The organism is Sandaracinomonas limnophila (genome assembly GCF_004005965.1).
GTDB lineage: Bacteria > Bacteroidota > Bacteroidia > Cytophagales > Spirosomataceae > Sandaracinomonas > Sandaracinomonas limnophila.
On the sequence record NZ_SACY01000003.1, the window covers coordinates 115,343 to 173,013 of the forward strand.

Consider the following 57,671-nt stretch of genomic DNA (forward strand, 5'->3'; position numbering starts at 1 on the left):
CCCATAACAGATTATACCATAGGCATTGACACAATTCCCAAAATGATAGAAAAAATGAAGGAAATGCCTTTTCCTTTGTATAAAATCAAATTGGGAACAAGTGAGGACATTGAAATCATAAAAGCCTTACGAAAAGAAACAGATGCCATATTTCGAGTAGATGCCAACACAGCCTGGACTCCTATACAAACCCTAGAATTCGCCCCACAACTAAAGGCCCTTGGGGTTGAATTCATTGAACAGCCACTTAAAGCCGACAATTGGGATGGCATGAAACAACTAAAAGGAAAATGTGCTCTACCCATTATTGCAGATGAATCGTGCATTTTAGAGGAAGATGTAAGCAAATGTGCAAATATTTTTGATGGCATCAACATCAAATTAATGAAATGTGGTGGCATCACTCCAGCACTTCGAATGATTGAAAAAGCGAAAAATTTGAACCTAAAGGTAATGGTGGGTTGCATGACCGAATCAACCATTGGTTGTTCCGCCATTGCTCAATTACTTCCTTTACTCGATTATGTGGATATGGATGGCTGCTTATTGGTAGATGACCAAATTTCTAAAGGTATCACTATAGATTTTGGCAAAGTAATTTATTCTAAACTCCCAGGAACAGGCGCACAACTAATTTAAATGGCGAACTATAATTTATTTTTAGACGATCTGCCTCAAAAATACATCAAAATGGATGGGGTATCCTATAAATGGATAGGCGGATCTAACTATTTATGCATCGGTTCTCACCCACAATTTCAACAAAATCTAAAAATTGGCATTCATAAATTTCCACAAAACTGGGGAAGTTCGCGTTCAAACAATGTAAAATTTGAACTTTGGGACGAATTTGAAGGCCTTTTAGCTGAAAAATTTCAACATGAAAACGCGGCATTATGTACCTCAGGTCAACTGGCGGGACAAACATGCCTATCTGTTTTAAGTCAAATCATTCCCGAATTTGAGGTAAAAGTTGCCCCAAATACGCATCCTGCCCTTTGGCCACATCATTATTATCCCACTTATTTAACTAAAGAAGAATGGATTAATAGTTTAAGGGGGATAAAACATTCAATTATAGTGAGCGATGGCATTCAATCGCCATTGATGCAAGAATTGAATTTTGATTGGGCAAAAGATTTGGATGCTAGTAACATTTTAATCGTGGATGAATCGCATCGATTGGGATTAATTCCAATAAGCATAGATACTCCCGCAACATTAATTCAAACCGCCTCACTTTCGAAAACTTTTGGAATTCCTGCAGGAATAATTTTTAGTAATTCACATATTATACATGCGATAAAAAGTCATCCCTTTTGGATTGGCTCTTCCCCGGCAAATCCAAGCTATATTTATGCAGCCTTAAATAGTCAGGATGCTTATTTAGAACAAAAAAACAAATTAGATCAATTGGTCAAAAAATTCCAAAATCAAGTATTACCTGGTCCATTGATCGTGCAAAACCATCCTTCTTTTGCCTTTAAAACACCTGAAATATTTGATAAATTCAAAGAAAATGGATTTCTACTCAACCAATTCCCCTATCCACAACCAACAGATGAACCCATTACTAGAGGTTTGATACATCCGCTTTTGAATGAAATAGATGTGGAGGAAATCATAAAAATTATGAATTATGAAATATAAATTTTGGATATTTTGCGCATTATTAATTGGATTTCAGATGAATGCACAGAAGAATTACATTGAAAATTTATTAGTGCAAAAGGATTCGTTTTTTAAACCATTGTTTGAAAATCCGGAGAAATATAGACTTCAAATACTTTATACTAAGATTACTCGCGACCAGCAAAATAAGCCTCACTTTAAAACTTATCAGTATCGAGCCAATTCAAAAGAATATTTTTATCCGGCTTCCACCGTAAAATTGGCGGCTTGTATTTTGGCCTTGGAAAAAATAAATCGCCTTAAAGAAAAAGGAATTGACAAAAATACAAGCCTAATCCATTTAAAAAACAGAGATTCGCAAATTGCTCAATTGAAAGATTCTACCTCTCAAAATGGATTACCCTCGGTAGCCCAATACATCAAAAAGATATTATTAGTTTCTGACAATGATGCCTTCAATCGGCTTTTCGAATTCATTGGTCAAGAGGAATTTAACAAACAAATGAAGCAAAAAGGCTTCAAAGATGTACGTATTGTCCACCGACTTCAATTGCCATTACCCCCAATTGAAAACAGATATTCCAATCCATTTCAATTTATAGGAGCAGATGGAAAAGTCATTTACGAGGAAGCTGAAAAATTCAATGAACATCCAATTTATTCAATATCTCATATATTTTTAGGTAAAGGTGTAATGCAAGACGATGGAAAAATAGAATACAAACCACTTGAATTTACCTTCAAAAACAGCTTTCCTTTGAAAGCCCAACATGAATTGTTGAAAAGATTGATGTTCCCCGAATCAGTAAAACCCTCCAAAAGATTTGAATTAAATAAAGAAGATTATGAGTTTTTGTACGAGTATATGTCGATGTCGCCTTTAGAATCTGACTATCCGAATTACAAATCAGACAGTACCATTCACGACAATTATTGCAAATTTCTATATTATGGTGGTGACAAAAACACTCCTCAAAATCCCAACATAAAAATTTACAACAAGGTAGGAGATGCTTACGGTTTCCTTCTCGACAATGCCTACTTCATCGATAAAAAGAATAAGATTGAATTTCTGCTAACAGCAACAATCCTATGTAATGAAGACGAAATCTTCAACGATGATAAATATGATTATGAAAAGGTAGGGTTTCCTTTTTTTAAAAAAATAGCAATTTTGGGAAATTGAGAATAGGAGAATATAAGAATATAAGAATATAAGAATCGGGCAATTTCATACATCTTACATCTTAAATCTTAAATCTTACATCTGCCTCCTTCCCCAAACCAACACCCCAATCCCAAATAACACCGCTGGAATAGACAAAATTTGTCCCATATTTAAAACCATGTGGTCTTCAAAAGAAGATTGATTTTCTTTCAAAAACTCATATAAAAAACGAAGTGTGAATAAAATAATCATAAACCAGCCTGTCAGCAGACCTTCTTGTGTTTTTTCCTTTTTTCTACTCCAAATAAACATTAGGACCAAAAATAAAACAAGACAAGACAAAGCCTCATAGAGTTGAGAAGGGTGTCGAGGAACTACCCCACTTGAAAAAGTAGCAAATTCCATATCCCGATAAAAACGGAATCCCCATGGTAAATCAGTTGGTTTGCCAATGATTTCAGAATTCATCAAATTACCCATACGGATAAAAAATCCACCCAAAGCTATGGTTGGAACGACACGATCCGTAACATATAAATAAGATTGTCCCGGATTTTTCTTTGTATACAAATAAAAGGCAATAAATAAACCAATTGCTGCCCCATGGGATGCCAATCCAGAAAAAGGCGGGGTTATCATTTGAATTAAAAATCGCAAAGGATCTTCTAAGAAAAGAGGATATTCATAAAAAACGTAATGGCCTACACGAGCGCCAATTACGGTAGCCACCATGGCGTAAATCAGTAATTGATCTGCTTGTGCAGCTGGTCGACCCTCCTTTTTAAAGATATAACTTAACACTTGAAAGCCAGCTAAAAATGCCATGGCAAACAAAAATCCATACCAACGTATAGAAAATCCAAGTACTGAAAATATTTCTGGATTGGGATTCCAATCAATTGCTAGCAGCATAAATTTGTTTTTTTGCCAAAATTAAAAATAATCATTGTCAATTTCAGTCATTTCGTCGACAAGTTCAAGAAAATAAGTTTATTGATTAAAATTGCATATATATTTGGGTATTCAAAAACCGTTTAAAAAGAAATTTAAACAAAAAAGACCATGAAAAAGTTATTTATTCAATCTGCCACTTTGTTATTCTTAGGAATGGGAATCATTTCTTGTTCAAAGGAAGATATGGGAACCACCTCTGCAGAGGTTATTAACCAAAATGCTGTTCCAGTTGCGGTTGTTAAAACTGTTAATTCAACTTATGCGAATGCAAGTACTATTGAATATTCAGTATTAGCTGCAAATAGTTTGTACAATGCCGACATTAAAACAGCAACTAGCTCAACTTCAGTTGTTTTAAACAAAGAAGGAAAAATTAAAGAAAAAGGGGTCCAAATCACTCAAGCTGAATTACCGAAAACAATTACAGATTATTTATCTGTAAAGTATCCAAGCTACACTTTCGACAATGCAGCAAAAAAAGTTGATTCTTTGATTGCAGTTAAAGGTTATAGAGTTGATTTAACCTATAATGCAGAAAAATACACAAACTTTTTTGATGCCAATGGAGGTTTTTTAGCCGAAATCAAAGGCATGATGGGTAAGCCAGGCAATATGGGACCAGGTGGAATGGGAATGGGTCCAGGTAAAAATGGCGACAAACCTGCTCCTGCTGCAACGATCACCGAAGCAGAATTACCAGCAGCGGTTAAAACAGCTATTACTGGATACACCTTTAAATCTGGAGTGTTAATTGTTGATAAATCTGGTGCTAAATTATATCATGTACATGTAGAAAAAGATGGAACGGTTTATAATTTGACTTATGATGAATCTGGTAAATTAGTAGAGAAATCATCCGAAAATGCCAAAGGTGCTGACGTAACTAAGGCAACCCTAACAACCTTACCAGATAAAATTAAAACTTATTTAGATGCTAATGCAAAGGGATGGACATTGAAGGAAGCAATTTCAATTTCTAAAGATGGTGTAATCATTCACTACCATGTAGTAGTAACAGTAGGCGGAAATTCTCAAACTTATATGTTTGACAAAGATTTAAATTTAGTAACAACTCCTGGTAAAGGTCCGAAAGACAACCAACCATTACCAAACGTAGTAGTTACTGAGTTAACAAAAGATAAAATCCCTTCTGATGTTCAAACCTATTTGAATACAAATTATGCAGGTTGGACATTAGACAAAGCAATATCTATCACAAAAGACGGAACGGTATTAGAAACTGAAGTATTCTTTAGTTTATCGGGCAAAAAATATAAGTCGGAGTTCGACGGAACTAATAAATTCCTTAGTACGAAGGTTTTATAAAAAATATCTAAACATTAATTTCATTGAAAAGCCAGACAATTGTCTGGCTTTTTCTTTTTTAAAAAAGTTTACATTCAATGTACTAAATTTTAATTTGGACTAAAACCCGAAATCAATCCATCAAAATGCTCCCATTTTATACAAATTGAAATAGGTAAAACTAATTTAGGACAAGTGTTTTTTATTTAAAACTTATTACTCGTCCTAATTATTAAACTTATGTTCAAAATCAAATTATTCCGGAAATCCGGCATGAAATTGCTATTGCTTTTTGCGTGCCAAATACTAATGATATCCCAAACAATGGGGTATTCAGAAAAAACAAACAACTTTTTTTACTCAGAAAACAAGAGTAATTCTGCACCTACCATTGGTAAATACTCAATTCAAAGTGTTAACGGATGGACAGGCGATTACAATGGTAGTACAACAACCTTCGTTTATCGAGCCGAAAACACCAATGGCGGTACTGGTATCAGTCACATGGCATTGTTGTCGTTTTGTACCAACAGTTTAATGACTCAAAGTGTGGCTTCCGTTGGAAATTATACGTCCAACAATGGAACCTACAATGATTCATCCATCCAAGGGTCAACCTGGGATAATAATGACCCTCCTACAGCTTCTTGTCAAGCTGGAGCTCAAGAAATATTAAAAATCAATGGAGTAACTGGAGGAAATGACAAATACACCTTTTTCAAATTGGTTTTGAACGGGAACTATACCGCTGTAAACGGAAAAATAACATACAAAGTCGGAACACCTCCAGGAACTGGAGCCCCTGCATGTTATGTTTTAGAAACAAATGATATAAAATTACCTAAAAAAATTACTGGAACAATTTCAGGATCGGGTCCAATTTGTGTAAATGCAACAACAACCTTTTCAACAAATTTATCTGGAGGAACTTGGAGTTCGTCAAACACAAGCGTTGCTGAAGTAAATTCAAGCGGTGTTATTACAGGAAAAGGGATCGGAACTTCTACAATTACTTATACGGTTGGTGGTAATTGTGGTGAAAGTGTGTCAAAAGATATTTCAGTAATTGGTGCTCCAAGTATAAATGTTACTGATGCTGAAAGATGTGGTCCTGGATCAGTAACTCTGTCCGCTTCAACAGATGCAGGGGGAGTAATAGATTGGTTTAACGCAAGTTCAGGCGGAAATTCATTACATACTGGCACAACCTATTCTACAAGTACAACTGCAACATTTTATGTTCAATCAAGTTTAAATGGATGTACAAGTGAACGAAAGAGTGTGGTAGGAACAATTTATAAACATCCCAACTGTTGCTTCTACTACTCCTAACTCTAATTGCGGACCAGGTACGGTTGCTCTTGGGGCTACGGCAAGTACAGGCGCTACTATCTCTTGGTTTGAAAATAGCTCAGGCGGTAGTGCTTTGACAACAGGTACTTCATATACAACTCCGTCCATCTCTACTACTACCTCGTATTGGGTGTCGGCTAGTGATGAGCATTGTACAAGCGCAAGAACTGAAGTGATTGCTACCATTTATAACATCCCAACTGTTGCTTCTACTACTCCTAACTCTAATTGCGGACCAGGTACGGTTGCTCTTGGGGCTACGGCAAGTACAGGCGCTACTATCTCTTGGTTTGAAAATAGCTCAGGCGGTAGTGCTTTAGCTACTGGTACTTCTTATACCACTACCTCCATCTCATCTTCAACTACTTATTACGTTTCAGCTACTAAAGATGGTTGTACTAGTGGTAGAACTGCTGTATTGGCAACAATTTATGCAATTCCAAGCCTCTCAGGTACTGCTTCTGCTTGCGTCGGTGCAACTACCCAATTATCTGCAACTACCTCAGGAAGCAATTGGTCAAGTTCAAATACTAGTGTTGCTACTGTAAGCTCGACTGGTCTTGTAACTGGAGTTGCTGCTGGTACTGTAACTATTACATTTTCGAATACCAATAATTGTTCTGCTACCTATCAAGTAACCGTGACTTCTTGTGAACTTCCTCAAGGAGTTTATCCAACGGAAGTAAGTCCTTCTGGATTTGCAAATGGTGTGGGAACTCGTTTGGCCGGAATTGCTTTGACAAAAGGAACAAAAAATAATTCTGCATTAATTTCAAATGCAACTCCAGGTGTGTTCTTCTTTATTACGACAATTCCAGCGAACCAATTAAACAGTGGTGGAGGAACATTTTATATAAACCAGGTAAATGTCACCAATCCTTCACCAATTGCAAATAAGTCGACTGTATTTAGCTTAAATCAGTTACAAATTACGGCTTACAAGGAAGATGGACAAACCAAAATCTCTGGATCTGTTTCGACTATTAATACAGGAAATTCATATTCAAATTCATTTAAATTCACTTATGGGAATTTATTAGGTGCTAAAAAAGTAATCTTATTTGTGAAATACGATTCGAAATCCATTTTAAATTATCCGTATGATTTAAATAATAATTTCAGAATTGCAATTGTTAATAACAATAACAATCCATTGGTTTCAGCTGTAGACTTTAGGGCTTCAACAGACTACAGTGGCACACAACTGGTAACCTCTGGCATTTCCATTTTACCAAATGCTAATACTTCGATGGTTTCAAAAACTGTTGTAGAGCCAGAAGTGGTAACATTAAAAGCTGAAGATGTTGAAATAAATGCCTACCCTAATCCATTTATCAATAAGGTCAATTTCTCCCTTGTATCCTCTAAAACAGGTTCTGGAGTCTTAAGAATTTTTGATATGAATGGAAATTTAGTTGCCACTCTTTTTGATGGAACTTTAACGGCAAATGTGACAGAAAAAATTGAATTTGCACCCAATTTATCTAAGTCATTAGACCGCTTAATCTACCGTTTTGAAAAGGATGGACAATTAATCAAATCGGGTTACATCATTCAAGGAAATTAATTTGAATTTTAAATTTTCAAAAGGCTCCAAATTTTTTGGAGCCTTTTTTTGTACCTTTAAACATGCAAAACATTGAACCTTCCTTCCAATGGGAAAATAAATACAATGCCTCTCAGGATCATAAATCGCCATTTTATGGCAGAAAATATTCCGAGACAATTTATGAACACGATATTTATGGCTATTACATTCACCCACTTTGGGATGAAATTGAATCCGAAACTCTTTACCTGAAAATCCTTTTCACAGATTATCAATTAAAATTTTCCATTATAGAACTTTTTGGAGAATGGAATGATACACTCCACAATGACATCATGTTTTTCAAACGAAAAGTAATCGATTTATTAGTAGAACAAGGGATAAAACATTTTATACTTTTCGGAGAAAATATATTCAATTTTCATGGTACTTTTGAAGACGATTATTATGCAGAATGGTTCGAAGAAGTGGAAAATGGATGGATTGCTGCACTAAATTTTCCAGAATTCGTGGAAAAGGAATGGACTAAATATCATTTGGATTATTACATCAATTTCGGTGGAAATCTTTACTTAGAAAATTGGCGAACGCTACAACCTGAACAAATATTCAAAGGAATTGATTTACTTCTTAGCAGACGACTAAACCCATAACCCGACAACAGTTTCAAACTTTTATTTTAACTTGTAAAAAAAATAATTACTTATGAAAAAATTATTAACACTCCTTCTATTAAGTTTTAGCCTAATAACCTTTGCTAAAAAACCAGATTCAAGATATTTTGAACTACGAATTTATTATTGCCATCCGGGTCGTTTAGATGCCCTATTAAATCGTTTTAGAAATCACACAACCAAGATTTTCGAAAAACATGGTATGACAAACGTGGGTTATTGGATTCCAAACAAAAATGACCAAAATGCACTGTATTATATCATGGCCTACCCTAGTCAAGCCGCAAGAGATTCTTCTTGGAAACACTTCTCAGCAGATCCTGAATGGAAAGAAGTGGCGAAAAAATCAGAGGAGACTGGTAAAATTGTAGCTCGAGTAACTAGCATTTTCATGAATGCAACGGATTTTTCTCCAAAAATCAAGAAAAATATCAAGTCGCCAGATAGAACTTTCGAAATGAGAACTTACACAGCTACTCCTGATAAAATCGAAAATGTTTTAGCTCGTTTTAGAAATCATACAACTAAATTGTTCGAAAAACATGGAATGACCAACATTGCCTATTTCAGAACTATTGAAAAAGAAGGTCAATCCAAATTACTTTATTTATTGGCACATAAAAGCGAGGAAGCAGGAAAAGCATCTTTCGATGCCTTCAGAAATGACCCAGAATGGATAAAAGTTCGAGACGAATCAGAAAAAAATGGGAAAATTGTAGAAAAAGTTGAATCCATTTTAATGAGTCCGACCGATTTCTCCACAATCAAATAATCCTTTTTCGTATCTTTGTAAGATATGAACTGGACCAAAAAAGGCTTGATCTACTGCCCAAAAGGCGAGCAAGAATGGAATGCAAACCTTTATGCACATGTAGTATGTGCAGATAATTCTTATGAGGACCGCATTCGATTATACTATTCTTGTCGCGATTCCCTTGGCAGATGTCAAGCCTCTTTTATTGATTTAAATTCGAATGACCCTTCAAAAGTCATTTACGAACATCCTGAACCCATTTTAAGTTTAGGTAAAGCTGGTTTATTCGACGACTGCGGGATCATGCCAACTTGGTTTCTTCAAAATGGAGAAGAAAAGTGGTTGTATTATATCGGCTGGACGGTTCGAAATACCATCCCCTACCACAATGCCTTAGGCTTAGCCGTTTCAAAAGATGGCATTCAATTTGAGAAAAAATTTGAAGGACCAATCCTTTCTACCATTGCTACAGAACCCTATTTCAACGGTTCGGCTTGTTTTCTTTTTGACAAAGGAAAATATAAGTGTTGGTACTTGAATTGCACTGAATGGACTCCTGATTCTGTAGGTCGATTGGAGCCCATGTACAACATTAAATATGCCGAATCAACTGATGGAATCAATTGGCAAAGAAATAATGTGGTAGCAATTGATTTCAAGGATAATGTGGAAGGTGGAATTTCTCGACCAAGTGTTATCATCGAAGATGGTATCTACAAAATGTGGTTCTCAGCACGTGCGAAAACAGATTATCGAGATAATAAATCTAGATCCTATCGCATTTATTATGCTGAATCTTTAGATGGGATTTCATGGAAAAGAAAGGATGATGAGACGGGAATTGATATCAGCTCTAATGAACAAGATTGGGATTCTCAAATGATTGAATATCCTTTGGTAATCAATCACAAAGGAAATAAAATTTTATTTTACAACGGAAATCACTTTGGTAAAACAGGTGTTGGCTACGCAGTTTTAGATAAATAATGGATTTCAGTAGATTTGATCATGATGAATTTCCTGGCTCAAAGGTTTCAAACAAACCCAAAGTAAGTGTTTGTTTAATCACCTATAAGCATGAAAATTACATTGAAAAATGCCTCGATTCCATTTTAGAACAACAAACTTCATTTGATTTTGAAATTGTTGTTGGAGAAGACCATTCTCCTGATAATACTGCAAAAATTCTAGAAGCTTATGCCCAAAAACATCCTGAAAAAATCAGAGCATTTATTCGCCCCAAAAATATAAGTGCCAAATTTAATTTTTTACATACCTTCTTCGCATGTAAAGGAGATTACATTGTTCATATAGAAGGCGACGACTATTTTTGCGACCCCAATAAACTACAAACACAAGTTGAATTTTTGGAACAAAACCCAAGCTACTCTGCCTGTTTTCACAATGCAATAATGCAATATGAAGATGAAATAGCTGTAGAAAACCACAACATTAATCCTCCAAACCAAAAAGCGATTATTCATTCTGAAGATTTTTTACAAGAAAAAGAGACTTGGTTCATGGCCACAGCTAGTGTCATGATGCGGCGAAAATTTGTAGAAACTCTTCCCGAATGGTTTTTGAAATCCAAAAGCGGAGATATTCCACTATATGTTATCTTGGCCGAACAAGGACCCATTGGATATATTGACAAAGTAATGACAGTCTATCGTCGACATTTGGAAGGTATGTCATTTACAGATAGTAATCATCAACTAATTTTTCTCCAAAATAGGGTATTTATGTATTCCAAAATCGGAGAATATACCAAGGGGAAATACAAGCCATTGATAAATTCAATTCTTGGAGACTATTATTTAATGTACCTAGACACCCATGAATTGAAAAATAATTGGATCAAAAAATTCTGCTTTTTCCTAAAAGCATTCATTTTACTTCCTAAAGGTTCAAACAAAAAATTAAAAGAAGTATTTAAATCATCACTTCTCACTAATTTTTTGAAAAAAATTCTAAAAATTTATCTTATTTTTAGAAGATAATTATTGCCATAAACCTATTTAAATGAAAAAATCATTTTTCTCAGTAAAAATGAAGTCACTTTTGTTGGCCTCATTTTTGTTGACTTCAGCCCTTTTATTTTCATTTTTCAATCAAAAATCAACTTTAATCAATGAATTAAGGAAGGATTACTTTGAAAGTCATAAGCAAAGTCCAGAGGAACTAGAAATTTATCCGGGATTAGAAGCTACCCTTTTTGCCTCGGAGCCTATGTTGAAAAATCCAACTAATATAGAAGTTGATGCACAGGGTAGAATTTGGGTACTTGAGGCATACAATTATCGTCCGGCTATCAATGGAAATCCAACCAATCCGGAAGGTGATCGAATATTGATTTTAGAAGATACCGACAAAGATGGCAAAGCAGATAAAAAAACCGTTTTTTATCAATCAAAAGACCTAAATGCTCCTTTGGGAATTGCAGTTTTAGACAATATGGTCATTGTTTCACAAAGTCCATACATCTGGAAAATGTACGATGACAATAGAGATGGGAAGGCCGACAGAAAAGAAATACTATTTCAAGGAATTGGCGGAGAACAGCACGACCACGGGGCACATGCATTTGTATTTGGACCCGATGGCAAGCTTTATTTCAACATGGGAAATGAAGGCAAACAATTATTTGATGCGAAAGGAAAACCTGTATTAGACCAGGATGGGGACCCTATCAATCAAAAAAAATATCGCCAAGGTCTAGTATTTAGATGTAACGTAGACGGAAGTAAAGTGGAAGTTTTAGGACATAATTTCCGAAATAATTATGAGGTAGCTGTTGATTCCTATGGCGCTTTATGGCAGTCAGATAACGATGACGATGGAAATAAGGGGGTACGTATCAATTCAGTTTTCGAACATGGAAATTATGGCTATGTTGATGAAATGACCGGTGAAGGCTGGTACATTTCACGTACAAATATGGAAAAAGAAGTTCCTTTAAAACACTGGCACTTAAACGACCCGGGTGTGATGCCTAATTTATTACAAACTGGTTCGGGTTCTCCAACTGGTATGATTGTGTATGAGGGAAATTTACTTCCCGAAGTTTTCCAAAACCAAATGATTCATAGCGATGCTGGACCAAATGTTGTGCGCGCCTATCCCGTGAAAAAAGCTGGTGCAGGTTATTCCGCAAGCATACAAAATTTACTATGGTCCACAAAAGACCAGTGGTTTAGACCATCTGATGTTTGTGTAGCTCCGGATGGATCGGTATTTGTATCTGATTGGTATGACCCAGGTGTGGGAGGACACCAAGCGGGCGACCAAGTAAAGGGCAGAATCTATCGAATTGCCCCTAAAGGACACTCCTATAATGTAAAGGAATTTAAATCGAATACAGTTGCAGAATGTATTGAAGAATTGAAAAATCCAAATCTTGCTCGTAGATATTTAGCATTTGAGGCCTTACAAAAAAAAGGTACTGAGGCAAAATTAGCTTTGGAAAATATGCTTGCCACAGATTCAAATCCACGAATGAAAGCAAGAGCCTTTTGGGTATTAAATCAATTAGCTCCAAGTATTGAAAGGATTGAACAATTAGCAAAAAATGAGGTACCTGAATTGAGAATGTCGGCAATTCGTGCTGCTAAACAATTGTCATTTGGCAAATGGAAACATATTGCAAAAGCCCTGGTTACAGACTCAGATATTCAGGTAAAACGAGAATTAGCCATTGCACTTCGTCATAATGGTGAGCCTTTAGCCGACGAAATTTGGTCTCAATTAGCCTTGAGCTACGACGGCGCAGACCGTTGGTATGTAGAAGCCTTGGGAATTGGAGCAGATGGCAATTGGAACCAACGATTTGAAAAAGTTTTAAGCAAGAAAAATGAGCTTTCAGAAGCTGCTTTCAATGGTATCGTTTGGCGCTCAAGAGGAAGCAAATCTCTTCCCTACTTATTAGCAATTCTAGAAAACAATCAAGATACCGACAGCAAATTGGCTTATTTTAGAGCCTTAGATTTCAACGAGAGCAAAGAAAAGTCAAACGAATTAGTCAAATTAATTCAAGGTAGATTTGCCAAAGACTTAAAAGCCCAAATGCTTTGCTTGAAACATTTAGACCCTAATTATTTTACTGAAAATCCAAACAAACTTTCTGTCTTACAAGGTTTGATTCAGCAAACAAAAGACGTTGAATACCTTGATCTAGTTTTAAAATACAAACTAGAAACAGAAAAACCGAAAGTATTGGATTATATTCTAAAAGGAAACCAACAACCAAAAGCTGCTCAAGTAATGTATGAAATTGGAGCAGGAAATTTCCTTCAAAATACTTTTGATAAAGCATCTGAAAATGACAAAAAAACGATCATAGATGCAGTGAAAAGTGTTGGAAAACCACAATCTTTGGCCTTGTTATTTGGAGCTATTACCAATCCAAAATTAAGTTTTGAAATCCAACGAGAAGCTGCAAAGCGAATAGGCAATTCATATCCATTAGAAGAAACCGTGTTATCCTATTTGAAGGACAAAAAAATACCGGAAAAACACATTCCGTCAGTGGTCGAAAGTTTATCAAGAGCATGGAGAAAGGCTATAAGAATGGAGGCGAATTCCTACCTTGGACAAAGTCTACCTAAGACCAATCACCCAGCCATTGCAGACATGGTAAAAATGACTGGTAATGCTGCAAAAGGTATTGAAACGTTTGTAAACCTTTGTGCTATGTGTCACCAAGTAAACGAAAAAGGCACCGATTTTGGACCTAAACTTTCTGAAATTGGTTCTAAATTATCCAAAGAAGGAATGTACTTATCCATTTTGCATCCAAATGCGGGTATTGGATTTGGTTTTGAAGGCTTTGATATTCAAATGAAAAATGGAGATGCTTTCCAAGGATTAATCCTTTCTAAAAATGAAACAGATATTGTATTAAAATTACCAGGCGGTACCCAACAAAGGATCAAAACATCCGGAATAAAATCGATGAAAATGATGGAAGAGTCTATGATGCCTGCCGGATTAGCCGATGGAATCAAAACCCAAGAATTAGTTGATTTAGTTGAATATTTATCAAGTTTAAAAAAGAAATAAGATGAACAGAAGAGATTTTTCTAAAATATTATCTGGAGCTGGTTTACTTCCTCTATTGGGAAGTTTTGAAACGAAGGCAAACGTTTTGGCTGAAAAAACTTTTTCCCTCAATTACGCTCCTCATTTCGGAATGTTTAAAAATTCAGCTGGAGAAAACCTGATCGACCAATTGAAATTCATGCATGAAATGGGATTCCGCGCTTTAGAAGATAATGAAATGATGGAACGACCAATTGAAATGCAAACCAAAATTGGAGAAACCCTAGCTAAATTAGATATGAAAATGGGGGTTTTCGTTGTTAAATTTGATGGCTTTTTCGACAAATCGCACATGACAACCGGAAAAAAAGAATGGACTAATAAATTCTTGGCTGCATGCCATCAAGCGGTAGAAACTTCAAAAAGGGTAAATGCTAAATGGATGACCGTTGTGCCTGGTAATTTTACCCGCGAATTACCAATGGGTATTCAAACGGGAAACGTCATTGAAAATCTCAAAAGAGCTGCTGAAATCTTTGAACCCCATCAAGTTAGCATGGTTTTAGAACCTCTTAGCGACAACCCAGACCTGTTTCTACGTCATTCTGATCAATCCTTTGAAATCTGCAAAGCAGTAGGAAGCACTGCATGCAAAACCTTGTTCGACATTTACCACATGCAAAGAAATGAAGGAAATTTAATAAAAATGATGGAGCAATGCTGGGATGAAATAGCCTATATTCAAATTGGTGATAATCCTGGACGTAAAGAACCAGGCACCGGAGAAGTAAATTATGGCAAAATTTTCGATTGGCTACGCAAGAAAAATTACCAGGGAGTACTCGGGATGGAACATGGCAACTCGATAGCAGGCAAAGAAGGAGAGCAAGCCTTGATACAAGCCTATAGAAAAGCAGATACTGCCTATTGATTTTTTAAAAATAATTTAGATATTTGCTTAACTATTTAAATAATATGGAAGCAATCATAAAAGGTTTGAATGATGGGACACGAAGAGAAATTCTTCAATTTTTAGTGGAAGGCCCAAAAAATGCGGGAGAAATTGCAAAGCAATTTTCAATTTCTAAACCAAGTATTTCGCATCATTTAGAGATTTTAAAACAATCTAATTTAATAGATGCTGAAAAAAAAGGGCAATTTGTATTTTACACTCTCAAAAAAGATGGATTTTATGCCTTGCATGAATGGTTGATGGAGTTTGCAAAACATTTTGAATTTTCAAAACCAAAAATTAGATTATAAATTGTGCTGAAATTATACATATGACTTATATACCTACTTCCCTATCCATTTTAAAAACAGAATTAAGTGGTAATTTAATAGGAATTGCTATTCAAAAATTACCTAAAAGAAGCATTTTCCAATCAATTGGCGACTACTTTTCGAGTAAATCAGGCAATGAGCGCATTAGTTTTTTGTTGGTATCTGATCAACATATTTTAAGCATCCATACTCGAGGAAATGAAATTTTGGAAAAATTAGAAATCCCCAAAACTCATATTTCAAAAATTCAAACCTGGAATAAGTCGAGCCACGAACCGCAACAATTAGACATTCAAATTGTTACAGAAACACCTGGAAAAAAGGAAGGACAAACAATTCATAAAACATTTGATTTCGAACTTTTCCCAGCGTTTTTAGGGACTAACACTTCGAAAATTGAGGTTCTATCAGAAATAGTTGAGGTAAAAAATCAATTCAATCAATTGATTGAATATTTTACAAATTGGGGGAAATAATTACTCTTCCCCTACTTTTTTATCAACACGTAAAGCAAACAATTCCTTTGATTTAAAGGCCACAATACTAACTAAGGTTAAGGTTGTGATTGCCCCGACTACAACAGATGGGATGGTACCCAATAGTTTTGCAGCCAATCCCGATTCAAAGGCTCCAAGTTCATTGGATGAACTTACAAAAATGCCATTAACTGACGATACACGACCACGCATTTCGTCTGGTGTATAAAATCGTAAAACGGTTTGTCGGATAACCACAGAAACCGAATCAAAAGCTCCTGTTAGGAAAAGTGCAACAACTGTCAATACAAAATTGGTAGAGAGCGCAAAAACCAAAGTTGCTATTCCGAATCCAAAAATAGCCAACAATAAATTTCTCCAAGCTTTTTTCAAAGGTGGGTAATAAATCATAAATGCCATAGTTGAAACAGCTCCCAAAGATGGCGCCGCACGTAAAATACCCAATCCCTCAGCACCTACTTTTAAAATATCTTCAGCAAAAATGGGTAAAATAGCCACTACCCCACCGAACAAAACGGAAAACAAATCCAAAGAAATCGCATACAGAATAATTTTTGTTTTAAATACAAATTGGATTCCTTCCTTTAAGCTTTGCCAAATCGTTTCATGGCTTTGTTTTTTGGGAGGAATAGGTTTTTTTGCAATAAAGGTAATACAAGCCATGACTACAAAAAGCAAGGCAATAACTACCCAAAGGGACCCTGAAAGTCCAATCCAAGCGTATAAAAATCCTGCCATACCAGGACCCATGATGGCCCCAACCTGCCAAAAAGAACTATTCCAAGTGGCTGCATTGGCAAACACTTCCTTGGGAACTAAAAAAGGGTTTAAAGAAGAAGCTGCAGGTGAAAAGAATCCTTTTGACAAACCGATCAAGAATATCACAAAATAAATTGCATAAATGTGAAACTGGGTATCTGTACTCACCAATTCATTGGCAGAATAAAGTAATATAAATGAGCCTAAAATAATAAAACTCAAACTGATTTGCAGGATTCGTTTCTTATCTCGGGTATCGGCAAAATGTCCTCCAAACAAGGCCAAACAAATATAGGGCACCACTTCTGCCAATCCGATTAGTCCAAGTGCTAATGGATTATGCGTAATCTTATAAATTTCATAAGATAAAATCACCTCCTGCATTAATAATGCCATTGTGAAAACAGAATTACCCACAATAAAGGCCCTAAATTCTGGAAACTTTAAGGCAGCATAAGGATCTTTGTTTTCAAAAAATGTCATAAATAAGGTAAATAATTGGTGACCAATAGGCAATCTCGGCCAAACCACGCATTTTTAAATTAGGATAAAAATAATGAATTATCAATTGAACTCCTAAAGTTATTGTGAGAGGCAGGACTTGCCAAAAACTAAAATTTGAATAAATAATCAAAGAAATTAGTAAGCCAACTATCAAAAATTCAAGTGAAATGATTAGTCTATTTTGAACCTTATTTTCTGGTTGAGCAAAATATAAAAACAATTTAAGATGATGAAAAACTAATAAAAATAGTAGAACCAAAAGAATAAGAAGTAAATTATTAAATCCCATTTGAAAAGGAATAAAAATTCCAAGTGCATAAAAGAGAGCCGTAAAAAATTCTTTTTTTAGATACTTGTTAAACCATTTAAATATTGTAGCCAACCAATAAAAAGCTATTCCAATGGACAGAATTATTCCCTGACAAATAACCTCCTGAGGCAGAAGAAAAAGTACGAATGCCAAACTAATCCCAATTCCCACCACCAACATCCAAAAGGTCCATTGAGATTTTTGCTGATTCAAATGTCGCTGATCTGTAATAGGGAAAATACTCACATCAATTTTTCGATCTAGCAAATAAATAAGCCATAAACCTAAAAAAAGAGCTATTGACAACTCTTTTTCTGGTAATTGCCCTTTTAAAATTTTATGAAAATAAATTTGAAATAATACAGCACCAATGCCCACATCTACCGACCAATGATGTAAGATTTTATACCAACGCATCTTTAAAAGATTTCACCTGTACCCTATCGCCTATTTTTACATGCCCACCAGATTGTGGTACAATTTGGATTCCAAAATTCACCTTATGATTCACCGTCCTGTACTTACTTAACTTACCTAAGAAAGTTTTGTCTAAAACGGCAGTTTGTGGATCCAAATTGATCAAATTACAACGAGCACAACATTTTTTATTTTGTAATACCAAATTACTGATTTCAATGACATCCCAGGAATCTTCTTCAAAACCCAAGTCATTTTCCACAATAATATTGGGTCTAAATCGTAACCAATCAAATGTCCCAAAATCTTTTTCAACTTCTTTAAAAGATGCTGAAGTACACAATAAAATGGGCAAAGAATCTGCAAATGAGGTAAAATTTGAATATTCTGTAATATGTTTTTGAGAAATTGTTCGGTTGTAATTGTAATTCATTTTCACCAAAAACATTTTTTCACTCAAAACCTCTGAAAACCAAAAACTTGCCTTTGCATTTAATAGAACTTGGTTCACTTCGTCATCCCAAATTTGTACCGTTTCTAAATGATTATTGAAATCCTCAAATTCAATTTCTAAAGTTTGTTCAGAAATTTTATCTTTTACAACCACCGTAGGTCCCTTCAGAAAAACTTCAAAACGGGTTAATTCAGGTCGAGTTCGTTGGGTAATAAATTTTCCATTTGTATCTACCAGCATCATTTCTCTGTCCCCCTTCAATCCCAATTGCCAAATTTCAGCTTCTTGTAAAGCAACTGGAGCTAGAGATTTGATTGGATAAATATACAAATGAGAGATTTTCACTTCTTATAGGCTTTTATAGGGTAATAAAAGTTAAATTTACCACAATTTGCTTAAGTTTGTATTTACTATGTCTTTTAAGCCTTAATTATGAAACAATTTAACGTTCGCCTATTTGTTTTTCTATTTATATATATCATCGGTTTCCAATTTTCAAATGCGCAAAATTTAAGCCTTGAAGATGCTATACAAATCGGTTTACAAAATCAGTATTCCATAAAAATATCGAAAAAGAAAGAGGACCAAGCTAAAAATGATAATACATTAGGTAATGCGGGATTTTTACCAACCATCACAGGTACAAGTAATTTAAATTATACCATTTCAGGTATTGACCAATCCTTTTTTGGAGGCCTACGTGCCCCTTTAGTGCAAACAGGCGTGGAATCGAACAACAGTGCTGCGGGAGTTACGATGGCCTGGACCTTGTACGATGGTAAAGGAATGTTTGTTTTAAGAAATCGCCTAAGAGAATTAGAAAAATTAGGTACTAAGCAAACAGAAGGAACTATTGAAGGTTTAATTGCTCAAATTAGCACAGGATATTACGAAATAATTCGCCAAAATTTACGCCTAAATAACTTCAAAAAAGGGTTAGAAATTTCAGAAGACCGCTTGAAATTAGCCAAAGATCGATTCGAAGTTGGACAAGGGTCAAAGGTCGATTTTTATTCCGCTCAAGTAGATTTTAATGAGGATAAAGCAGCATTATTAGCTCAAGAGCAAACCTTGAAAAATACCAATATTGGCTTTAACAATTTATTGGTAAGAGATTTACATACTGGAATCTCTATTTTACCCAATATAGATTTAATGCCGAAATTAAATTTAGAAGAATTAAAAACACAGGCATTAAGTCAAAACCCTCAAATTATATCTTCTTTAATCAATAAAACAATTGTACAAAACGATATTGATTTATTGAAAACCCAACAACACCCACAAATTGATTTAGTAACTGGATACAATACTTCACAAGTTAAAAATGGTGCAGGTTTTGGAGTAGAAAAAGGTATTAGCAATGTGTTTAATTATGGCTTAAGAGCTACAATAAACATCTTTGATGGTTCAAATCAGAAACGCAAAATCCAAAATGCTAAAATCAATGCTGAAATAGCAGAGATGCAGTATCAGGACTTAAGAAACAATTTGGTTTCTACACTAGAAAGAACCTATCAAACCTATCAAAATGCTTTGAATTTAATTCAATTAGAAAACGAAAATTACCTGATTGCCAAACAAAATATCGACATCGCTTTTGACCGTTACAAAGTTGGTTTTGCTACCTCTTATGAACTTAGAGAAGTGCAAAGAAATGCTGTTGCAGCTGAAACCCGATTAATTGAGGCTAAGTTCAATGCAAAATCAGCTGAAATTGAATTGATTCGCTTGAGTGGAACTTTGGTTAATTAGTTTGTTCTAATTGTTTTTGGTAAAGTTCAAAATAAGCTCCCTTTTGACTCATTAATTTGGTGTGAGTGCCTTTTTCCACAATTGAACCTTGATCTAAAACTAAAACTTGTTTAGCTAATTTTGCAGATGAAACTCTGTGACTAATTATTACGGAAGTTTTTCCATCCAAAACTTTTTTCAAATTACTAAGAATTTGATGCTCAGTATGTGTGTCAACAGCTGAAAGACAATCATCTAAAACCAACATTTCTGGATTTTTTGCGAGCGCTCTAGCAATTGAAACACGTTGTTTTTGTCCTCCAGAAAGAGTAACTCCCCTTTCTCCCAAAATAGTCTCATACTGTTGTGGGAAATCGATAATATTTTCATGCACATCCGCTAATTCTGCAGCATTTTCAATTTGCTCTTGACCTAAAGCTTCATTTCCAAATTTGATATTATCAGCAATACTTGTAGAAAACAGAAAGACATCTTGTGGAACAAAACCTAAATTGTTACGCAAATACTGCATATCCCAATCTTTCAAATTGATTCCATCCAAATAGATTATTCCAGAACTTGGATCATAAAATCTACCCATCAACAAGGCCAATGTAGATTTACCAGAACCAGTAGTACCCAAAATGGCTACAGAATCTCCTGCTTTAATTTCAAAATTCAAATTATGTAAAACCTCAATATCTGTCCCAGGATAGGTAAATGACACATTTTCAAATTTCCAATTTCCTACAATTACCTGTTTTAAACCTTTTCCATCTACCAATTCAGATTGGTAATTCAAAAACTCGTTTATTCTTTGCTGAGATGCTGCTGCGCGTTGAATTTGTGAAGAAGTCCAGCCCAAGGCAGTCACAGGCCAAGTCAGCATGAACACATACATGATGAACTCTGCAATATTTCCAATGGAAATTTGTCCGGCCATTACTTCCTTGGAACCGATAAACACAACCAATAAAGTTGAAAATCCAACTAAAAGGGAGATCAAAGGCGTAAAAAGTGAATCGATTTTTACTAAATCAATTGATTTTTTACGATAATGTGCAGAAGCCGAATCAAAATCTTTTATGGAATTGTCTTCACGAACAAATGACTTCAAAACTCGAATTCCAGAGAATGCTTCTTGGGCAAAAGTGGAAATTGATGAAAGTCCTTTTTGGATTTCCTCCGACTTTTTGATGATTAAAGAATTAACATAATAAATACTAATTGAAAGAAATGGCAAGGGTAGTAAAACATACCACATCAAAGTTTGATTTACGTGGTACATATAGTAAATAACTAAAATAAAGACAGAAATCAGATTCATCCCGTACATAATACTTGGACCCACATACATGCGTACCTTGCTTACGTCCTCTGAAATACGTGCCATTAAATCGCCCGTATTTTGTTTACGATAAAATGAAAGAGGCAAAGTTTGGTAATGTTCGTAAATTTCATTTTTAAGGTCATATTCGATGTGTCGCGACATCACAATTATTGTTTGTCGAACCAAAAAAAGGAAAAACCCCTTCATAAAGGCCATGCAAATAATCAACAAACCATAAAAAAGTAATGCAGAAGCGAAAACCTCATAAAAGGCTGTTTGTAAAGAAAAACCCTTAAATAGGAAATAAACGCCGATGGTTTCTGTGACCAAATTTAAAGCATATCGCACCAATTGAGCAGGAACTACTCCAAAAAAATTGGAGCAAAAAGTAAAAAAGATTCCTAAAAAAAGGAGCCATTTATACTTCCAAAAATATTTATTTAAATGCGCTAAAGAACCCATAATTTGATTTCATGCAAAGATAGGATGTTTCTCACAGAAAATGTTTAACTTTGTGATTCAAATTAAACGCTCTTTCTTTTCGGATGATTAACAGAAGAATACTTAGAATAAAAGCATTTCAGGCTTTATATTCTTACTACACGCAAGAACGCGCCAGACATCAAATGGCATTTGATGCATTAGATGATGCATTTTTACCAGATTTATCCTTAATGATTGCCAAGGAAGATCAAATGCCAAAGTTAGAAGGCCTAAAAAAATTAGCCTCTCTTCAACTATCCGAATTTTTCAATGAGGTTTCCAATTCCGAAGAAATTCCAAAAGAATCGTATTTAGCAGCGAGCACTGCCTTTCAAAATTACCAAAACGATATCCCTAAACTTCAAACAAGGATTTTGTCAGAAATGATGGATGAGGTTCATCAAATATATCGCAGGTATTTAAAACAGATTTATTTTATTCAAGAATTGGCTCAAATTGCCATTTGGGATGAAAACAGAAGGTTGTTGGAAAGTCCAGTTAAAACAGCAGGTTTTGCCAAAAATAAAATTTTAGCCATCCTTCCAAAATGGGTTGAATTGCAAAATGAATTCAAAAAATACCAAATTGGCTGGGATGAAGAAGAAGAGAATTTAATCAAAAAACTATTTATCGATGGCATATTACCAGATGAAGCGTTTCTAGACTATTTACCTAATGCAGGAAAAGATTTTCACAAGGATTCTGAATTTCTGATTTACCTCATTAAAAATTTTCTGTTAAAACATCCTATGATGACAGAATATTTCGAGGAAAAAGACTTAAATTGGCATTTGAATAAAGATGTTATAAAAAGTTTGACATCGAAAACTTTTAAAGCTGAGGCATTAGAAGATTTAAAAATTCAAGATATTGCTTTGCAATGGGATGAAGATGAGGTTTATTTCAAAACCTTATTTTTAGAAACATTAAAAGGAGAAGTTGAATTTGAAAAATGGATTTCAGGACAAACTCAAAATTGGGAATCTGAGCGTTTAGCGACCACCGATTTTATCATTTTGAAAATGGCTTTGGCAGAAATGATTCATTTTTCAAGTATTCCAGTAAAAGTAAGTATCAACGAGTATATTGAATTAGCAAAAAACTATTCAACTCCAAAATCCGGATTGTTCATCAACGGTGTTCTTGATGTGCTTTCGGCCAAATTGTTGAATGAAAAAATAATTAAAAAATCAGGTCGAGGATTAATCGACATAGCCAGTAAATAATTATGAACAAGTCATCTAAAGTTTTTTTAGCATTTCTTACAGGGGCAGCAACTGGAGCAATTTTAGGTATTTTATATGCACCTGACAAAGGAGAAAATACGCGTGGGAAATTATACTTTTCTTTAAACAAATACAGAGATCAATTAAAAAACTTGATCAATGATTTGGTAGAAGGAAAAGAAATTCCTGAAACGCTTGCAAAATCTGAGGGCAAGAAAGTAATTTCTGAAACAAAAGAAAAAGCCGAAAAATTGTTAGAGGATGTTGAGAAATTAATGACTCAAATCAAGGCAAAATAACCAATGAAGGCAAGGCTTTTTTTACTTCTTTTCACCTTTGGAATTATTTCTTGTGAAAACAAGCAAAAAGAAACGCCTAGTTCAACGGAATCTTCTATTCCCATTGAATTACAACCGACTCTTGAAAAAAAACCTCAAATGGTTTTCGATCAACCTTCGGTCTATTTAGGAAAAGTAAAAGAAGGGGATAGTTTGTTTCATACCTTTCACTTTAAAAATAGAGGAAATTTACCTTTGAAAATTATTTCTGTAAATACATCATGTGGCTGCACAAGTACTAAGTGGTCAAAAGATGTTATTCAACCCGGAAAGAAAGGATACATCCGAATCAAATTCAATAGCCTTGGCAGAATCGGAAAAAATTCAAAAACCATAACAGCTTACTGCAACACCCTACCCATGGATAATCAGGTAAGTTTTAAATTAGATGTTTTACCCAATAATTAAATGCAAATGATCTTATTACAAGCAAGTCCACAAGTAACACAATTAATCCTTTTTGGCGGAATTTTTGTAGTTTTCTATTTCTTTATGATTCGTCCACAACAAAAAAAGGCGAAAGAAACGAAGAAATTTATCGAAGAATTGAAATCTGGCGACAAAGTTGTAACCATTGGAGGAGTACACGGAACTATTGTTACTGTTAGAGAAAAAACTATCTTGGTAGAAGTTGATTCTTCTAAAGGGGTTCGTTTAGTATTTGAAAAATCTGCTATCTCCAAAGATGCATCTGGTAGATTAACTGAAGAATAAGATGAATAACAACAGCCTGAAACCGATGATTGGTATCACAGGCGGAATTGGATCCGGCAAATCACTCATTTGTCGGATTTTTTCTTGTTTGGGAATTCCTGTTTTCAACTCCGACCAAGTCGCAAAGAATTTAATTGAACAGGATAAGCAAATTAAAAAGCAAATCATTGATTTATTTGGACCAGATTCTTATGATCAATCAGGCAATTACCAAAGTGCATTCATCAGATCAAAAATTCTTCAAAACGACAATTTTAGACTTGAACTAAACCAAATCGTGCATCCTGCAGTTAGAAAAAAAGCAATGGAATTCCAAGCAAACCTTCCGAAGTCAATCCCTTTTGCATTATACGAGTCTGCTTTACTAACAAAGGCATCTAAACCCGAATTTATTCAAAAAATAATTTCAATAACTTGCAGTAATGAGACTAGAATAAGTCGATTAATAAAAAGAAACCTTAAACCTGAAGAGGCTATGAAACTAATTGAATTACAAGATAAAAATTATCAAAACTCACAAGAGACTGACTTTGTAATTGCTAATGACGCTCATAACAAAGTTGTACCACAGGTTTTAAGCCTATACAAAAAACTTCTACCCGCTCTCCTCTATCTACTAATTACAACCTTCTACCTTCTGCCGAGCCAAAGCATTGCCCAAACCAAATTCATGACTTTCAATATTCGTTTGGACACAAAAGATGATGGAATTAATCAATGGCCTTACAGAAAAGAACATTGTGCAGAGCTGGTAAAATACCATCAAGTTGATATTTTAGGCATGCAAGAGGCATTTGTACATCAAATAAAAGATATGGAACAACAATTGCCCGACTATAAATGGTTTGGAAGAGGAAGAGATGATGGAAAAGAGGCTGGCGAATTTTCTCCATTGATGTACAATTCAAAAAAAATAAAGTTAATTGATCAAGCAACTTTTTGGCTTTCTGATTCTTGTGAGAAAGTAGGGTTTGGCTGGGATGCAGCTTGCAGAAGGGTTGTAACCTGGGGTAAATTCCAAGAATTAAAAACAAAAAAAGTATTTTTTGTTTTTAATACCCATTTTGATCACTTAGGAAAAGTAGCACGAAGAGAAAGTTCAAAATTAGTTTTGAAAAAAATTCAAGAAATTGGCAAAAATTTCCCAACAATATTAATGGGTGATTTCAATGCGACACCCGATGAAGAACCTATTCAATTGTTGGTTGATTCAAACAATCCTAATCGGGTAATTGATGCAGAGAAAATTAGCCAAAATGGACACTATGGCCCATATAGCTCATTTAATGGATTCAAGGCAGAGCAAAAAGATCGACATATTGATTATATTTTTGTAAAGAATGGCCCAAAAGTACTTCAACATAGTACCCATTCAGAAACTTGGAATAATCTGTATCCTTCAGACCATTTTCCTGTAAGTTCACTCATTGTACTACCTTAAACATTTTGGAAAGTTAGGCATTACATTTAACTTGCAGTATGGAAAATTTTATTGTTTCTGCTAGAAAGTACAGACCTACTCTATTTGATTCGGTCGTAGGTCAAAGTCACATTACCACCACTTTAAAAAATGCTATTAAATCGCAACATTTGGCACAGGCATTTTTATTTTGTGGTCCAAGAGGGGTAGGTAAAACAACCTGTGCACGTATTTTAGCAAAAACAATCAATTGCAAAAATCTAGGAGAAGATGGTGAGGCATGTGGACAATGTGATTCTTGTAAGTCATTTCAAGAAAATACCTCATTGGCAATCCATGAATTAGATGCTGCATCTAATAACTCTGTAGATGATATCAGAAACTTGATTGATCAGGTTCGGTATCCACCTCAAGATGGTAAATTTAAAATTTACATTATAGATGAGGTTCACATGCTTTCAACTGCCGCATTTAATGCGTTTTTGAAAACATTGGAAGAGCCTCCCTCCTATGCTATTTTTATTTTAGCGACAACTGAAAAACACAAAATCCTTCCAACAATTCTATCTCGTTGTCAAATTTTTGACTTCAACAGAATTCAATGGAAAGATATGTCGGCACATTTGCTAAACATAGCTGAAAAGGAAGGAATTGCTGCGGAGAAGGAAGCCTTAGATTTAATTGCTATCAAAGCTGATGGTGGATTAAGAGATGCACTTTCAATGTTTGATTTAAATGTTACCTATTCAACAGACAATACACTTAGATATAAGAACGTATTAGAGAATCTGCATGTCTTAGATTCAGAATATTATTTTAAATTAACAGACGCATTGGCGGCACAACAACACAGTGAGGCCATGTTATTGTTGAATGAAATAATTCAAAAAGGATTTGATGGCCACCAGTTTTTAAGTGGACTAATGGAACATTTTCGTAATCTTCTTTTTGCCAAAGATCCACGCACCTTGGCATTGATGGATATTAGTGAAGAAAATAGGCTACGTTTTAAAAGTCAATCTGATCTTTTAACAGTTTCTTATTTATTATCAGCAATGAACCTATGTTCCAATGCTGAAAATAATTACAAGACATCTAAAAATCCAAGACTATTATTAGAGCTTACTTTACTAAAAATAAACTATTTGCCTTCGGTGTTTAAACCAGAAAGCACCCATTCGTCGGAGGTCGAAGCGGGAAAAAAGTAATGTCAACCTCGAAGGTTGACAAGTTAGCAAGTGAGCAAGTAAAGGAACTAACTGAAGCCAAGTCCGAAGGACTTGAACCTGTAATAGCCCATAGCGAAGCTACGGGAACGAACGAAACACCTGCAACGAACCCCAAAGGGGTTCAAGTTCAAGTAACCCGTAGTGAAACTACAGGACCTCGACCAAGTCTTTCTGGCTTAGGAATTCGTTCTAGTAAAATCCTCACAAAATCTACAATAAGTCCAAAAGAAACAGAGGCAAACTCAAACGATTTAAATCAATCAGAATCTTTCAATGAAGAACAATTGATTGCTGTTTGGAACCAAATTGCGAACCAATTTAAAGATGGAAATTTAATTAACAAGTACGTTATGATGAATCGAGAGATTCATTTAATTGATGGACAAATTCATTTAAAAGTTGAAAATGAGGTACAGGTTCAACAATTTAATGAGTCGATTCGATTAGAGTTACTAACAACATTGCGTGAGAAATTAAGAAATTCACAAATTGACATCATTTTAGATGTTTTACCTGAGCAACCTTTAGACAAAAAAGTTTTATATACCCAGGAGGATAAATATAATTTTCTGGCGGAAAAATATCCTATTTTAGTTGAAATGAAAAAGCAATTTGGACTGGATTACGAGTACTAGACTACCATCTAGTTTGACCATCTCCTACCAAAACCCATTTTTCCGTTACCAGTTTTTCTAAGGCAAAAGGTCCTCGGGCATGTAATTTCTGAGTTGATATTCCAATTTCCGCCCCCAATTCAAAAACACCACCATCTGTAAATCTAGTAGAAGCATTCCAATAAACTGCGGCGGCATCAACCACTTGTAAGAATAAATTAGCTTCAGATTCGTCTTCTGAAATAATGGCTTCCGAATGTCGAGAAGAAAAATTACTGATATGATTTAATGCCTCTGAAAGATCATTAACCACTTTTACAGAACAAGCAAAATCCAAAAACTCTCTTCCAAAATCTTCTTCTGTTGCTTTTGCTACTAATGGATAGTCCAAATTTTTGAGTAAAGCAAAACTTAGGTCATCTGCAAAAATCTTTACATTATATTTCGATAAACCATCAATTACACCCTCTAAAAAATCTTTAGCAATATTTTTATGTAATACAATTGTATCTAAAGAATTACAAACTGAAGGTCTTGAAACCTTAGCATTGATAACCACTGGAATGGCTTTAGATAAATCTGCAGTTTCTGCTACATAAGTATGACAAACCCCGGCACCTGTTTCAATCGTTGGTACCAAAGATTCTCTTCTAACGCGTTGAATTAAGGCATCACTACCTCGAGGAATAATTACATCTACATATTTGGTGGCCGACAAAAACTCCGAAACATATTCTCTAGCAGTTGGTAACAAAGTAACTATGTCTTTAGAAATGCCGTTATTTACTAAAGCCTCCTGAATAATTTCCACTAAAACGGAATTGGAATGCCAAGCATCTGAACCACCTCTTAACACTGCCGCATTTCCTGAACGAATACAAAGTGCAGAAACATCAACGGTAACATTGGGTCTAGATTCATAAATAATGCCTACAACACCCAAAGGAACAGCAATCTTTTTTAACAAAAGTCCATTTTTTAAAGTCTTTTCCATCAAAACTGCACCCGATGGATCAGCCAAATTGGTAATATCTCGAACGCTTTCTGCTAATGCCTTAATTCTTCCCTCATTTAATAAAAGTCGATCGCGCATGGGATTGTGGGCATCCATTTGATCCAAATCCTTCTGATTCGCTAGAATAATTTTCGTAGTATTAGCTTCTAATAAATTGGCTAAATCCAACAAAACCTGATTTTTCATTTCAGGACTTGCCATGGAAATTTCTTTACTATTTTCTCTACTTGCTTTTAATAAATGTTCAATTGTATTCACTTTTATATTTTTTAATTCAATTCACTCCTCTCTCGTCTCTAATCTCTAGTCTCTTCTAAAAATCCCTACCAAAAGATAAGTATGTCATTGCTGGTAATACACTTAAATCTTCAAAACCGTAGGCATAATCTACCTTTACATAATAACCTAATATTTTTGTACGAGCTCCAACACCCAATCCAATTAAAAATGGGTTTCTAAAATCTGTTACTGAAGCTTTGAAAGGATTCGTTTTTCCACCATATTCGTTTGTGTTGAATCCATTATTTCTAGAAAAAGGAGAATTTCCTGTCCATGCAGCACCTATATCTGTAAATCCAACCAATTGTAAATTATTAATAAATTGGCTTCTCTCTTGTCCGTTCCCAATGAGTTGCTTAACGGGTAAATGCAATTCTAAATTGACTAAAAAATGAGAATTTCCTGAAAGTTTATTAATTCCAAATCCACGCAAAGGGCCTGCAAAATCACTCATAAAAACATCTCTGTTTGCTAAACCTTCTGTTCCCAAAGGATTTGCAGTTGTTCTGCCAACATGCGTTTGAAACAACCAATTGTCCATTCCTCCCATGATTGTTTGGGGAGTTGTTGAAAAACCTCCAACAGCTTGAATATGAGAAAGTGAAATTCGAGAATTGAAAAATAGGAAATCTTTTATTTTGATATATTTCCTAAAATCAAGTAAAAATTTTGCATAACCACCGGTGGTTCTTGTAGCTTTTTGAAATTCAACTGATGCCCATGCTCTTTGGCCTTCCTCCAAATTTTCGTCAATCTGATTGACATTTTCTAATTGGTATTCTGTTTTCAATCCAGCATAACCCATTACATTATCGGGAGTTCGAAAATTGATTTGATCTATGGCTCTATTTTCGGCATAGGTACTCGAAACAACTAATTTATTTCTTAAATCAAATGGATATAAAGCTTTTAACTCAACTCGATTGAATCGTATCTTTTGGGAAGATGTGTAATCATTTTCTTGATTAAGCACTTTACGATCATATCTAATACTCCAATCCATTCGATTTTCAAGGTAATTGTATTCGCCCCACCAATTGGTATTTTTTAAATTGGACGACAAATAAATCCCTCCTCTAATCAAATGATTTTCCATCAAATCATTCATGTTTGCTTGCAAAGAATAGCCTAGCCCACGAATAGGATCCGACACAAAAGTACCTTTTAGCGGATTTAGAACTAATGAATTTTCATAAATCTGAGCTCCTTGTTTGCCTCCTGTTGAATTTTTAGCCTTTTGACTCATATTTCGTTCCAATCGGGCCTTTTTCTCTAAATTTCTTTTTAAAATCAATGAATTAGTAGTTGAATCCAAATCTGAATTTTCTGAACCAATAATTACTTCTGGCATATCTGAAATATCTGAAATAAAATTAACCTCATTTCCCTTTAACAATTCCTCATTAGGCACCCAGACAATTTGTTGTTCCAACAAATCTGTTTTCCGAACCAAAGATTCGGATACCCCCCACTGAAAAGCATCCCAATTTCCAACATTCAACATTTTTTCCTTTAATTGTTGGTTATTCAAATTAGCTACTAATAAGGATTTTCCTAATCTATTGTTTACAAAAAAATGAATTGTGCTATCAGATTTCCAATAAAAATCTTTCACATCAGCCTTTAACTTGTAAACCAAGTTTGACTTCCCTTCTTCAACATCATAAAAATACAAACCGAATTGACTTTCGTTTTTTGTGGAAATTGAAGTCGTATCGATAATTGTAGAACCAACAAATAAAATATTTTTACCTTCTTTTTCCCAATGGCCAATTGTCTTGTTCGAAGCCTCAGAAGCAATAGCATTAAATCGGTTTCTTCGTAAATCAAAAATCCCTAATTCTACCTGACCATTCCGCAAAACCTTCATCAATAATTTAGGTTGGCTAGCTGAGGCTTCTATAGAAAGCACATTCAGATCCTTTAATTCTCGCTTATTCGTCAACTTTAAATTGCCTTTGCTGCTTACAAGTGGGGCATAGGTATTTAAAAAGGTTTTTCCTTCGGCAGCATTTAAAACATATAGCGTATTGCCAGCTCCCCAAGCAAATTTAGGTCCAACGAGGCTTTCCAAACTCATCGGATCATTCAAATTTTGACTAAAAAATAGTTGCTTTTTGTTTGAACCATTGGTAACTAGGTAACAATCAAATTTGGATTGGTTTTGAATAGAAAATACTGCATATTTTCCATCAGGACTCAATTGTAATTCGGAAATATTCTTTGAGTTTGCTAAATCAACATGTGCAATGGTTTTAAATCTCTCAGGATTTACCACATTTTGGGTCACAAAACTATTTTGGTTGTAATAATATTTAAACCAATCTTGAAGAAATTTACCAAAAGGCTTTTTAAGGGTACTTGCAACAGAAGACTGCTCATTTTTAATAATTCGAGTTAAATTCAAAATGTTAGAAACTGAGGATGCCCCATACATTTTAACAATATAATTCCAAATAGATTGCCCTAACATATCAGCTTCTTTTCCCTTTGCAACTGTCAATTTTCTGATTTTGTTGTTTTGAATAGCAGAAAACATAAACTGATTCATTTCAGAAGTTTCCCCGAGGGCTGCATAAGAACAAATACCCTTAATAAACCAATCTGAAACGTTCAAAAACAAGGAATTTTGCAATACATCCTTTACAGAACCACTGTATAACATATCATTTACATAAACAGAGGCAAGTGAAGTTAGTAATTCATTTTTAAACTGTTTCAGATCATTTTTGAAGGCAATTTCAATCTTAAATCGTTCTAAATTATTAATCTTAATTTCCAAGGAATTCGAGAAACTTATACCAGAATTACTTTGAAACAAATCATCTTGAGAAGGATAAACAAAAACTTTGACCTTTTGATAAGGCGTATATCCCAATAATTGAGTCATTCTTGAAAAATCCTTTTCCAAAATCTGTAAAGTATTTTTAGCTAAATTTTCATTCTTGCCAAAATAATAAATTTCAAAGTTTTCGTTATTGATGTATTTCCAAGATTGCTTTTCGTATTGAATACGTGTTTTTTCAATTTTCCTTTGGGTTGGAAAAAACTCTTGAGCCTTCAATGTTGTAAAAAAACACAAAAGAGAAAAAACACAAAGAAAATTTTTAAAATACTTGGTAGGCATTTGACACATATTACATACCAAATTTAATGATTTAAACGGAAAATAAATGAGAAAATCGATGAATTGATACTTCTGGATTGATTTCTTTTTGATGAAGAATATTTTCGACTAATTCCTTAGCAAAATAAGGCGCCAAAGAAACCCCTTTTGAACCAAATCCGTTGAAAATACCAATGTTTTTACCTGGGATAAAACCAACAAATGGTCGCCGATCTTGTGTGGCAGGCCGAACTCCCACCAATAATTCAACAATTTGATATTCTTTTAAACCAAAGAGCTCAGCTTTTTTTTGTAAATCTTCCAAAGCTGTTTCAGAAGGAACCTGTGAAAAATCTTTCCAAGAATAAGTGGCTCCCAGTTTAAACATTTTATCGCCAATGGGTAACAAAAATCCATTTTTATTTACGATATAATCTTCTGAAGCTTCATTTGATTTTATTTTCATCAACTCTCCTTTGGCAGGCAAAAAACAAAGATGCTTAAAATAAGGATTGTTTTGTTGTGCATGAAATCCTTCTGAAAATATCACATAATCATAAAACTCTGATTCATATTCGAATTGATTAGCATCAAATTCAATTAAATTCTCATAAACAAAAGGTTTTTCAAAGACCTTTGCCTGTTGATAAAAATAAACTGCTAAAGCCTCGATTAATTTATCAACCTCGACCCAACCAGTCTTTTTTATCCAAACCCCTTCCTCGGTCCAATCTAAATACGGATGGTCAATTTGGGACTTTCGCTCTAATAACCAATCCTTCATTTCATCATTTGCGAAAGGTCTAAACAAGGGCATTGGGTGGAAAACATTTTTTCCGAGTACTTTTTCTAAAGAAGGATAAAAGGAAAATATCAGTTCGAATAGTTCATCTGCCAACCAAGTCTTTTCTAGTTTTCGACCTGTAACCGGATTAAACAAACCTCCAGCGGCAATTGAGGATGTAAAAAAAATTGTGGGAGAATTATAAATTGTTAACTCACAATTTGCATTGAGCAATTCAAATCCTAAAATACTACCAGCTAGACCCTGGCCAATGAGTAATATTTTAGGCGACTTAGGCATTTTGAACACGACGAACCTGCTCTAAAACAAATTCAACTTGACCTTCTAAAGTTCTTTGAGAAGTATCTAATTCGATCGCATCATCTGCCTTTTTCAAAGGCCCTTCAGACCGGGTCATATCAATCTGATCACGCTTTTGGAGGTTATCTAATATTGCCTCAATTGGCACATTTTCCCCTTTTTGAGCTAATTCCAATTGTCTTCTTTGGGCACGAATCAAAGGATCTGCTGTCATGAAAATTTTCAATTCAGCATTTGGAAAAACCACTGTTCCAATATCTCTACCATCCATTACAATTCCCTTATCAAGTCCCATTTTTTGTTGCTGTGCAACCATTTCATATCGAACCTCTGGAATGGATGAAATTGAACTTACCAATTCTGAAATATACATTTTGCGAATTTCAGCTTCCACATTTTCGCCATTCAAAATAGCATCAGATGCCATTGTTGAGGGATTAAATTGAAAGGTAATGTGAATTTCTTTTAAGGCTTTTTTTACCTTTTCAATATCTGAATAATTCACATTATTTCGAACAAAATACAAAGCAACTGTCCGATACATAGCCCCTGTATCTATAAAAGCATAAGATAAAGCAGCTGCTACTTTTTTAGCAGTTGAACTTTTTCCACAAGAGGAAAATCCATCAAGTGCGATGATAATTTTTTTCATTATTGATTAAAAAATTCCTCCAATAGGTAATGTACAGCCGTTGGAGCCTCATAGGTTGCATGATGTCCAACAATTGGCAAACTAACTAAAGAATGCTTGGAACCTGGGAATTGTAAATATTCTAAAATGCTATCTATTGTAAAAAAACTATCCTCTTCACCTGCAATAAACAAAAATGGTATGGAAGTTTCTTGTAAAAACGATTGAAAATCTGCTCTAACCGACATACTTTCAGTTGCCCTTGCCAAAGCCTCATTTGATAATTCTTGGTATTTGTTAATTAGAATATCTATTAGACCTTTCAATTCATCTCGCTTTGATTCCGCAAACATATTGGGCAAAAAAGTACGAATAAACACAGAAGTACCATGCTTTCTCAAGAGTTCTGCCGTTTTTGCTCTCTGTACTTTTTTCTCATCTGTATCCGCTTTAGCTGTGGAATTCACCATGGCTACCTTCAAAATTTTATCAGAATATTTTGAAGCCAATTCTAAGGCAATATAACCGCCCATGGAATGTCCTACTAAATAATAAGGTCCCTGATTTAATTCTTTTACAATTTTGTCTGCATATTCAGCAATACTTGAACAATCTGTCCAAGCAGAATAATCTATCTTTTCAATATCCCAATCCCATGAAAAGTTTGGCAAAAAATCATCCCAAATCTGAGCATCTTCTCCAAATCCATGGATAAACAAAATAGTAGGCTTCATCAATTATACGTATGTAATAATCCCACAATCACAAAAAATAAGCCTGCTAGCGCAGCAAGGCTACCTACCCAACCTATGCCTAAAAAGGTTAATAATATGGCTAATACAAGAAGTGTTACTCCTATTTTCAAGTTTGGCTCCCAATTTGAGGGTCCCTTGCCCGATTTTCTTACCTCCTTCATTTCTGCCTTAACCTCCTTAACCATTGCCTTTATTTCTTTTTTTGATAAAGCTCGGGGTGGATTATTAATCACTTCTTTTTTCACTTCAGCATCTTTTTGAGTGGACACTTCAGGCTCAACAGTAGCACCAACTAAGGCAGTTGGGGCATTATTTTCCTTTTCATTTTCTCCAGCAAATGCTACAAAATTTAGTAAAAAGAAACTCAAAAAAATGGTTAAAGCTTTCATGTTAAGCAACGACTTTCATTTGATGGAAAACGGTTTTTTCAAATTTTTCTTTGGCATAAGCCAAATCCACCGTAAAGGCTTTTACATTTTCTTTCGATGGAATTTCAAACATCGCATCGGTCATGATGGCCTCCATAATTGACCTCAATCCCCTTGCACCCAATTTATATTCCATGGCTTGTGCCACCATGTACTCCAATGCTTTTGGCTCAAATTTCAATTGTACTCCTTCCATCGTAAACAACTTTTCATATTGTTTAATCAATGCATTTTTCGGTTCCGTTAAAATCGACAAAAGTGCTTTTGCATCTAATGGATTCAAGTAGGTAATCACAGGCAATCGACCTAAAAGCTCTGGTATCAATCCAAATGACTTCAAATCTTGCGCAGTTACGTACTTCATGATTTGATCCTTTTCAAAAGAATCATGGAACATATCATCACCAGAGAAACCAATAGGACGAGAATTCAAACGCTTGGCAATGTGTCGGTCAATCCCATCAAACGCTCCCCCACAAATAAATAGTATATTCTCTGTATTTACAGCAATCATCTTTTGGTCAGGATGCTTTCTACCACCTTGCGGCGGAACATTCACTATCGAACCTTCCAATAATTTCAATAAGGCTTGTTGAACTCCTTCCCCTGAAACATCACGCGTAATGGATGGATTATCAGACTTACGTGCAATTTTATCGATTTCATCAATGAAAACAATACCACATTCTGCCTTTTCAACGTCATAATTTGCGGCTTGTAGCAAACGAGTTAAAATGGTTTCAACATCCTCTCCTACATACCCTGCTTCTGTAATTACAGTTGCATCAGCAATACAAAAAGGTACCTGCAAACGCTGTGCCAAAGTACGTGCCAAATAAGTTTTTCCAGTCCCCGTTTCTCCCACCATCAAAATATTAGACTTTTCGATCTTCACATCATCTGCTTGCTGCGGTTGCATCAAACGCTTGTAATGATTGTAAACGGCAACTGAAAGGTGTTTTTTAGCCTCATCTTGTCCAATTACATATTGGTCTAAATGAACCTTCAAATCCTTAGGCTTTACTAAATCAAATTGGTATTTTTTACTACATTTTGAAGTATTGGCGGTTGGCAATTCTTCCTTGATAACCTCAAATCCTTGACTTATACAAGCATCACAAATATGTGCTTCAAACCCAGAAAGAAGCATATTTACTTCATTTTTAGGTCTTCCACAAAACGAACAATGAGGTTTTGAATTTTTAGCCATTCCTATTGTCTTCTTAAAATTTCATCAATCAAACCATATTCCTTCGCCTCCTCTGCCTTCATCCAATAATCTCTATCAGAATCTTTCTCAATCTCATCAAAGGTTTTTCCTGAATGTTTCGCTAAAATCTCATACAACTCTTTACGAATTTTCACGATTTCACGAGCTGTGATTTCAATATCTCTTGATTGTCCTTGCGCGCCACCTGAAGGTTGGTGAATCATTACTCTAGCATGTTCCAATGCAGCGCGCTTTCCTGCTGCACCGCCTGCTAAAATTACTGCTCCCATTGAGGCTGCCAAAGATGTACAAACAGTGGCTACATCTGGACGGATATAATTCATTGTATCATAAATACCCAATCCGGCATACACTGAACCGCCCGGACTATTGATATACATAACGATATCTTTTTTGGCGTCAGTTGACTCCATGAATAACAATTGAGCAACAATGATATTTGCCATGTAATCGTCAACTGGAACTCCCATAAAAATGATTCTGTCCATGATCAAACGAGAAAAAACATCTATTTGAGCAAAACGCATCGGTCTTTCTTCAATGATGTATTGGGTCATGTCATTGATACCTGGAATAGGGCGATCACCCATTTGATTCATGTATTGATCAACTGCCAATCCATTCAATCCACGATGATGAACGGCATATTTACGAAACTCTTCTCCTGATAACTCCTTCGGAAACATATTCTTTAATATTTAAGATTCAAATTTAAGTATTTTTGAGTAAACCTCATTCAAAAAAGGTAAACATAAAACTGATTAACTAAGTTCATAAAAAAACCCCGCATTCACGGGGTTCTTTTATGAAATAATGTGACAAAATTAAAGTGCCGCAGCCAATTCTTTAAATTTATCTACATCAATTTTGCTTACTTTGGATGGAACTTTTTCAACGATTACAGCAGAAACCTTATCGTTAAATGCCTGATTGTACAAATTCATGAAATTATCTGACTTTGATTTATCAGTTAAATAACCCATGGCAATTTTATCAACCATTTCTTCCATTCCTGGCTGGTCAGCTGGCAAATAACCACCAAACTGCGCACGAACCATATCTTTAGCTTTTTCAACTACCTCAGCATACTCAACTTTTACTTCATTTTGAGTAGCAATTTCGTTTTTGATTAAGTTCCAACGAATATCTTTTTTCACATTGTCGAAATCTTGATCAATTTGCTCTGGAGTATATTTTCCTTCGTTGATTTTGATCAACCAAGTTCTCAAGAATGCATCTGGTAAATCAATCTTCACTTGGTCGATTAATGCTTTTTCAGCATCAATACGCAATAAATATTCAGCTTCACGCTTGTAATTATCTTGAATGATAGTTGTTACTTGGTCAATGAAAGACTTTTCATCAGAAGCCTTATCAGCACCTAATACTTTATCAAAAAATGCTTGGTTCATTTCAGCAGGTACTGAACGAGTAATGTCCTCTACAGCGTAAGAAACCTCACCTTTCAATTCTCCAACTTCTTCCTCTTTTTTGCCTGTTGCTAAAGCTAAAGATTTTGCATCAACAAAAACTTTATCAATTGCAAAAACTAAGGTATCACCTTTTTTAGCACCTAAAAATATCTTTTTAGATTTCTCTTGAATAGCGTGCATTGGAATAGCAGATTTCTCAACCCACTCTCCTTGAGTAAACGTACCGAAAACTAAATCACGATCTTCAACGGATTCTGGATGATTTTGCTCACCGAATTGCTTTTTAAGATTCTCTACCGTTTCATCGATTTCTTTTTTACCAGCTTTGATTTCATAGGAAGTAATGGATTTAATTTTATCCAACTCTACTTTAAAATCTCCGTGAAATCCTAAATCGTAATGAAAGGTAAATTCTGTATCTTTTTCCCAATCGATGTTTTCAGTTTCAGAAGTAGCAGGTAAAGGCTCACCCACTAATTTTAAATTATTTTCTTTGATGTAATCACCAACTGCATGTCCTAATAAATGATTGATTTCTTCAACCAATACAGAAGTTCCATACAATTTTTTAATTAAAGGCATTGGGGCATTTCCTGGACGGAAACCCTTTACATTCGCCTTGGAGCGGTACTCCTTAATTTTCTTTTCTACTTTTTCCTGATAATCAGGAGCGGAAACTACAACTGTCAAACGACCTTGTAAATCATCTGATTTGTTGAGAGAAATGTTCATACAAATTGTTTTTATGCATTAAAAAAAAAGCCCCCAAACCTATTGGTAAGAGGGCTTGCCGTTGGTGGTACGGGCGGAGGGACTCGAACCCCCATGCCTCGCGGCGCCAGATCCTAAGTCTGGTATGTCTACCAATTCCACCACGCCCGCGTTTAATTGGACTGCAAAGGTATAAATCTATTTTTATATTTCAAAAAATTGTTTGCAAATTTGGGGATTATTCAAAAGCCTATTTAAAATGGAAAGAAACTGGAAATCATTGTATCGAGTACTCATTGCATTTTTAGTATCCATCATCCTAATTTTCATTCTTTTAACTAAAATTTATCAAGGATGAAAACGCTCGACTGGATTATTCTTTTTCTAACCATTGGAGGTATTGTTGCCTATGGGGCTTGGAAGGGCCGCCAAACAAAACATTCCTTACAAGGGTTTCTATTAGCCGACCGAGAGTTACCCTGGTACCACATCCTTTTTTCTGTGATGGCTACACAAGCGTCAGCTATTACTTTTCTATCTGCACCTGGACAAGCCTACACGGATGGTATGCGTTTTGTTCAATTTTACTTGGGACTACCTCTGGCAATGATTGTTTTGTCCACAACTTTTATTCCAAATTTTTTTCAATACAAAGTTTACACGGCCTACCAAATCTTAGAAGAGCGATTTGATGCCAAAACAAGAATTCTAACCAGTATTTTATTTTTAATTCCAAGAGCCCTTTCCACCGGAGTAACCATTGCAGCGCCTTCAATAATTTTATCCTCATTGTTAGGTTGGGATTTAAGCACTACCAATATAATTACGGCTCTTGTTGTTACTGCATATTGTGTTTTAGGAGGTTCTAAAGCTATTTCTTATACTCAGATGCTTCAAATGTCTGTAGTATTATTAGGTATGATTTTGGCTGCGGTTTTCATCATTTACCAATTACCAGAAGAAGTTGGGCTCAATGAATCCCTTCATTTGGCTGGGAAAATGGGAAAAATGAATTTAATTGATTGGAAATTTGATTTAAATAATCGGTACAACATTTGGTCGGGTATCATTGGTGGCTTTTTCCTGCAATTATCTTACTTTGGAACGGATCAAAGTCAGGTTGGCAGATACCTAACTGCCAAAAACACTTCTGAAAGTAAATTGGGATTGTTGATGAATGGATTTATCAAAATTCCGATGCAATTTTTTATTCTATTAGTTGGATTACTCGTTTTCACTTTTTATCAATTCAACGAACCTCCCCTATTTTTCAACCAAAATTTGGAAAAAACTTGGAAGGAAATCCCAGCAGCTCAAGAATTAATTGTAGAAAAAAAACAGCTATTTACAGAAAAGAAAAATTTAGAATTAGCCTTAGTAAAAAACTACCAAACAACCGGTAATCTCCCACAAGAACAAAGTCAAAAATTAGCTGAATTATACGGAAAGGAAAAGAAAATCAAGGAAAATGCGATTGAAATTATTAAAAACAAATATCCCGAAAAAGACACTCAAGACAGCAATTATATTTTTTTAACATTCATTATAAATCATTTACCCATAGGAATTGTTGGGTTTCTTATTGCAATGATATTATTATCTTCAATGGGTTCCATGGCTTCTGCATTTGGTTCATTAACCTCAACCACTATGGTCGATATTTATCAACGTTTTTGGGTAACCAATAAAGGCAATCAACATTATTGGTGGGCAAGTAAGTGGATGACTATAATTTGGGGCCTATTTTGTCTGGTTGTAGCACAATATGCAAACAATATGGGCTCTCTCATTGAGGTAGTCAATATTTTGGGCTCTTGGTTTTATGGTACCATTTTGGGTGTATTTTTATGTGCCTTTTATTTACCCAAAACCAATGGAAATTCTGTTTTTTATGCAGCAATACTAGCTGAGGCAGCAGTCATTTATCTATGGAAGATAGATGCAATGGCCTTTTTATGGTTAAATGTGGTGGGATGTTTGTTGGTATTGTTATTGGCAACTGTTTTCTCCAAAATCACCGAACAACTTTAATAGAAAACTTCACAGGAACAACAGGTTTTTCAAAGAATGATCTTTGTTTTTTCATAGAATCCAAAACTGAAATTCCTGAAATCACCTTACCAAAAACCACATAATTATTGTAATATCGTTTAGCTTCTTCAGTATCTGTAACTATAAAGAATTCAGTTGAAGAGGAAGCCTTTTCAGGGTTCCCTTCATCGTATCTAGCCATGGCAATCGTTCCGCGAACAGGCCTTAATTCATCCACATATTCTGCTGGCACAAGGTAATCCAAGCGATCCTTGTATTCTCCTCCCCCTTGCATACCTGAATCATAAATATTTCTATAAAAGTATCTATCCTTGAAGTAGCCAAGTTTGACAAGTCTGATAAAGTTTGTTGTTGTCAGTGGTGTTTTATTAGATAATTCAATTTGAAAATTTCCTAATCGAGTTTCAAACTCAACCATACGTTCCGGATAATTTTTTGATTCTTTTATTAAAAATTCTTTAACTCGCAATGGGTCGATGTTCCAATTTTCTTGACAAGAAACCAAGAATAAACCAAGAAACAAACAGCTAAGTTTATACATAAAAAAAGGGGCGAAAATCCGCCCCTAATTTACTATAATTAAATCATATTATGCAGCTTTTCTTCTTGTAAAGTAAAGCACAGCAAATACAACAATTAAAATACCAGGGAAAAGCATCATGTTGCTTAGCGTAGCTTGTCCTGCAGCTAAATCTGCAGCATCTCCAGCTAAACCAGCAGCTAATTGGGTAGCTTTATGACCATCAATCCAGCCACCAATGATCGGTTGGAAGATTGAAGAAGAGAACATACCTAATCCACCCATAATTGAAAGTCCTAATGCACCAGTTTCAGGCATATTTTCTGCTACAAAACCTAACATATTTGGCCAGAAGAAACAAATTCCCAAACCATAAATAAATGCAGCAAAATATAAAGTTGATCCAGACATGCTACTCATTAAATACAAACCAATAAAGGCAAATATTGCAGAGAATAATAAAACACCTACTGTATTAATTTTAGCAATAATTGGACCAGCGAAATAACGACCCACTGCCATTAAACCTGTAACTAAAGCCAAAACTAACATTGGACTAGCACCTGCTTTAGATAAAATTGGGCCTACCCAGTTTTGAGGGCCAAATTCTGAGATTGCTGTCAATGCCATACAAGCCAACATAAACAAATACAATGGATTCAACATGGCTTTAAAGTTTGCTGCAACATTTGTGTCACCAGCTTTAGGCTTAGGAAATGTTTGACCAGCAAATAAAACTGCATATAAAACAGTTGGTAAAATAATTACCCAAACTTGAGACTGCCAAGACATTCCTGCATCAGTCATAAATTTAGAAATCAAAGAACCAACAACGATTCCACCTGGGAACCACATGTGAAAACGATTCAATTTAGTATTCATTTCGTTTCCTGAGTATGAATCCGCAATCATCGGATTACATGCCGCCTCAGTACAACCATTACCGATTCCGATCAATAAGGTAGAAATCAACAAAGTATTGTAATCAACTGCGTAAATAGTCATTAAAATACCTACAGCATGCGCTACTAACGCAATTTGCATAATCAATTTAGGACCGATAGAAGTGTAAAAAATACCCCCTAAAACCATTGCAATAGGGAATCCTAAAAACCACATGGAATTAATGGTACCTAATTCCACATTATTTAAACCTAGTTCAGAACCTAATTGTCCTAAAATACCTGCTCTAATACTAAATGAAAAGGCAGTCGTGATAAGCGCAAAGCAACTCGCGAGAAATAAACGGTTGGCATTAACAGATTGACTCATAAGATGTTATTTTGTTTAAAAGGTTTAGAATGATACTTACTCTTGAAAAATTACAATTGTAAATTGAAAAAATCTAAACAAAAAAACAAAAATATTTTTAATTAATGACACTTTTTAGACATTTTTTTAAAAATTTCTCAAAAATCTGTGGTAAAAAGTATTCGAAAAAACGAAATTTAAGGCTATTTTTGTAATTATCTAAATCGCAAAAAACTATGATACAAGGTGGAGGCGGAACTCTTGCCAAGAGTCGCCAAAGTAGAAAAATAAAAATGGGAATGATTGGTGGAAGTTTAGAAGCCTTCATTGGTGCAGTTCACAGAAGAGGTTCTCAATTAGATGGAGAAATTGAATTAGTTTGTGGGGCATTCAGCTCTAATCCAGAAAAATCAAAAGCAACAGGCGAGGCATTATATTTAAATCCTTCACGGGTTTACGGCTCTTATGAGGAGATGATTTTGAAGGAAAAAGAATTACCGGAAGGCGAGCGAATGGACTTTGTTTCCATTGTAACTCCAAATCACGTCCACTTCCCTGCTGCAAAAATGGCTTTAGAGAATGGCTTTCATGTAGTTTGCGACAAGCCTGCCACCTTAAACCTTGCAGAAGCAAAAGAATTAAAAACAATCATTGACAAAAGTGGTTTGATTTTTGCACTAACCCACAACTATACGGGCTATCCAATGGTGAAGGAGGCAAAAGCAATGGTAGATGCAGGAGATTTAGGCGAAATCAGAAAAATAATTGTTGAATATCCACAAGGATGGTTAATTGACCTAGTTGAGGCAACTGGACAAAAACAAGCCGATTGGAGAACTGACCCTGCCCGATGTGGAGCAGCTGGCGCAATTGGTGACATCGGAACGCACGCAGAAAATTTAGTAGAATACATTACAGGTTTACATATCACAGAACTTTGTGCTGATTTAACCATCTTTGTAGATGGCAGAAAATTAGATGACGATGGAAATATTCTCTTGCATTACAACAACGGCGCAAAAGGTTTATTACATTGTTCCCAAATCTGTAACGGAGAAGAAAACGATTTAAATGTTCGTATATACGGCACAAAAGCAGGTATTTCTTGGAAACAAATGGATCCGAATACATTAATTGTTAGAACACGAGATGATGGTGCGAGAATCGTTCGAACGAATGTGGGTAAATTATCAGCGAATGCAATGGCACATACTCGTCAGCCTGCAGGACACCCTGAAGGTTACGTTGAAACATTTGCCAATATTTATCGTAATTTCAGCATGGCTTTAAGAGCTAGATGGGAAGGTAAAGAAGCTGATCCGATTTATGATTTTCCAGGAATTGAAGAAGGTATTCGTGGAATGGCATTCATTGAAAATGTGGTTAGGTCAGCAAATGATCATCAAAATAAGTGGACAAAATTTGAAATTTAATTATAATAATATGTCGAAAATTAAAGTTGGAATCGTAGGAACTGGATTTATTGGACCTGCGCATATTGAGGCCTTGAGAAGGCTCCCAAATGTTGAAGTTGCAGCACTTTGTGAGGTTACTATTGAATTAGCTGAAGCAAAGGCTAAGCAATTAGGAATTCCAAGATGGTACACATTTGATGAATTGTTGAAACAAGAAGATATTCAGTCGGTACATATTTGTACGCCAAATTTCTTACATTATTCCCAATCCAAAGCAGCTTTATTAGCTGGAAAGCACGTTGTTTGTGAAAAACCTTTGGCAAAAGATTTGCATGAAGCGGAAGAATTAGTTGCTTTAGCAAAGGAATCCGGTAAAGTGAATGCAGTTCACTTTAACTTGCGTTACTATCCATTAGTACGCCAAATGAAAACCATGCGTGAGAAAGGTGATTTGGGTGAAATTTACTCTATTATCGGATCTTACTTACAAGATTGGTTGTTTTATGCAACAGATTATAACTGGCGTTTAGAACCAGACAAATCTGGCGATTCTCGTGCCATTGCAGATATTGGATCTCACTTAATGGATATCATTGAGTACATTACTGGCTTGAAAACCACAGAGGTTATGGCTGATTTCAATACAGTTCACCCAATTCGTAAAAAACCGTTAAAACCAGTAGAAACGTATTCAGGCAAAATGTTGAATCCGGAGGATTATGCGGATGTTCAAATCAATACAGAAGATACTGCACACGTTTTATTACGTTTCAGTAATGGAAATAAAGGAACTATCACTGTTTCACAAGTTTCTGCTGGAAGAAAAAATCAATTGAAATTAGAGATTTCAGGATCTAACAAAACATTTGCTTTTAACTCAGAAAGACCAAATGAAGTTTGGATTGGAAACAGGGATCAGGCGAATCAAGTTTTGATGAAAGACCCTTCTTTGGTTTATCCAGAAGCAAGAGATATCATAACCTTCCCAGGAGGACACAACGAAGGCTTCCCTGACACTTCTAAACAATTATTTAAGGAAGTTTATGCAGCGATTGAAGCAGGTAAACAGCCAGAAAATCCAACTTTCCCAACATTTGCGGATGGATATCGTGAATTATTGATTTGCGAAAAAATCTTAGAAAGTACACGTAAACAAGCTTGGGTTAAAATTTAAACCTATTTTAAAAAATGCAAACGATAAAAGGACCTGCTATATTTTTAGCACAGTTTATGGGCGACGAAGCCCCATTCAACTCATTAGACAGTATCTCTTCTTGGGTTGCAGAAAAAGGTTACAAAGGAATTCAGATTCCCTCATGGGATGCCCGTTGTATTGATTTACAAAAGGCAGCTGAATCAAAAACCTATTGCGATGAATTAAAGGGTAAATTAGCTGATAAGGGATTACAAATCACCGAACTTTCTACGCACTTACAAGGTCAATTGGTAGCAGTTAATCCTGCATACGATGAAAGTTTTGATGGTTTTGCTCCGGATTCAGTAAAAGGAAATCCAAAGGCAAGAACAGAATGGGCAGTTCAACAACTAAAATATGCAGCAAAGGCTTCTCAAAATCTAGGTTTAGATGCACATGCGACTTTTTCAGGTGCCTTGATGTGGCATACGGTTTATCCTTGGCCTCAGCGTCCTGCGGGATTAGTTGAACAAGGATTTGCTGAATTAGCAAAAAGATGGTTACCAATCTTAAATTACTTCGATGAGTGCGGTGTAGATGTTTGTTATGAAATCCACCCAGGAGAAGATTTACATGACGGTGTAACATTTGAAATGTTTTTAGACCACGTTAAAGGTCACAAAAGAGCAAATCTTCTTTACGATCCATCTCACTTTGTGTTACAAGCAATGGATTATTTGCAATACATTGATTTCTACCATGAACGCATCAAAATGTTCCATGTAAAAGATGCAGAATTTAATCCAACCGGGAAACAAGGTGTATATGGTGGATATCAGTCTTGGGTAAATCGTGCAGGTCGTTTCCGTTCATTGGGCGATGGCCAGGTAGATTTCAAAAGTATTTTCTCTAAATTAACTCAATACGGTTACAAGGGTTGGGCAGTTTTAGAATGGGAATGCTGCATCAAAGATCCAGTACAAGGAGCTACTGAGGGAGCACCATTTATTGCAAGTCATATTATCAAAGCAACTGAAAAGGTATTTGATGATTTTGCAGGAGGTGGTCCAGATGTAGAACTAAATAAACGTATTTTAGGAATATAATTTTAAAAGGGACTTCGGTCCCTTTTTTTCTCTATGGCATATTTTTTAGAAGAAACTTTCACAAAAATAGATTTTCAAAAAAATCGATTCCAAAAGGGTGAATATGAAAATTGTCGTTTTGATAATTGCAATTTTTATGAGGTTGACCTTTCTAATTCTAAATTTATCGAATGCAATTTTAAAGATTGCAATTTAAGTTTGATAAAAATTAAAAATACGGCATTTCAAGATGTTGATTTTGAATCTTGTAAAATGTTGGGAATATTGTTTGAAACATGCAATTCGTTTGGATTGCAATTTAGTTTTTTTGAATCTTCACTTAAAAGTTCTTCTTTTTTTAAATTAAAAATAAATAAAACAATTTTTAAGAATTGTTCATTAGAAGAAGTTGATTTTACCTCTTGCGAATTAATGCAATCAAAATTTGAAAATTGTAATCTATTGGGGGCGAAATTTGAAGGTACAAACTTGGAAAAAGCAAATTTTGAAACTGCTTACAATTTCAGCATCAATCCAACTTCAAACAAGTTAAAAAATGCAATTTTCTCAAGTGGGAATTTAGAAGGCTTGTTAGATTTTATCAATATTCTGATAAAATAAAAATATATTTTTTGAGTTGTTTTTATTTAACCACTAAACATCTATAAAATGGGATCCTATCACCAATCCTTATATCAAATTGTATTTGCAACAAAATACAGAGAACCTCTATTAACCAAAGAAAATCGAAATTATTTATTTAATTATATTTCTGGAATTTTCCTAAAGCGAAAATGCCTGATATTTGAAATCAATGGTGTTGAAGACCACCTTCATATTCTTTCTACATTACACCCAAGTATTTCCCTTGCTGACCTGATTAAAGAAACAAAAAATGGAAGTAATTTTTTCATTAAAGAAAATAAATTATTCAATGGATTTTCAAATTGGCAAGAGGGTTATGGAGCATTTACCTATAATCAATCCGCTAAAAATAATTTAATAAAATATATTCAAAATCAAGAAATGCATCATAAAAGAGAAAACTCTTACAATGAACTATTGAGGATGCTAAAAGAACATCAAATTGATTTTGATTTGAAATACTTTGAATAATTTTCTATGAACCACTTGCTAACGCAAGTGGCTAAGCAAGTATATCCCTTCGGGATATAGATATCATTTTAAGTCCGAAGGACTTTACTTGTATAACCCCTAGCGAAAGCTAGGGGCACTCACTGGACTCAAACTATATAAAGTCCGAAGGACTTTACCTGGATAACCCCTAGCGAAAGCTAGGGGCATTGAAAACATACACAAAATACCCTGCCCCTAACAACACAACATTCTTCACAATATACTGCCCAACTAAAGTCAAACTAAAAAAACTTGTCCAAGTTGTATTTGGCAATAATACAATCGGCATAAATGTAGTAATTAGATGAAAAATTAATGTATAAAACGCAATTTTAGTTAAAGAAGGAAATAACCAAATGAGTCCTAACACGCATTCAAAAACTCCCAAACATATTACAAATTGCGAAGGGCTCATCAACCCAGATAAGGTCACATTGAACAAGTCAGACACCAAACCTTCTGCTGGTGAAGTCCCCAAAATCTTCAAAAATCCAAACCAAACATACACTAAAGCAATCATCATTCGATTTATCCATGATGCCGTTTGCAACATTTTCAAATAATCTTTTTTTATAGCTACCATATCCTTAAACTTTTACCATTTAACTTTTAACTTTTCACTTAGTATTTATCTTTATTCGTCCAACTTAGCTCTAGTTACAGAATAACTACCTATGTTTTTTCCATGTTCTCTTCCCATAGTACAATCAGCTCTAAAATGGATTAAACCATAAACACGAGAATCCGAAGCATCTTGCGCATAATTATTAAACAAATCTGCTTTTTCAGGGAAAAAATAATTCATGACAGTTGCTCCAGCAAAAGAAAATGTAGAGTGTCCGGAAGTATAACTTGGAAAATTAGGTAAACCTACTGAAGTTTTTAAACCGTATTGTTGTGGGCGAGGACTGTAATAAAAATATTTTGTTTCCCAACATCCAATTCCAGCATCCATTAAAGCCGTACCAATAAAGGCTAATACTCGCGCCATTTTAATTTCTGAATATTTAGCAGCTAATGCCTCATTTGCTGCTATCCGATGCCAATGTCCAGGTGGCGTGTAAGAACCAGGACCATCTGCCCAATAATTTGCAATTCGAGCCTGTTCACGTGTTTGATTTTTTTGAATGGATTGTAGCTCCTCTAAATCTTTTTGAAATTCTGCAGAACCATCCACATAAGGTTTTGCTGGTCTAATTTTCTCCAATGTTACTCGATCAAAATTCCAAGTTTTTACCGCTCCATAATTTGGTAACATTGGTGGACGAATAGGAGACTCTTGAGAAGCCCATGGATTATTAATTCCAGTAGCCTTCGCATGCTCAACCAATCCAGGCACCAAGGCTTGATTATTTGCGGATCCCATTCCATCTGTTTTAGCGCGCCCCATTACCTTGGTTGCTACATCTGCACCTAATTTTAAGCCGGCTGACACATCAGAGGTAACATTTTTACCAGCCCAAATACCAATGTTTTTTGCTTCATCTAATTTAGACTTCAAATAGTCCGCTTCTCCAGGAAACATAGCTAATAAAATCTGATAGGAAGCCTGAGCTACTACGGCCTCTTCGGATGGATAGGCAGGTAAGGTAGAAACAGGTAATAAAGGTTTAATTTGTGTATCAACTGTATAGGCAGCGGGACGATTATACGTATATTTTGCCTTCCAAGTTGTTATCAAAGCATCATATTGGGCAACGCTTAAATAGGCCAAGGCACGAGCAGTATAAGGTGGATTTGCAAACGGGAACATGGGGTCTGCCTTAGGATTTGCTGCATCTGGAACCGGATAAACACCATTTGCATTCGCTGCCGGTGGCAAATTATAGAGTGCAGCCAATTCTCTTGCAATTTCATTCCAACGATATACCGCCCCAGCACCCCAATAATTTACAGCTTGGGACTGTTCCGGACTTAATTTTCCTACAACATTATTTTTCAAGGAATCTAATTCCTTCAAATAGCTTGCATCCTTTACATCCAATGGCTTTGAAACAGTAATTTCTGAACCATTTGCCAAAACAAAAGTCTTCCAATTACCTCCAGATTCATTTAATGATGCAGGCAAATATGGCTCAGCAACCGTTTCTAACTCTAATTTTGTACAAGACTGAAGTAAGAGATAGGATGTAAGAAGTAAAAGGTATGAGGGGATAAGGGATAATATATTTTTATATTTTTTATTTAATATTTTCATGACTATTTCAGTAAAGTAAATTGATATAAAAGTCCTACAGAATAGGTGGTCATTTGCGCAGTATTAACACCCTGAAGTACATGTTGAATTCGAGCATTAACTCCTATATTCTTTGGTTGATATTTTCCATAAATTCCCACACTTGTCATCATCGTTTTGTTAGTTGGGAATGGCATATCATTCCTTCGCATATTATCACCCGATACGCATGCAAAGTGATCAACATACAATTCAACCTGGTTATCCCATTTCAGATAACCTACCTTAAAACTAGCCTCCATTGCATCAGGAACATCTGCTGTTGCGGTATTGATCATTGTAATTCCATTCAAATACGAATCACGATCTAATTTACTTACACCACGAAGGTGGTAACCAACAAGTGCATTGGTATAAAACTTTGTATTTGGAATTTGATAGGTAAGCATTCCACGAACTTGTAAATCTGTAGCCTTATTACCAATTGATAAAGGCATGAATTCCGAAACATAATTGGAAACTGGAACAGTTATACCACCAACAAATTGAGAATTAAGTCCTTTAGAAATTTGAACTTTTTGTTTTACCCAAATTCCTGCATCCTGAATACCCTTCTGTCCTAACAAATTCCCAGCACTTGCATTTGTTTGCACATAAGGAATAGAAGCAATTAGATTGGTATTATCTTTAAGGCCATAAGCAGCCATTAACATGTAAGATTGGGTTGAAACAGTACCCAAATTTTGATTATCACGAAATAAGGTATTTTCCCAATACTGATTCCAAGATGTATTTGAATAGATTACTGCAGCACAAATATCCTTTTTAGCCATATAAACATGGTCATTAGGCATTTGCGCTATGATTTGATTTCCTAAACCTACAAACAGGAATAGGAAAAAGCATAGCTTTTTCATTACTTATTAATTTAATTGATTACAAAAAGTTTACAATTCCACATATGCAGAATTGTTTACATAAGAATGTCAAAAAAATTAACAAAACTTTGGAGGTGAAAATAATTCAGAAGAATACGAAGATAACGCATTCAGAGGTGTAAAAAAGTTTACATTGGGTTGTGACCAATCCATGATGTACACAACAAATGTTTGATTGGAGTCACAGTATTCTTTAATCAGTAAATTTATTAAACTAGATTTGGAATGGTCATGTTTAGGAGAATTATTTTGCAAATGTTGATCAACCATTTCTGCTAACTCTAAAAAACTTTCTCGAGCGGAGTGATTGGCAACCATCGTTGTATAAAGCGTATCCCCTTCCATTTTCTGTTCTACCATTTGGTAAAAATCATCTCCTTTCTGGACAGAACCTTCTATTTTTTTGGGCTCCTCCCAGTTTTGAGAATAAGGCAAAGAAATTGGTAATTTTACGACAACTTTATCCAATTGAGCAATTTCTTCAGATGAAATTTCTTCACTCGATTGATTTAAGAATTGTAAAGCAAATCCCCCTGCTTGGTAAAGCAAAACTGTAATCAATAAAAGGGCTGCTAATTTTTTCATAAATGCTTGGGGACAAAAATATCTATTTTTCAATAACTGTTCCCAATTCTGTTGAAATATTTTTTTGAATTTGCTTCAAATTCATGAATTCTTCTAATAAACCATTCATTTCTGACTCACTTACCTCTCCACTTGCCATTTTACCTAATACCTCAGTAATCTGTAGATCATTATGTGTTTTACGCAACCGAAGAATATTTTTATAGGCCAAATCTTCTAACATTTCTGTTTCAAATTTGACATAAATTTCATGCTTTTCCTTCCAAGCATTCGACAATTGATGCTTCTCAGCTGATAAATCTATTGCCAAGGTCTGTATTTCTTGATCCTCGTGCTGCAAATAAAAACTAGGCCCAGGATTCTTTTCTTGGTGAAATTCAACTTTTGCAAATCCAAATACCTTATTAAACAATTCTGTATGGAAATGAATCCCTTCCAATTCATCCACCATATAATGCAATAAAGTTACTCCAGGCGCATTAGCAGGACTAATTTCCAAATGTCCAAAATTTACTAATAATCGAATACATTCGAATTCATGATAATAAATTGGATCTTGAATATCTTTCTTTTCCTCGGCAATTGGCTCAATTATTTCCTGAAGTTCTTGTCGCTGTTGCTGAGAAATTTCAGGTAATGGACTAACCGAATTTTTATATTGCTTCAGATGAATTTTATTCATCTCACTCAACAAAACTTCCTCATCCATCTTCATCATTCCAGCCGTTTTCTGAATAAAAAGACTTCTTTGAATGGCATCAGGAATTTTGGCAATACTTTGTACCATTTCCTTTACCATTTCAGCTTTTTTAAAAGGATCTTCACCAGCCTCCTCTAGAAATAAACTTGCTTGAAATGAGATAAAGTCCTTTGACTCCTTTTTCACAAATTCTGTAAATGCCTCAGAACCCATTTTTCGAACAAAAGAATCTGGATCATGTCCTTCTGGAAAAACAACCAAATTTACCTGCAGACCTTCCTCCAAAATCAAATCCATTCCACGTAATGCCGCTTTGATACCCGCTGAATCACCATCGTATAACACGGTAATATGCTTAGAAAACCGGCCAATCAATTTTATTTGTTCAGGAGTTAATGAAGTACCCGAAGAAGCCACAACATTTTTAACACCTGCTTGGTGCAAGGATATCACATCCGTATAGCCTTCCACCAAATAACACATATCCTCAGTTCGAATCGCATTTTTTGCTTGAAATATACCGTAAACTATACTCGATTTATGGTAAACGTCAGTTTCCGGAGAATTCAAATACTTAGCTTGATTCTTTTGGGAATCATTTCGCAAAATTCTTGCCCCAAAAGCAATTGTTTTTCCAGAAACGTTATGAATCGGGAATATGACACGATTTCTGAATCGGTCAAACATTTTACCATCATCATTTTTCTGAGTTACCAATCCCGCTTTTTGAATTATCTCCTCCGTAAAACCACTTTTCAAGGCCGATTTCAAAAGAATATCCCAAGCTTCTGGACTATACCCTAATTCAAAGGCTTCCATCGTTGCCTCAGAAAAACCTCGTTCTTTGAAATAAGGTTTTGCTATAGATTGACCCTCTTCCGACTCATTTAACTGTTGCCTAAAAAAGTTTTTAGCCCAGTCTAAAATAATAAACAAACTCTCTCGCTCATTTTGCTTGAGCACCTGATCATCTGTTAATTCTTGTTCTTTGATTTCAATTCCATATTTTTTGGCTAAATGTCGTAAGGCCTCCCCATAACCCAATCCTTCGATGTCCATTATGAACCGAACGGAATCACCAGCTTTACCGCAACCAAAACATTTATAAAAACCTTTACTTGGTGAAATTGAAAAAGAGGGTGTTTTTTCCCCATGAAAAGGACAACATGCCCAATAATTTGCACCTTTTTTCTTTACAGAAACGTAATCCCCTATCACCTCTGTAACAGAGGCTGCCTGCTTAATTCGCTCGACGGTTTCGGGATCAATACGCATATTATAAAAGTAATCCGGCTAAAGTTGCAGACATATAAGAAGCTAAGGTACCAGCAATTAAGGCTTTAAAACCTAATTTTGCTAAATCAGACCTGCGACTAGGTGCTAATTCTCCAATTCCACCAATTTGGATAGCAATGGAACTAAAGTTTGCAAAACCACAAAGGGCAAAACTTGTAATTGCAATAGTTTTAGGATCTAAGGTAGCCTTAATTTTCATCATATCAAGGTAGGCTACAAATTCATTCACAACCATTTTTTCACCCATTAATGCACCAGCCGCTTCAATATCCTTCAAGGGAACTCCCATGGCAAATGCGAAAACTGAAAATAATTTACCTAAGATTAAATTCATAGACAATGTTGGCACATTGATTAAATTCCCAATATGGCCTAATCCAATGTCGACTAAAGCAATAAGTGCAATGAATCCAATCAACATGGCAATTACATTCAAACCCACTTTCAAGCCTTCAGAAGCCCCTGCAGAAATTGCATCCACTAAATTGGCATGTGATTTAGATATTTCCAATTTAACGGCTCCTTGGGTCTCCGACTTCTCTGTTTCAGGAAACATTATTTTTGAAATTACCAACGCACCAGGGGCCGCCATTAAACTTGCCGCCAATAAATAAGGTGCAGGTACACCTAATGATATATATACAGCCATTACTCCTCCTGCAATACAAGCAAAACTTCCTGCCATAGATGCCATCAATTCGGAATTTGTCATATTCTTCAAATAAGGCTTAATCATAATTTGAGCTTCCACTTGCCCAACAAATGTACTCGCTACATTGGATAATGCCTCAGCCCCACTAACACCCATCAATCGATGAACTCCCTTGCCTAAAACAGCCACAACTCTTTGTAAGACACCCAAATGATAAAACATATTAACCAATACAGCTACAAAAATGATAGTTGGCACCACCTTAAAAAAGAAAATATATTCATTGCCAGCTCCAAAGGCCTTACCCATCAAATTACGGTCTACTAATGAACCAAAAACAAACAAGGCCCCTTTATCGGCTTGTCCTAACAATGTATTGATTGAATCACCCAACCATTGAAAAATAGTTTGACCTAATTCTGTCTTTAAAATAAAAATTGCTAAAACTACCTGCAAACCAAAACCAACTCCAACTGTTCGAAAGTTAATTGCTTTTCTATTATTTGAAAGTAAATAAGACAATCCTAAAATTAAAACAATGCCTAAAAGGCCAGTAAATCTTTCCATAAAGCTTAATTGATGAATTCCGAGGAATTGTTAGGTTCCAGGGTAATAGTATATTGGTTAAAATTAATTTGATTTATTAAATTTTCTTCTTTCAATTGGTAAAATTCGGAATGGATATTAAATGGCTCATTACTTTCAACTTTCCAATAACCTCCATCTTCCTGCATTTCATATGAGTTTTTGGTATCACGCAAATTCCAATCTAAAATAGTTATTGCCTGATTTCTTACACGTGTATTTACTAACTCAAACAAGGATTCTATCCTTCGATCAAAACTTCTAACCATCACGTCTGCAGAACCTCCGTATACTTTCGGCTCGCCAGCATTGTGGAAATAATACAAACGGGTGTGCTCTAAATAATCGCCAACAATAGATTTGATAAAAATATTTTCTGACAACCCTTTTCTTTGCGGACGGATGCAACAAATACCTCTAACAATCAATAAAATTGGCACTCCAGCATTAGATGCATCATAAAGTGCGTCAATAATTTTATTGTCTTGAAGTGAATTAATTTTCCAGCAAATACCAGCAGGGATTCCATTATTGAAGTTTTCCACCTCCTGCTCGATCATTTCTATCAATCGATTTCGCATATCACGTGGAGCAGTTATTAAATGCTCATATTGAGTTGGCATTGAATGCCCCGTAATTACATTAAAAAACTCAGCAATATCTTGTGTTATACGAGAATCGGTAGTCAAAAGGCCAATATCTGTATATAACTTGGCGGTATCTTCATTGTAATTTCCGGATGAAAGATGGGCATAACTCATCACATGTGTCCCTTCATTTCTTATGACCTGAAGTAATTTAGTATGTGTTTTTAATCCAGGAATTCCATAAATCACAAAACAACCAGCTTTTTGTAAACGTGTGGCCTCACGAATATTATTTTCCTCGTCAAATCTAGCCTTCACCTCAAATAATACTGAAACGTGTTTTCCTTGTTCCGCAGCACGCAATAATGCATTGGCAATTCGAGAATTTTTTGAGATACGATATAAAGTAATTTTAATAGCCAACACTTGTGGATCTTCCGCTGCTTGCTCCAATAATTGTATGACAGGTTCAAAATTGTTATAGGGGTGATGCAATAAAATATCCCCCTTTTTCATCGTTTCAAAAATATCATCAATCTGAATAGACTTCAGACCAATGGGAGGAACTACCGTGGGTGGTTTTGGCATTTTATCCTTAAAATCAGGATGTTTTAAAATTTGCCAAAAAGAGGTAAAATCAAGTATAGATTCTTTGACAAAAATATCTGAATGATCTAAACTCCATCGATCTAACATTTCATCCATCAAAAAGGAAGAATAATTTTTCTCAACTTCTACGCGAGTTACTCGACCGAGTCTTCTGTCTTTAATTTTTTTCTTGATTTCATCAACAAAATCCGTTTCTTGATCTTCATGCTCCACTACATCAAAATCTCCATTTCGTGTAATTCTGAATAGACTTAAAGACTCAATTTCTACGTTTTTATATAGAAGGTGGATATAATTGCGAATTATTTCTTCAATCGGTAAAAACAAAACCACATCCTCTCGCTCTAAAACATAAAAACGATTTAAATTCGTTGGGATTTGAACAAATGAAATCTTTGGATCTTTTTCGTTTTTTAGTTTCCCTTGTTTAAAACTTTGGTGACCAATTGTTACAACTCCAAAAATCAAAGTTTTTGCTAACAAACTTGGAAATGTATGGGTATTATCGAACACCATTGGTGTTAACATCGGATAAATTGTCCGATTAAAATACAATTCAACCTCCGCGTTTTCCTCCTCAGTAAGGTCTGAAATGGATGCCATTTTTAAACCATTTGCTGGAAATAGAGGTAAGATTTCCTCTAAAAACAATCGGTGTTTTTCAATGGAAAATTCTTTTGCAGCAGAAATCAATGTATGTTTAAATGGCCCTTCGCGCAGTCCAGAATAATCCGTCCTTTCCTTTCCAAAATCTATGTAATTATATAAGGATCCCACACGGATAGTAAAAAATTCATCCAAATTGGAAGCTGTAATGGCTAAAAATTTCAATCGATCAAACAGATTTTTTGAGGTATCTCGGGCTTGGTCCAAAACCCTTTCATCAAATTTCAACCAAGATAAATCACGAGAAATGAATTTAGATTTCTCAATAATTTCCTGATTCTTTAATAAAGATTTCTCTAATTTCCTTGCTGAATCTCTTGGAGCCAATAAATTAATTTTCCAATTCTTAGGTTGTAGGAACGACAAAAGATTCTCGCCTTGAGAATCTTCTGCCATTATTTCATCCAACCGATCTTTCGAATTTCCCATTTTAGTTTTGGGGTATATTATTCTTTATTGCTTGGTAATCTGAACCTAATCGCCCCATTTCTGTTAATAAAAAATGTTGCAATTCTTGATTAAATGCAGGCTTCTCTTCCTCAGACAAGCCTGCATAAAAATCCTTTAATTCTTGATTGATTGCTTTCTTTTCCTCATCATTTGCCGCATTTATTGCACGCACATGATAAGATTTGAAATCAAATTTACTAGACATCTACCTTAGCGTATTTTGCATTTTTCTCAATAAACTCTCTACGAGGAGCAACTTCATCACCCATCAACATAGAGAACAAGACGTCGGCCTCAATTGCAGATTCCACAGTTACCTGCTTCAATGTTCTTGTTTCAGGATCCATCGTAGTCTCCCACAATTGCTCTGCATTCATCTCACCAAGACCCTTGTAACGTTGAACTCCTACACTTTCCTCTTTTCCTCCACCCGCTAATTCACGAATAGCTTCATCCCTCTGTTGCTCATTCCATACATATCGAACTTGTTGTCCCTTTTTAACTTGATACAAAGGTGGTTGAGCAATGTAGATATAGCCATTATCCACCAGTTCACGCATGTAACGGAAGAAGAATGTCAAAATAAGCGTACGAATGTGACTACCGTCAACGTCCGCATCGGTCATGATGATCACTTTATGATATCTTAATTTTTCAATGTTTAAGGCACGCTCATCACCATCTTTACCAAACGAAACACCAAGAGCAGTAATCATGTTTTTAATCTCTTCGTTCTCGTAAATTCTGTATTCTTGCGCCTTTTCAACATTCAAAATCTTACCTCTCAATGGCAATATAGCTTGAAATGCACGATTTCTTCCCTGCTTGGCAGTTCCACCTGCAGAGTCTCCCTCCACAAGATACAATTCACAAACATTTGGATCCGAATCAGAACAATCGGCTAGTTTTCCAGGCAATGAATTAGAACCTAAAACAGTTTTTCTTTGAACCATTTCACGAGCTTTTCTAGCTGCGTGACGGGCTTGAGCTGCCAAAATCACTTTCGCTACAATTTGACGAGCCTCTTTAGGATGCTCTTCTAACCAAGCCTCCAACATATCAGACATCGCTGCCGATACCGCACCTGAAACCTCGCCATTTCCTAATTTAGTCTTTGTTTGACCTTCAAATTGAGGCTCTGCAACTTTTACTGAAATAACTGCAGTTAACCCCTCACGGAAGTCATCCCCAGCAATATCAATTTTTAATTTATCTAAAGCACCTGACTTATCTGCATAATTCTTCAAAGTACGAGTCAATGCACCACGGAAACCAGCAACGTGTGTACCTCCTTCAATGGTATTGATGTTGTTTACATAAGAAACTACATTTTCTGAATAAGAAGTATTGTACATCATGGCAACTTGAACAGGTACCCCATTCTTATCACCTTCCATAT

At 35.2% G+C, this 57,671-nt stretch carries 53 protein-coding genes and 1 tRNA gene (2 of these 54 running past the window's edge); 28 read left to right on the plus strand and 26 right to left on the minus strand.

What is annotated here, in order from left to right; translation table 11 throughout:
* The 3 genes in view from EOJ36_RS06660 to EOJ36_RS06670 are tightly spaced (each overlapping or abutting the next) and all read left to right on the plus strand, a layout consistent with a single transcriptional unit that may run on beyond the window.
* A protein-coding gene (locus EOJ36_RS06660; RefSeq protein WP_127803641.1) for a dipeptide epimerase crosses the window boundary here: on the plus strand, window positions 1–639 show its 3' portion. The gene continues 375 nt to the left of window position 1, outside the view; the window shows 639 of its 1,014 coding nt (coding positions 376–1,014); its start codon lies off the left edge, out of view; the stop codon is at window positions 637–639.
* On the plus strand, window positions 640–1,650 hold the full coding sequence (locus EOJ36_RS06665) for an aminotransferase class I/II-fold pyridoxal phosphate-dependent enzyme (RefSeq protein ID WP_127803643.1): 1,011 nt from the start codon (window positions 640–642) through the stop codon (window positions 1,648–1,650).
* Window positions 1,640–2,818 carry a serine hydrolase gene (locus EOJ36_RS06670; protein ID WP_127803645.1) on the plus strand — a complete coding sequence of 393 codons (1,179 nt, stop codon included), beginning with the start codon at window positions 1,640–1,642 and terminating at the stop codon, window positions 2,816–2,818. The genes EOJ36_RS06665 and EOJ36_RS06670 overlap by 11 nt, the downstream gene beginning before the upstream one ends.
* A 75-nt stretch (window positions 2,819–2,893) precedes the next feature.
* On the opposite strand, the gene lgt is transcribed toward EOJ36_RS06670, so the two are convergent.
* Complete coding sequence (gene lgt, locus EOJ36_RS06675; RefSeq protein WP_127803647.1) at window positions 2,894–3,712, minus strand: prolipoprotein diacylglyceryl transferase; 819 nt, start codon at window positions 3,710–3,712, stop codon at window positions 2,894–2,896.
* Between the two features lie 150 nt (window positions 3,713–3,862).
* On the opposite strand from lgt, the gene EOJ36_RS06680 reads away from it, so the two are divergent.
* The 11 genes from EOJ36_RS06680 (at window position 3,863) to EOJ36_RS06730 (ending at window position 16,186) form a co-directional block, all read left to right on the plus strand.
* Window positions 3,863–5,080, plus strand: a complete 1,218-nt coding sequence (locus EOJ36_RS06680) for a PepSY-like domain-containing protein (protein ID WP_127803649.1) — start codon at window positions 3,863–3,865, stop codon at window positions 5,078–5,080.
* Between the two features lie 288 nt (window positions 5,081–5,368).
* Entirely contained in the window at window positions 5,369–6,391 is a 1,023-nt protein-coding gene (locus tag EOJ36_RS06685; protein WP_164847862.1) for an Ig-like domain-containing protein, read from the plus strand.
* Window positions 6,363–7,979 (plus strand): Ig-like domain-containing protein, encoded by a 1,617-nt coding sequence (locus EOJ36_RS06690; protein ID WP_238944446.1) that lies wholly within the window; start codon window positions 6,363–6,365, stop codon window positions 7,977–7,979. The genes EOJ36_RS06685 and EOJ36_RS06690 overlap by 29 nt, the downstream gene beginning before the upstream one ends.
* A gap of 62 nt (window positions 7,980–8,041) precedes the next feature.
* Window positions 8,042–8,614, plus strand: a complete 573-nt coding sequence (locus EOJ36_RS06695) for a hypothetical protein (RefSeq protein WP_127803655.1) — start codon at window positions 8,042–8,044, stop codon at window positions 8,612–8,614.
* 52 nt (window positions 8,615–8,666) lie between these two features.
* Window positions 8,667–9,407, plus strand: a complete 741-nt coding sequence (locus tag EOJ36_RS06700; protein WP_127803657.1) for an NIPSNAP family protein — start codon at window positions 8,667–8,669, stop codon at window positions 9,405–9,407.
* 24 nt (window positions 9,408–9,431) lie between these two features.
* On the plus strand, window positions 9,432–10,376 hold the full coding sequence (locus EOJ36_RS06705) for a glycoside hydrolase family protein (RefSeq protein WP_127803659.1): 945 nt from the start codon (window positions 9,432–9,434) through the stop codon (window positions 10,374–10,376).
* Window positions 10,376–11,389, plus strand: a complete 1,014-nt coding sequence (locus EOJ36_RS06710) for a glycosyltransferase family 2 protein (RefSeq protein WP_127803661.1) — start codon at window positions 10,376–10,378, stop codon at window positions 11,387–11,389. The genes EOJ36_RS06705 and EOJ36_RS06710 overlap by 1 nt, the downstream gene beginning before the upstream one ends.
* A gap of 22 nt (window positions 11,390–11,411) precedes the next feature.
* Window positions 11,412–14,447: a PVC-type heme-binding CxxCH protein gene (locus tag EOJ36_RS06715; protein ID WP_127803663.1), complete on the plus strand. Its 3,036-nt coding sequence runs from the start codon at window positions 11,412–11,414 to the stop codon at window positions 14,445–14,447.
* A gap of 1 nt (window position 14,448) precedes the next feature.
* Window positions 14,449–15,357, plus strand: coding sequence for a hydroxypyruvate isomerase family protein (locus EOJ36_RS06720; protein ID WP_127803665.1), 909 nt, complete (start codon window positions 14,449–14,451; stop codon window positions 15,355–15,357).
* A 44-nt stretch (window positions 15,358–15,401) separates the two neighbouring features.
* A complete protein-coding gene (locus EOJ36_RS06725) occupies window positions 15,402–15,689 on the plus strand; it encodes a metalloregulator ArsR/SmtB family transcription factor (protein ID WP_127803667.1) in 288 nt (95 codons plus the stop codon).
* 20 nt (window positions 15,690–15,709) lie between these two features.
* Entirely contained in the window at window positions 15,710–16,186 is a 477-nt protein-coding gene (locus EOJ36_RS06730; RefSeq protein ID WP_127803668.1) for a hypothetical protein, read from the plus strand.
* Here the strand turns inward: EOJ36_RS06730 and EOJ36_RS06735 are convergent, their stop codons facing one another.
* The 3 genes from EOJ36_RS06735 to EOJ36_RS06745 are packed head-to-tail and all read right to left on the minus strand — an operon-like array spanning window position 16,187 to window position 18,996.
* A complete protein-coding gene (locus EOJ36_RS06735; protein ID WP_127803670.1) occupies window positions 16,187–17,449 on the minus strand; it encodes an MFS transporter in 1,263 nt (420 codons plus the stop codon).
* Window positions 17,436–18,197, minus strand: coding sequence for a hypothetical protein (locus EOJ36_RS06740; protein WP_127803672.1), 762 nt, complete (start codon window positions 18,195–18,197; stop codon window positions 17,436–17,438). Before EOJ36_RS06740 ends, EOJ36_RS06735 begins: the two co-directional genes overlap by 14 nt.
* Window positions 18,184–18,996, minus strand: coding sequence for an MOSC domain-containing protein (locus tag EOJ36_RS06745; RefSeq protein ID WP_127803674.1), 813 nt, complete (start codon window positions 18,994–18,996; stop codon window positions 18,184–18,186). The genes EOJ36_RS06740 and EOJ36_RS06745 overlap by 14 nt, the downstream gene beginning before the upstream one ends.
* A gap of 87 nt (window positions 18,997–19,083) precedes the next feature.
* Between EOJ36_RS06745 and EOJ36_RS06750 the strand changes: the two genes are divergently transcribed.
* The gene (locus EOJ36_RS06750; RefSeq protein WP_127803676.1) at window positions 19,084–20,406 is read left to right on the plus strand and encodes a TolC family protein; all 1,323 of its coding nucleotides are present in this window, start codon (window positions 19,084–19,086) and stop codon (window positions 20,404–20,406) included.
* Here the strand turns inward: EOJ36_RS06750 and EOJ36_RS06755 are convergent.
* On the minus strand, window positions 20,399–22,177 hold the full coding sequence (locus tag EOJ36_RS06755) for an ABC transporter ATP-binding protein (protein ID WP_127803678.1): 1,779 nt from the start codon (window positions 22,175–22,177) through the stop codon (window positions 20,399–20,401). The genes EOJ36_RS06750 and EOJ36_RS06755 overlap by 8 nt on opposite strands.
* Before the next feature lie 83 nt (window positions 22,178–22,260).
* Here EOJ36_RS06755 and nusB point away from each other — a divergent pair, with 83 nt between their 5' ends.
* Genes nusB through EOJ36_RS06790 form a run of 7 tightly spaced genes read left to right on the plus strand, consistent with a single transcriptional unit; the run spans window position 22,261 to window position 27,760 of the window.
* Window positions 22,261–23,424 (plus strand): transcription antitermination factor NusB, encoded by a 1,164-nt coding sequence (gene nusB, locus EOJ36_RS06760; protein WP_127803680.1) that lies wholly within the window; start codon window positions 22,261–22,263, stop codon window positions 23,422–23,424.
* A gap of 2 nt (window positions 23,425–23,426) precedes the next feature.
* Complete coding sequence (locus EOJ36_RS06765) at window positions 23,427–23,723, plus strand: YtxH domain-containing protein (protein ID WP_127803682.1); 297 nt, start codon at window positions 23,427–23,429, stop codon at window positions 23,721–23,723.
* Window positions 23,724–23,726: 3 nt separating this feature from the next.
* The gene (locus EOJ36_RS06770) at window positions 23,727–24,170 is read left to right on the plus strand and encodes a DUF1573 domain-containing protein (protein WP_127803685.1); all 444 of its coding nucleotides are present in this window, start codon (window positions 23,727–23,729) and stop codon (window positions 24,168–24,170) included.
* Between the two features lie 6 nt (window positions 24,171–24,176).
* Entirely contained in the window at window positions 24,177–24,476 is a 300-nt protein-coding gene (yajC, locus tag EOJ36_RS06775) for a preprotein translocase subunit YajC (protein ID WP_317125901.1), read from the plus strand.
* A gap of 1 nt (window position 24,477) precedes the next feature.
* Window positions 24,478–25,917: a dephospho-CoA kinase gene (gene coaE / locus EOJ36_RS06780; RefSeq protein ID WP_127803688.1), complete on the plus strand. Its 1,440-nt coding sequence runs from the start codon at window positions 24,478–24,480 to the stop codon at window positions 25,915–25,917.
* A 38-nt stretch (window positions 25,918–25,955) separates the two neighbouring features.
* A complete protein-coding gene (locus EOJ36_RS06785) occupies window positions 25,956–27,104 on the plus strand; it encodes a DNA polymerase III subunit gamma/tau (protein ID WP_127803690.1) in 1,149 nt (382 codons plus the stop codon).
* Window positions 27,104–27,760, plus strand: a complete 657-nt coding sequence (locus tag EOJ36_RS06790; protein WP_127803692.1) for a hypothetical protein — start codon at window positions 27,104–27,106, stop codon at window positions 27,758–27,760. Before EOJ36_RS06785 ends, EOJ36_RS06790 begins: the two co-directional genes overlap by 1 nt.
* 1 nt (window position 27,761) lies before the next feature.
* On the opposite strand, the gene EOJ36_RS06795 is transcribed toward EOJ36_RS06790, so the two are convergent.
* The 10 genes from EOJ36_RS06795 to EOJ36_RS06840 form a co-directional block, all read right to left on the minus strand.
* Window positions 27,762–29,012, minus strand: a complete 1,251-nt coding sequence (locus tag EOJ36_RS06795; RefSeq protein ID WP_127803694.1) for a glutamate-5-semialdehyde dehydrogenase — start codon at window positions 29,010–29,012, stop codon at window positions 27,762–27,764.
* A 55-nt stretch (window positions 29,013–29,067) separates the two neighbouring features.
* Complete coding sequence (locus EOJ36_RS06800) at window positions 29,068–32,097, minus strand: BamA/TamA family outer membrane protein (protein ID WP_127803696.1); 3,030 nt, start codon at window positions 32,095–32,097, stop codon at window positions 29,068–29,070.
* 94 nt (window positions 32,098–32,191) lie between these two features.
* On the minus strand, window positions 32,192–33,223 hold the full coding sequence (locus EOJ36_RS06805; protein ID WP_127803698.1) for an NAD(P)/FAD-dependent oxidoreductase: 1,032 nt from the start codon (window positions 33,221–33,223) through the stop codon (window positions 32,192–32,194).
* Entirely contained in the window at window positions 33,216–33,896 is a 681-nt protein-coding gene (gene cmk, locus EOJ36_RS06810; RefSeq protein WP_127803700.1) for a (d)CMP kinase, read from the minus strand. The genes EOJ36_RS06805 and cmk overlap by 8 nt, the downstream gene beginning before the upstream one ends.
* Complete coding sequence (locus tag EOJ36_RS06815; RefSeq protein WP_127803702.1) at window positions 33,896–34,609, minus strand: alpha/beta fold hydrolase; 714 nt, start codon at window positions 34,607–34,609, stop codon at window positions 33,896–33,898. The genes cmk and EOJ36_RS06815 overlap by 1 nt, the downstream gene beginning before the upstream one ends.
* The gene (locus EOJ36_RS06820) at window positions 34,609–35,019 is read right to left on the minus strand and encodes a hypothetical protein (protein ID WP_127803704.1); all 411 of its coding nucleotides are present in this window, start codon (window positions 35,017–35,019) and stop codon (window positions 34,609–34,611) included. Before EOJ36_RS06820 ends, EOJ36_RS06815 begins: the two co-directional genes overlap by 1 nt.
* Before the next feature lies 1 nt (window position 35,020).
* Window positions 35,021–36,268, minus strand: a complete 1,248-nt coding sequence (clpX, locus tag EOJ36_RS06825) for an ATP-dependent Clp protease ATP-binding subunit ClpX (protein ID WP_127803706.1) — start codon at window positions 36,266–36,268, stop codon at window positions 35,021–35,023.
* 2 nt (window positions 36,269–36,270) lie between these two features.
* Window positions 36,271–36,975 carry an ATP-dependent Clp protease proteolytic subunit gene (locus EOJ36_RS06830; protein ID WP_127803708.1) on the minus strand — a complete coding sequence of 235 codons (705 nt, stop codon included), beginning with the start codon at window positions 36,973–36,975 and terminating at the stop codon, window positions 36,271–36,273.
* A gap of 138 nt (window positions 36,976–37,113) precedes the next feature.
* Complete coding sequence (locus EOJ36_RS06835) at window positions 37,114–38,454, minus strand: trigger factor (RefSeq protein ID WP_127803710.1); 1,341 nt, start codon at window positions 38,452–38,454, stop codon at window positions 37,114–37,116.
* Window positions 38,455–38,519: 65 nt separating this feature from the next.
* Window positions 38,520–38,604: transfer RNA gene (locus tag EOJ36_RS06840), tRNA-Leu, on the minus strand.
* A gap of 183 nt (window positions 38,605–38,787) precedes the next feature.
* On the opposite strand from EOJ36_RS06840, the gene EOJ36_RS06845 reads away from it, so the two are divergent.
* A complete protein-coding gene (locus tag EOJ36_RS06845; RefSeq protein WP_127803712.1) occupies window positions 38,788–40,464 on the plus strand; it encodes a sodium:solute symporter in 1,677 nt (558 codons plus the stop codon).
* Here the strand turns inward: EOJ36_RS06845 and EOJ36_RS06850 are convergent.
* On the minus strand, window positions 40,448–41,008 hold the full coding sequence (locus EOJ36_RS06850) for a peptidylprolyl isomerase (RefSeq protein WP_164847864.1): 561 nt from the start codon (window positions 41,006–41,008) through the stop codon (window positions 40,448–40,450). The two genes, EOJ36_RS06845 and EOJ36_RS06850, sit on opposite strands and share 17 nt — an antisense overlap.
* A 66-nt stretch (window positions 41,009–41,074) precedes the next feature.
* Window positions 41,075–42,277: an MFS transporter gene (locus tag EOJ36_RS06855; RefSeq protein WP_127803716.1), complete on the minus strand. Its 1,203-nt coding sequence runs from the start codon at window positions 42,275–42,277 to the stop codon at window positions 41,075–41,077.
* A gap of 272 nt (window positions 42,278–42,549) precedes the next feature.
* Here EOJ36_RS06855 and EOJ36_RS06860 point away from each other — a divergent pair, with 272 nt between their 5' ends.
* Genes EOJ36_RS06860 through tnpA form a run of 5 tightly spaced genes read left to right on the plus strand, consistent with a single transcriptional unit; the run spans window position 42,550 to window position 47,007 of the window.
* Complete coding sequence (locus EOJ36_RS06860; RefSeq protein WP_127804409.1) at window positions 42,550–43,689, plus strand: Gfo/Idh/MocA family protein; 1,140 nt, start codon at window positions 42,550–42,552, stop codon at window positions 43,687–43,689.
* A 10-nt stretch (window positions 43,690–43,699) separates the two neighbouring features.
* Window positions 43,700–44,845 (plus strand): Gfo/Idh/MocA family protein, encoded by a 1,146-nt coding sequence (locus EOJ36_RS06865; RefSeq protein WP_127804411.1) that lies wholly within the window; start codon window positions 43,700–43,702, stop codon window positions 44,843–44,845.
* Window positions 44,846–44,859: 14 nt separating this feature from the next.
* Window positions 44,860–45,912, plus strand: a complete 1,053-nt coding sequence (locus EOJ36_RS06870; protein WP_127803718.1) for a sugar phosphate isomerase/epimerase family protein — start codon at window positions 44,860–44,862, stop codon at window positions 45,910–45,912.
* Between the two features lie 33 nt (window positions 45,913–45,945).
* Window positions 45,946–46,512: a pentapeptide repeat-containing protein gene (locus EOJ36_RS06875; RefSeq protein ID WP_127803720.1), complete on the plus strand. Its 567-nt coding sequence runs from the start codon at window positions 45,946–45,948 to the stop codon at window positions 46,510–46,512.
* A 48-nt stretch (window positions 46,513–46,560) separates the two neighbouring features.
* Window positions 46,561–47,007, plus strand: a complete 447-nt coding sequence (gene tnpA / locus EOJ36_RS06880) for an IS200/IS605 family transposase (protein ID WP_127803722.1) — start codon at window positions 46,561–46,563, stop codon at window positions 47,005–47,007.
* Window positions 47,008–47,176: 169 nt separating this feature from the next.
* Here the strand turns inward: tnpA and EOJ36_RS06885 are convergent, their stop codons facing one another.
* The 9 genes from EOJ36_RS06885 to gyrB form a co-directional block, all read right to left on the minus strand.
* Window positions 47,177–47,611 (minus strand): hypothetical protein, encoded by a 435-nt coding sequence (locus tag EOJ36_RS06885; protein ID WP_127803724.1) that lies wholly within the window; start codon window positions 47,609–47,611, stop codon window positions 47,177–47,179.
* Between the two features lie 51 nt (window positions 47,612–47,662).
* Complete coding sequence (locus tag EOJ36_RS06890; protein ID WP_127803726.1) at window positions 47,663–49,225, minus strand: phosphatase PAP2 family protein; 1,563 nt, start codon at window positions 49,223–49,225, stop codon at window positions 47,663–47,665.
* 2 nt (window positions 49,226–49,227) lie between these two features.
* Window positions 49,228–50,121 (minus strand): hypothetical protein, encoded by an 894-nt coding sequence (locus tag EOJ36_RS06895; RefSeq protein WP_127803728.1) that lies wholly within the window; start codon window positions 50,119–50,121, stop codon window positions 49,228–49,230.
* A 78-nt stretch (window positions 50,122–50,199) separates the two neighbouring features.
* Complete coding sequence (locus EOJ36_RS06900; RefSeq protein ID WP_127803730.1) at window positions 50,200–50,727, minus strand: hypothetical protein; 528 nt, start codon at window positions 50,725–50,727, stop codon at window positions 50,200–50,202.
* Between the two features lie 22 nt (window positions 50,728–50,749).
* A complete protein-coding gene (gene dnaG, locus EOJ36_RS06905) occupies window positions 50,750–52,702 on the minus strand; it encodes a DNA primase (RefSeq protein ID WP_127803732.1) in 1,953 nt (650 codons plus the stop codon).
* Between the two features lies 1 nt (window position 52,703).
* Window positions 52,704–53,942, minus strand: a complete 1,239-nt coding sequence (locus EOJ36_RS06910; protein ID WP_127803733.1) for a NupC/NupG family nucleoside CNT transporter — start codon at window positions 53,940–53,942, stop codon at window positions 52,704–52,706.
* 5 nt (window positions 53,943–53,947) lie between these two features.
* Entirely contained in the window at window positions 53,948–56,251 is a 2,304-nt protein-coding gene (gene ppk1, locus EOJ36_RS06915) for a polyphosphate kinase 1 (RefSeq protein ID WP_238944429.1), read from the minus strand.
* Window position 56,252: 1 nt separating this feature from the next.
* Window positions 56,253–56,477, minus strand: a complete 225-nt coding sequence (locus EOJ36_RS06920; RefSeq protein ID WP_127803735.1) for a hypothetical protein — start codon at window positions 56,475–56,477, stop codon at window positions 56,253–56,255.
* Window positions 56,470–57,671: the 3' portion of a DNA topoisomerase (ATP-hydrolyzing) subunit B gene (gene gyrB / locus EOJ36_RS06925; protein ID WP_238944430.1), read on the minus strand. It continues 766 nt past the right edge of the window; only the last 1,202 of its 1,968 coding nucleotides appear in the window; its start codon lies beyond the right edge, outside the window — the gene reads right to left on this strand; it ends in the stop codon at window positions 56,470–56,472. The genes EOJ36_RS06920 and gyrB overlap by 8 nt, the downstream gene beginning before the upstream one ends.

What these genes read in the sequence shown, in the direction of transcription:
- EOJ36_RS06875 (WP_127803720.1), top strand. Translation starts at nt 45,946, where the DNA reads ATGGCATATTTTTTAGAAGAAACTTTCACAAAAATAGATTTTCAAAAA.
- EOJ36_RS06870 (WP_127803718.1), top strand. Translation starts at nt 44,860, where the DNA reads ATGCAAACGATAAAAGGACCTGCTATATTTTTAGCACAGTTTATGGGC.
- EOJ36_RS06750 (WP_127803676.1), top strand. Translation starts at nt 19,084, where the DNA reads ATGAAACAATTTAACGTTCGCCTATTTGTTTTTCTATTTATATATATC.
- EOJ36_RS06720 (WP_127803665.1), top strand. Translation starts at nt 14,449, where the DNA reads ATGAACAGAAGAGATTTTTCTAAAATATTATCTGGAGCTGGTTTACTT.
- EOJ36_RS06730 (WP_127803668.1), top strand. Translation starts at nt 15,710, where the DNA reads ATGACTTATATACCTACTTCCCTATCCATTTTAAAAACAGAATTAAGT.
- EOJ36_RS06670 (WP_127803645.1), top strand. Translation starts at nt 1,640, where the DNA reads ATGAAATATAAATTTTGGATATTTTGCGCATTATTAATTGGATTTCAG.
- EOJ36_RS06920 (WP_127803735.1), bottom strand. Translation starts at nt 56,477, where the DNA reads ATGTCTAGTAAATTTGATTTCAAATCTTATCATGTGCGTGCAATAAAT.
- dnaG (WP_127803732.1), bottom strand. Translation starts at nt 52,702, where the DNA reads ATGCGTATTGATCCCGAAACCGTCGAGCGAATTAAGCAGGCAGCCTCT.
- tnpA (WP_127803722.1), top strand. Translation starts at nt 46,561, where the DNA reads ATGGGATCCTATCACCAATCCTTATATCAAATTGTATTTGCAACAAAA.
- EOJ36_RS06710 (WP_127803661.1), top strand. Translation starts at nt 10,376, where the DNA reads ATGGATTTCAGTAGATTTGATCATGATGAATTTCCTGGCTCAAAGGTT.
- EOJ36_RS06820 (WP_127803704.1), bottom strand. Translation starts at nt 35,019, where the DNA reads ATGAAAGCTTTAACCATTTTTTTGAGTTTCTTTTTACTAAATTTTGTA.
- EOJ36_RS06860 (WP_127804409.1), top strand. Translation starts at nt 42,550, where the DNA reads ATGGGAATGATTGGTGGAAGTTTAGAAGCCTTCATTGGTGCAGTTCAC.
- EOJ36_RS06665 (WP_127803643.1), top strand. Translation starts at nt 640, where the DNA reads ATGGCGAACTATAATTTATTTTTAGACGATCTGCCTCAAAAATACATC.
- clpX (WP_127803706.1), bottom strand. Translation starts at nt 36,268, where the DNA reads ATGGCTAAAAATTCAAAACCTCATTGTTCGTTTTGTGGAAGACCTAAA.
- EOJ36_RS06725 (WP_127803667.1), top strand. Translation starts at nt 15,402, where the DNA reads ATGGAAGCAATCATAAAAGGTTTGAATGATGGGACACGAAGAGAAATT.
- EOJ36_RS06865 (WP_127804411.1), top strand. Translation starts at nt 43,700, where the DNA reads ATGTCGAAAATTAAAGTTGGAATCGTAGGAACTGGATTTATTGGACCT.
- EOJ36_RS06895 (WP_127803728.1), bottom strand. Translation starts at nt 50,121, where the DNA reads ATGAAAAAGCTATGCTTTTTCCTATTCCTGTTTGTAGGTTTAGGAAAT.
- EOJ36_RS06735 (WP_127803670.1), bottom strand. Translation starts at nt 17,449, where the DNA reads ATGACATTTTTTGAAAACAAAGATCCTTATGCTGCCTTAAAGTTTCCA.
- EOJ36_RS06755 (WP_127803678.1), bottom strand. Translation starts at nt 22,177, where the DNA reads ATGGGTTCTTTAGCGCATTTAAATAAATATTTTTGGAAGTATAAATGG.
- cmk (WP_127803700.1), bottom strand. Translation starts at nt 33,896, where the DNA reads ATGAAAAAAATTATCATCGCACTTGATGGATTTTCCTCTTGTGGAAAA.
- EOJ36_RS06805 (WP_127803698.1), bottom strand. Translation starts at nt 33,223, where the DNA reads ATGCCTAAGTCGCCTAAAATATTACTCATTGGCCAGGGTCTAGCTGGT.
- EOJ36_RS06700 (WP_127803657.1), top strand. Translation starts at nt 8,667, where the DNA reads ATGAAAAAATTATTAACACTCCTTCTATTAAGTTTTAGCCTAATAACC.
- EOJ36_RS06765 (WP_127803682.1), top strand. Translation starts at nt 23,427, where the DNA reads ATGAACAAGTCATCTAAAGTTTTTTTAGCATTTCTTACAGGGGCAGCA.
- EOJ36_RS06900 (WP_127803730.1), bottom strand. Translation starts at nt 50,727, where the DNA reads ATGAAAAAATTAGCAGCCCTTTTATTGATTACAGTTTTGCTTTACCAA.
- EOJ36_RS06785 (WP_127803690.1), top strand. Translation starts at nt 25,956, where the DNA reads ATGGAAAATTTTATTGTTTCTGCTAGAAAGTACAGACCTACTCTATTT.
- EOJ36_RS06715 (WP_127803663.1), top strand. Translation starts at nt 11,412, where the DNA reads ATGAAAAAATCATTTTTCTCAGTAAAAATGAAGTCACTTTTGTTGGCC.
- EOJ36_RS06790 (WP_127803692.1), top strand. Translation starts at nt 27,104, where the DNA reads ATGTCAACCTCGAAGGTTGACAAGTTAGCAAGTGAGCAAGTAAAGGAA.
- EOJ36_RS06770 (WP_127803685.1), top strand. Translation starts at nt 23,727, where the DNA reads ATGAAGGCAAGGCTTTTTTTACTTCTTTTCACCTTTGGAATTATTTCT.
- EOJ36_RS06815 (WP_127803702.1), bottom strand. Translation starts at nt 34,609, where the DNA reads ATGAAGCCTACTATTTTGTTTATCCATGGATTTGGAGAAGATGCTCAG.
- EOJ36_RS06695 (WP_127803655.1), top strand. Translation starts at nt 8,042, where the DNA reads ATGCAAAACATTGAACCTTCCTTCCAATGGGAAAATAAATACAATGCC.
- nusB (WP_127803680.1), top strand. Translation starts at nt 22,261, where the DNA reads ATGATTAACAGAAGAATACTTAGAATAAAAGCATTTCAGGCTTTATAT.
- EOJ36_RS06910 (WP_127803733.1), bottom strand. Translation starts at nt 53,942, where the DNA reads ATGGAAAGATTTACTGGCCTTTTAGGCATTGTTTTAATTTTAGGATTG.
- EOJ36_RS06885 (WP_127803724.1), bottom strand. Translation starts at nt 47,611, where the DNA reads ATGGTAGCTATAAAAAAAGATTATTTGAAAATGTTGCAAACGGCATCA.
- EOJ36_RS06685 (WP_164847862.1), top strand. Translation starts at nt 5,369, where the DNA reads ATGATATCCCAAACAATGGGGTATTCAGAAAAAACAAACAACTTTTTT.
- coaE (WP_127803688.1), top strand. Translation starts at nt 24,478, where the DNA reads ATGAATAACAACAGCCTGAAACCGATGATTGGTATCACAGGCGGAATT.
- EOJ36_RS06680 (WP_127803649.1), top strand. Translation starts at nt 3,863, where the DNA reads ATGAAAAAGTTATTTATTCAATCTGCCACTTTGTTATTCTTAGGAATG.
- yajC (WP_317125901.1), top strand. Translation starts at nt 24,177, where the DNA reads ATGATCTTATTACAAGCAAGTCCACAAGTAACACAATTAATCCTTTTT.
- EOJ36_RS06890 (WP_127803726.1), bottom strand. Translation starts at nt 49,225, where the DNA reads ATGAAAATATTAAATAAAAAATATAAAAATATATTATCCCTTATCCCC.
- EOJ36_RS06845 (WP_127803712.1), top strand. Translation starts at nt 38,788, where the DNA reads ATGAAAACGCTCGACTGGATTATTCTTTTTCTAACCATTGGAGGTATT.
- EOJ36_RS06830 (WP_127803708.1), bottom strand. Translation starts at nt 36,975, where the DNA reads ATGTTTCCGAAGGAGTTATCAGGAGAAGAGTTTCGTAAATATGCCGTT.
- ppk1 (WP_238944429.1), bottom strand. Translation starts at nt 56,251, where the DNA reads ATGGGAAATTCGAAAGATCGGTTGGATGAAATAATGGCAGAAGATTCT.
- EOJ36_RS06835 (WP_127803710.1), bottom strand. Translation starts at nt 38,454, where the DNA reads ATGAACATTTCTCTCAACAAATCAGATGATTTACAAGGTCGTTTGACA.
- EOJ36_RS06740 (WP_127803672.1), bottom strand. Translation starts at nt 18,197, where the DNA reads ATGCGTTGGTATAAAATCTTACATCATTGGTCGGTAGATGTGGGCATT.
- EOJ36_RS06855 (WP_127803716.1), bottom strand. Translation starts at nt 42,277, where the DNA reads ATGAGTCAATCTGTTAATGCCAACCGTTTATTTCTCGCGAGTTGCTTT.
- EOJ36_RS06705 (WP_127803659.1), top strand. Translation starts at nt 9,432, where the DNA reads ATGAACTGGACCAAAAAAGGCTTGATCTACTGCCCAAAAGGCGAGCAA.
- lgt (WP_127803647.1), bottom strand. Translation starts at nt 3,712, where the DNA reads ATGCTGCTAGCAATTGATTGGAATCCCAATCCAGAAATATTTTCAGTA.